The 57036-nt window shown below is 70.8% G+C and carries 55 protein-coding genes and 2 tRNA genes (1 of these 57 only partly in view); 26 read left to right on the forward strand and 31 right to left on the reverse strand.

What is annotated here, in order from left to right; genetic code table 11:
* Positions 1 to 182, forward strand: a 182-nt coding sequence (locus tag AB0A63_RS34735) for a transposase (protein WP_360398880.1), incomplete at its 5' end; no start/stop codon positions are given.
* Here the strand turns inward: AB0A63_RS34735 and AB0A63_RS34740 are convergent.
* Positions 179 to 1474, reverse strand: a complete 1296-nt coding sequence (locus AB0A63_RS34740) for a helix-turn-helix domain-containing protein (RefSeq protein ID WP_360398883.1) — start codon at positions 1472 to 1474, stop codon at positions 179 to 181. The genes AB0A63_RS34735 and AB0A63_RS34740 overlap by 4 nt on opposite strands.
* Before the next feature lie 233 nt (positions 1475 to 1707).
* Between AB0A63_RS34740 and AB0A63_RS34745 the strand changes: the two genes are divergently transcribed.
* The 3 genes from AB0A63_RS34745 (at position 1708) to AB0A63_RS34755 (ending at position 4156) form a co-directional block, all read left to right on the forward strand.
* Positions 1708 to 2181 (forward strand): hypothetical protein, encoded by a 474-nt coding sequence (locus AB0A63_RS34745; protein ID WP_360398886.1) that lies wholly within the window; start codon positions 1708 to 1710, stop codon positions 2179 to 2181.
* 53 nt (positions 2182 to 2234) lie between these two features.
* Complete coding sequence (locus AB0A63_RS34750) at positions 2235 to 2540, forward strand: hypothetical protein (protein WP_360398889.1); 306 nt, start codon at positions 2235 to 2237, stop codon at positions 2538 to 2540.
* An 836-nt stretch (positions 2541 to 3376) separates the two neighbouring features.
* Complete coding sequence (locus tag AB0A63_RS34755) at positions 3377 to 4156, forward strand: transposase family protein (RefSeq protein WP_360399270.1); 780 nt, start codon at positions 3377 to 3379, stop codon at positions 4154 to 4156.
* A gap of 352 nt (positions 4157 to 4508) precedes the next feature.
* On the opposite strand, the gene AB0A63_RS34760 is transcribed toward AB0A63_RS34755, so the two are convergent.
* The 6 genes from AB0A63_RS34760 to cmk form a co-directional block, all read right to left on the reverse strand.
* Positions 4509 to 4582: transfer RNA gene (locus AB0A63_RS34760), tRNA-Pro, on the reverse strand.
* A 173-nt stretch (positions 4583 to 4755) separates the two neighbouring features.
* On the reverse strand, positions 4756 to 5871 hold the full coding sequence (locus AB0A63_RS34765) for a histidine kinase (protein ID WP_360398892.1): 1116 nt from the start codon (positions 5869 to 5871) through the stop codon (positions 4756 to 4758).
* Positions 5865 to 6497, reverse strand: a complete 633-nt coding sequence (locus tag AB0A63_RS34770; protein WP_360398895.1) for a response regulator transcription factor — start codon at positions 6495 to 6497, stop codon at positions 5865 to 5867. Before AB0A63_RS34770 ends, AB0A63_RS34765 begins: the two co-directional genes overlap by 7 nt.
* 51 nt (positions 6498 to 6548) lie before the next feature.
* A complete protein-coding gene (gene der / locus AB0A63_RS34775) occupies positions 6549 to 7970 on the reverse strand; it encodes a ribosome biogenesis GTPase Der (protein ID WP_360398898.1) in 1422 nt (473 codons plus the stop codon).
* On the reverse strand, positions 7967 to 8605 hold the full coding sequence (locus tag AB0A63_RS34780) for a lysophospholipid acyltransferase family protein (RefSeq protein ID WP_360398901.1): 639 nt from the start codon (positions 8603 to 8605) through the stop codon (positions 7967 to 7969). Before AB0A63_RS34780 ends, der begins: the two co-directional genes overlap by 4 nt.
* Entirely contained in the window at positions 8602 to 9312 is a 711-nt protein-coding gene (gene cmk, locus AB0A63_RS34785; protein ID WP_360398904.1) for a (d)CMP kinase, read from the reverse strand. The genes AB0A63_RS34780 and cmk overlap by 4 nt, the downstream gene beginning before the upstream one ends.
* A gap of 184 nt (positions 9313 to 9496) precedes the next feature.
* On the opposite strand from cmk, the gene AB0A63_RS34790 reads away from it, so the two are divergent.
* Positions 9497 to 9676, forward strand: coding sequence for a hypothetical protein (locus tag AB0A63_RS34790; RefSeq protein ID WP_360398907.1), 180 nt, complete (start codon positions 9497 to 9499; stop codon positions 9674 to 9676).
* Positions 9673 to 9936 carry a hypothetical protein gene (locus AB0A63_RS34795; RefSeq protein WP_360398910.1) on the forward strand — a complete coding sequence of 88 codons (264 nt, stop codon included), beginning with the start codon at positions 9673 to 9675 and terminating at the stop codon, positions 9934 to 9936. The genes AB0A63_RS34790 and AB0A63_RS34795 overlap by 4 nt, the downstream gene beginning before the upstream one ends.
* A 51-nt stretch (positions 9937 to 9987) precedes the next feature.
* On the opposite strand, the gene AB0A63_RS34800 is transcribed toward AB0A63_RS34795, so the two are convergent.
* Both AB0A63_RS34800 and AB0A63_RS34805 read right to left on the reverse strand, forming a co-directional pair.
* Entirely contained in the window at positions 9988 to 10959 is a 972-nt protein-coding gene (locus tag AB0A63_RS34800; protein ID WP_360398913.1) for a 5'-methylthioadenosine/S-adenosylhomocysteine nucleosidase, read from the reverse strand.
* A complete protein-coding gene (locus tag AB0A63_RS34805) occupies positions 10956 to 11675 on the reverse strand; it encodes an NUDIX domain-containing protein (RefSeq protein ID WP_360398916.1) in 720 nt (239 codons plus the stop codon). Before AB0A63_RS34805 ends, AB0A63_RS34800 begins: the two co-directional genes overlap by 4 nt.
* A gap of 92 nt (positions 11676 to 11767) precedes the next feature.
* Between AB0A63_RS34805 and AB0A63_RS34810 the strand changes: the two genes are divergently transcribed.
* From AB0A63_RS34810 to AB0A63_RS34825, 4 genes are read left to right on the forward strand one after another with little or no spacing between them, the layout of a single operon-like run.
* Entirely contained in the window at positions 11768 to 12811 is a 1044-nt protein-coding gene (locus tag AB0A63_RS34810) for a 5'-methylthioadenosine/S-adenosylhomocysteine nucleosidase (protein WP_360398919.1), read from the forward strand.
* On the forward strand, positions 12812 to 14950 hold the full coding sequence (locus tag AB0A63_RS34815; protein WP_360398922.1) for a hypothetical protein: 2139 nt from the start codon (positions 12812 to 12814) through the stop codon (positions 14948 to 14950).
* Complete coding sequence (locus tag AB0A63_RS34820) at positions 14947 to 16365, forward strand: hypothetical protein (RefSeq protein WP_360398925.1); 1419 nt, start codon at positions 14947 to 14949, stop codon at positions 16363 to 16365. The genes AB0A63_RS34815 and AB0A63_RS34820 overlap by 4 nt, the downstream gene beginning before the upstream one ends.
* Positions 16366 to 16369: 4 nt before the next feature.
* Positions 16370 to 17446, forward strand: coding sequence for a TIR domain-containing protein (locus tag AB0A63_RS34825; protein ID WP_360398928.1), 1077 nt, complete (start codon positions 16370 to 16372; stop codon positions 17444 to 17446).
* Between the two features lie 12 nt (positions 17447 to 17458).
* Here the strand turns inward: AB0A63_RS34825 and AB0A63_RS34830 are convergent, their stop codons facing one another.
* A complete protein-coding gene (locus AB0A63_RS34830) occupies positions 17459 to 18559 on the reverse strand; it encodes a DUF1015 family protein (RefSeq protein WP_360398931.1) in 1101 nt (366 codons plus the stop codon).
* Between the two features lie 18 nt (positions 18560 to 18577).
* Here AB0A63_RS34830 and AB0A63_RS34835 point away from each other — a divergent pair, with 18 nt between their 5' ends.
* From AB0A63_RS34835 to AB0A63_RS34860, 6 genes are all read left to right on the forward strand, one after another.
* The gene (locus AB0A63_RS34835) at positions 18578 to 19051 is read left to right on the forward strand and encodes a TrkA C-terminal domain-containing protein (protein WP_360398934.1); all 474 of its coding nucleotides are present in this window, start codon (positions 18578 to 18580) and stop codon (positions 19049 to 19051) included.
* 5 nt (positions 19052 to 19056) lie between these two features.
* Positions 19057 to 20229, forward strand: a complete 1173-nt coding sequence (locus AB0A63_RS34840; protein WP_360398937.1) for a cation:proton antiporter — start codon at positions 19057 to 19059, stop codon at positions 20227 to 20229.
* A 62-nt stretch (positions 20230 to 20291) separates the two neighbouring features.
* Complete coding sequence (locus AB0A63_RS34845) at positions 20292 to 21449, forward strand: S8 family serine peptidase (RefSeq protein ID WP_360398940.1); 1158 nt, start codon at positions 20292 to 20294, stop codon at positions 21447 to 21449.
* Positions 21446 to 21667 carry a hypothetical protein gene (locus tag AB0A63_RS34850; protein ID WP_360398943.1) on the forward strand — a complete coding sequence of 74 codons (222 nt, stop codon included), beginning with the start codon at positions 21446 to 21448 and terminating at the stop codon, positions 21665 to 21667. Before AB0A63_RS34845 ends, AB0A63_RS34850 begins: the two co-directional genes overlap by 4 nt.
* 94 nt (positions 21668 to 21761) lie before the next feature.
* Positions 21762 to 22298 (forward strand): DUF6319 family protein, encoded by a 537-nt coding sequence (locus AB0A63_RS34855; RefSeq protein WP_360398946.1) that lies wholly within the window; start codon positions 21762 to 21764, stop codon positions 22296 to 22298.
* A 32-nt stretch (positions 22299 to 22330) separates the two neighbouring features.
* Positions 22331 to 22419, forward strand: a tRNA-Asn gene (locus AB0A63_RS34860).
* A gap of 442 nt (positions 22420 to 22861) precedes the next feature.
* On the opposite strand, the gene AB0A63_RS34865 is transcribed toward AB0A63_RS34860, so the two are convergent.
* Both AB0A63_RS34865 and AB0A63_RS34870 read right to left on the reverse strand, forming a co-directional pair.
* Entirely contained in the window at positions 22862 to 23833 is a 972-nt protein-coding gene (locus AB0A63_RS34865) for a zinc-binding dehydrogenase (RefSeq protein ID WP_360398949.1), read from the reverse strand.
* Position 23834: 1 nt separating this feature from the next.
* The gene (locus AB0A63_RS34870) at positions 23835 to 24635 is read right to left on the reverse strand and encodes an SDR family NAD(P)-dependent oxidoreductase (protein ID WP_360398952.1); all 801 of its coding nucleotides are present in this window, start codon (positions 24633 to 24635) and stop codon (positions 23835 to 23837) included.
* 125 nt (positions 24636 to 24760) lie between these two features.
* Between AB0A63_RS34870 and AB0A63_RS34875 the strand changes: the two genes are divergently transcribed.
* Positions 24761 to 25513 carry an SDR family oxidoreductase gene (locus tag AB0A63_RS34875; protein WP_360398955.1) on the forward strand — a complete coding sequence of 251 codons (753 nt, stop codon included), beginning with the start codon at positions 24761 to 24763 and terminating at the stop codon, positions 25511 to 25513.
* 10 nt (positions 25514 to 25523) lie between these two features.
* Entirely contained in the window at positions 25524 to 25976 is a 453-nt protein-coding gene (locus AB0A63_RS34880) for a MaoC family dehydratase (RefSeq protein ID WP_360398958.1), read from the forward strand.
* Here the strand turns inward: AB0A63_RS34880 and AB0A63_RS34885 are convergent.
* The 8 genes from AB0A63_RS34885 to AB0A63_RS34920 form a co-directional block, all read right to left on the reverse strand.
* Entirely contained in the window at positions 25963 to 26532 is a 570-nt protein-coding gene (locus tag AB0A63_RS34885; protein WP_360398961.1) for a TetR/AcrR family transcriptional regulator, read from the reverse strand. The genes AB0A63_RS34880 and AB0A63_RS34885 overlap by 14 nt on opposite strands.
* A 94-nt stretch (positions 26533 to 26626) precedes the next feature.
* Complete coding sequence (locus AB0A63_RS34890; RefSeq protein ID WP_360398964.1) at positions 26627 to 27169, reverse strand: 3'-5' exonuclease; 543 nt, start codon at positions 27167 to 27169, stop codon at positions 26627 to 26629.
* A 22-nt stretch (positions 27170 to 27191) separates the two neighbouring features.
* On the reverse strand, positions 27192 to 27902 hold the full coding sequence (locus AB0A63_RS34895) for a hypothetical protein (RefSeq protein ID WP_360398967.1): 711 nt from the start codon (positions 27900 to 27902) through the stop codon (positions 27192 to 27194).
* Complete coding sequence (locus tag AB0A63_RS34900) at positions 27889 to 29325, reverse strand: substrate-binding domain-containing protein (RefSeq protein ID WP_360398970.1); 1437 nt, start codon at positions 29323 to 29325, stop codon at positions 27889 to 27891. Before AB0A63_RS34900 ends, AB0A63_RS34895 begins: the two co-directional genes overlap by 14 nt.
* Positions 29322 to 30443, reverse strand: a complete 1122-nt coding sequence (locus tag AB0A63_RS34905; protein ID WP_360398973.1) for a hypothetical protein — start codon at positions 30441 to 30443, stop codon at positions 29322 to 29324. The genes AB0A63_RS34900 and AB0A63_RS34905 overlap by 4 nt, the downstream gene beginning before the upstream one ends.
* 90 nt (positions 30444 to 30533) lie before the next feature.
* Positions 30534 to 31292 (reverse strand): glucose 1-dehydrogenase, encoded by a 759-nt coding sequence (locus tag AB0A63_RS34910; RefSeq protein WP_360398976.1) that lies wholly within the window; start codon positions 31290 to 31292, stop codon positions 30534 to 30536.
* Between the two features lie 14 nt (positions 31293 to 31306).
* Positions 31307 to 32503: an acetyl-CoA C-acetyltransferase gene (locus tag AB0A63_RS34915; RefSeq protein WP_360398979.1), complete on the reverse strand. Its 1197-nt coding sequence runs from the start codon at positions 32501 to 32503 to the stop codon at positions 31307 to 31309.
* A gap of 11 nt (positions 32504 to 32514) precedes the next feature.
* On the reverse strand, positions 32515 to 33660 hold the full coding sequence (locus AB0A63_RS34920; protein WP_360399273.1) for an acyl-CoA dehydrogenase family protein: 1146 nt from the start codon (positions 33658 to 33660) through the stop codon (positions 32515 to 32517).
* A 94-nt stretch (positions 33661 to 33754) separates the two neighbouring features.
* Between AB0A63_RS34920 and AB0A63_RS34925 the strand changes: the two genes are divergently transcribed.
* Positions 33755 to 34378 carry a TetR/AcrR family transcriptional regulator gene (locus tag AB0A63_RS34925; protein ID WP_360398982.1) on the forward strand — a complete coding sequence of 208 codons (624 nt, stop codon included), beginning with the start codon at positions 33755 to 33757 and terminating at the stop codon, positions 34376 to 34378.
* Here the strand turns inward: AB0A63_RS34925 and AB0A63_RS34930 are convergent.
* Together AB0A63_RS34930 and AB0A63_RS34935 are read right to left on the reverse strand one after the other, a co-directional pair.
* The gene (locus AB0A63_RS34930) at positions 34371 to 34643 is read right to left on the reverse strand and encodes a GlsB/YeaQ/YmgE family stress response membrane protein (protein WP_360399276.1); all 273 of its coding nucleotides are present in this window, start codon (positions 34641 to 34643) and stop codon (positions 34371 to 34373) included. The two genes, AB0A63_RS34925 and AB0A63_RS34930, sit on opposite strands and share 8 nt — an antisense overlap.
* 105 nt (positions 34644 to 34748) lie before the next feature.
* A complete protein-coding gene (locus tag AB0A63_RS34935; RefSeq protein WP_360398985.1) occupies positions 34749 to 35528 on the reverse strand; it encodes a sporulation protein in 780 nt (259 codons plus the stop codon).
* A gap of 179 nt (positions 35529 to 35707) precedes the next feature.
* On the opposite strand from AB0A63_RS34935, the gene AB0A63_RS34940 reads away from it, so the two are divergent.
* The 3 genes from AB0A63_RS34940 to secA2 all read left to right on the forward strand — a co-directional run bounded on the left by AB0A63_RS34940 (position 35708) and on the right by secA2 (position 42323).
* A complete protein-coding gene (locus tag AB0A63_RS34940) occupies positions 35708 to 38632 on the forward strand; it encodes a carboxyl transferase domain-containing protein (RefSeq protein ID WP_360398988.1) in 2925 nt (974 codons plus the stop codon).
* An 11-nt stretch (positions 38633 to 38643) separates the two neighbouring features.
* The gene (locus tag AB0A63_RS34945) at positions 38644 to 39942 is read left to right on the forward strand and encodes an MFS transporter (protein WP_360398991.1); all 1299 of its coding nucleotides are present in this window, start codon (positions 38644 to 38646) and stop codon (positions 39940 to 39942) included.
* 95 nt (positions 39943 to 40037) lie between these two features.
* Positions 40038 to 42323: an accessory Sec system translocase SecA2 gene (gene secA2 / locus AB0A63_RS34950; RefSeq protein WP_360398994.1), complete on the forward strand. Its 2286-nt coding sequence runs from the start codon at positions 40038 to 40040 to the stop codon at positions 42321 to 42323.
* A 117-nt stretch (positions 42324 to 42440) separates the two neighbouring features.
* Here the strand turns inward: secA2 and AB0A63_RS34955 are convergent, their stop codons facing one another.
* The 5 genes from AB0A63_RS34955 to AB0A63_RS34975 form a co-directional block, all read right to left on the reverse strand.
* The gene (locus AB0A63_RS34955; protein WP_360399279.1) at positions 42441 to 42752 is read right to left on the reverse strand and encodes a hypothetical protein; all 312 of its coding nucleotides are present in this window, start codon (positions 42750 to 42752) and stop codon (positions 42441 to 42443) included.
* Positions 42753 to 42795: 43 nt separating this feature from the next.
* On the reverse strand, positions 42796 to 43908 hold the full coding sequence (locus AB0A63_RS34960; RefSeq protein WP_360398997.1) for an aromatic ring-hydroxylating dioxygenase subunit alpha: 1113 nt from the start codon (positions 43906 to 43908) through the stop codon (positions 42796 to 42798).
* The gene (gene solA / locus AB0A63_RS34965; protein ID WP_360399000.1) at positions 43905 to 45005 is read right to left on the reverse strand and encodes an N-methyl-L-tryptophan oxidase; all 1101 of its coding nucleotides are present in this window, start codon (positions 45003 to 45005) and stop codon (positions 43905 to 43907) included. Before solA ends, AB0A63_RS34960 begins: the two co-directional genes overlap by 4 nt.
* Positions 45002 to 47365 carry an FAD-dependent oxidoreductase gene (locus AB0A63_RS34970; protein ID WP_360399003.1) on the reverse strand — a complete coding sequence of 788 codons (2364 nt, stop codon included), beginning with the start codon at positions 47363 to 47365 and terminating at the stop codon, positions 45002 to 45004. The genes solA and AB0A63_RS34970 overlap by 4 nt, the downstream gene beginning before the upstream one ends.
* Before the next feature lie 191 nt (positions 47366 to 47556).
* Positions 47557 to 48327, reverse strand: coding sequence for an IclR family transcriptional regulator (locus AB0A63_RS34975; RefSeq protein ID WP_360399006.1), 771 nt, complete (start codon positions 48325 to 48327; stop codon positions 47557 to 47559).
* 119 nt (positions 48328 to 48446) lie between these two features.
* Here AB0A63_RS34975 and AB0A63_RS34980 point away from each other — a divergent pair, with 119 nt between their 5' ends.
* The 4 genes from AB0A63_RS34980 to AB0A63_RS34995 all read left to right on the forward strand — a co-directional run bounded on the left by AB0A63_RS34980 (position 48447) and on the right by AB0A63_RS34995 (position 52869).
* Entirely contained in the window at positions 48447 to 48767 is a 321-nt protein-coding gene (locus AB0A63_RS34980) for a bifunctional 3-phenylpropionate/cinnamic acid dioxygenase ferredoxin subunit (protein WP_360399009.1), read from the forward strand.
* Positions 48764 to 49864: an FAD-dependent oxidoreductase gene (locus tag AB0A63_RS34985; RefSeq protein WP_360399012.1), complete on the forward strand. Its 1101-nt coding sequence runs from the start codon at positions 48764 to 48766 to the stop codon at positions 49862 to 49864. The genes AB0A63_RS34980 and AB0A63_RS34985 overlap by 4 nt, the downstream gene beginning before the upstream one ends.
* Before the next feature lie 81 nt (positions 49865 to 49945).
* Entirely contained in the window at positions 49946 to 51403 is a 1458-nt protein-coding gene (locus AB0A63_RS34990; protein WP_360399015.1) for an aldehyde dehydrogenase family protein, read from the forward strand.
* Positions 51400 to 52869, forward strand: coding sequence for a GMC oxidoreductase (locus tag AB0A63_RS34995; protein WP_360399018.1), 1470 nt, complete (start codon positions 51400 to 51402; stop codon positions 52867 to 52869). Before AB0A63_RS34990 ends, AB0A63_RS34995 begins: the two co-directional genes overlap by 4 nt.
* Before the next feature lie 253 nt (positions 52870 to 53122).
* Here AB0A63_RS34995 and AB0A63_RS35000 read toward each other — a convergent pair whose 3' ends face one another.
* From AB0A63_RS35000 to AB0A63_RS35015, 4 genes are all read right to left on the reverse strand, one after another.
* Positions 53123 to 54670, reverse strand: coding sequence for a GAF domain-containing protein (locus AB0A63_RS35000; protein ID WP_360399021.1), 1548 nt, complete (start codon positions 54668 to 54670; stop codon positions 53123 to 53125).
* Positions 54667 to 55974, reverse strand: a complete 1308-nt coding sequence (locus AB0A63_RS35005) for an MFS transporter (protein ID WP_360399024.1) — start codon at positions 55972 to 55974, stop codon at positions 54667 to 54669. The genes AB0A63_RS35000 and AB0A63_RS35005 overlap by 4 nt, the downstream gene beginning before the upstream one ends.
* 10 nt (positions 55975 to 55984) lie before the next feature.
* Positions 55985 to 56716 (reverse strand): SDR family NAD(P)-dependent oxidoreductase, encoded by a 732-nt coding sequence (locus AB0A63_RS35010; protein WP_360399027.1) that lies wholly within the window; start codon positions 56714 to 56716, stop codon positions 55985 to 55987.
* Positions 56717 to 57005: 289 nt separating this feature from the next.
* A protein-coding gene (locus tag AB0A63_RS35015) for an LCP family protein (RefSeq protein WP_360399030.1) crosses the window boundary here: on the reverse strand, positions 57006 to 57036 show its 3' portion. Its footprint extends 887 nt past the window's final position; only the last 31 of its 918 coding nucleotides appear in the window; its start codon lies off the right edge, out of view — the gene reads right to left on this strand; the stop codon is at positions 57006 to 57008.

Raw genomic sequence — 57036 nt, forward strand, 5'->3', positions numbered from 1 at the left:
GCGGCGAGTCCCACGGCTCCGGCCTGGGGACAGTCCGCTGGGTCGTGGAGCGCACGATCGCCTGGTACCACGGCATGAAACGCCTGCGCATCCGCCGGGAACGCCGCGACGACATCCACGAAGCCTTCCTCGGCCTCACTACCTGCATCATCTGCTACCGCCACGTCCAACGATTCTGTTAGGACCTCTTAGACGCAGCCGTGAGCCGGCTGTGCACGTGCCTGCCGACCCGGTCCTCGGCCAACCACTCCGACAGCAGCGGCCACGCGGACAGCAGTGCCTCATGGCTGATCTCGACGCTGTCCGCGTCCACGGTCAGCAGCCGGTACGTGACGAACACGTCGAGGACCGTCGAGAGGGCATCGACCTTCTCGTCGGCCCGTCCTTCGAACAACTCGTCGAACCCAATGCGACGACGGGTGTCAGCGGCCTCGTCGTCAATTCTGACCAGGCGTAGAAACAGGCGCCGGACCAGCGGCAGCGACTCACTGGGGACCGCGTCAACGGCGAGGTCGGCGCTACGCGCGACCGCGCCGTGCACACCGCCGACATCCCGGTAGTGCTCGACCCGCACCACCCCCTCCGCCCCAGATTCCGCCAGGCACCGCTCCACCGTGGCGTGCACCGCGTGCGACAACAGAGGCAATCCAGCCGGTGCGCCCGCCGTGTCCCGCACAAGCAGCTCCACCAGACCCGCTTCCAGCTCCAGCCCCGCCGCAGCAGCGGGTCGGACCACGACCTCGCGCAGTTCCGCATCGGCCATCGGCTCGACGATCACTTGGTGGTCGCGCAGCAGCGCCGCCAGGAAGGGGTACCGCAGGGCGTGATCATAGAAATCGGCGCGCAATCCGAACACGACCGGCGTCGACCGGGCGGACACCTTTGCCAGGAATTCGCGGCGTACCTCTTCATCGCCGTGCAGGGTGAACAGTTCCTCGAGGTGGTCGATCACGAGCACGGCGTCCTCGGGTTTCGAGGAGAGCGTGTCGACCGCACCGACCGGGACGAACTCGACCGGTGATGTCAACGCGGGTACGAGACCGGCACGCAGGAGCGAGGTCTTTCCACAGCCCGAAGCACCGACGACGATCACCGACCCGTTCGCGACCGCTGACACCAAGCGGGCGGTCAATTCCTTTCGGCCGAAGAAGCGATCGGCTTCGTCGACCTGGAAGGCGCGCAACCCCGGATAGGGATTGATGTCGGGCAGCGAGGCGAGCACACGAACAGACCGCAGGCGAACCAACGCTTCTGCGAACGCCTCCTGTTCGACGGCTGGCACGTTCAACGCGGCCAGCAATGCCAGGAAGCGGTCAGTCACGGCGGTTTGTGGCAGGTGCCTGCCGGTACACCACCCGGAGATCGTTGCCTGCCCGAGTCCGATTTCGGTGGCGAGCCGTCGATAGGACTTCCCGGATCTAGTGCGCCGCGCGGCCAGTTCCCGCGCGAATTCGTTTCCGGTAAGAATTTTCACTCGCCCTCCGCAGGATCGGCGTCGTTGTCAACCTAGCCACGTCCTGGGTGATCCGGTCCCGCCGAAAGGGGCGGCCATACCCGATGGCCGACCGCGATGGCGTACGGATGTGTACGGGGTTGTCACCGGACCCGTCCGGGACTCCCGCCAAACCTGGCGGCGGAGGACGACCACGCCGGTCAATGGTCCTGCGCCCCGGGCAGTCCGCCCGGCGGACATCGAGAGGACTACCGATGACCCTCATCCCGAGAATGACCACGGTCGCGGCCGCTGCCGCGGCGGTCGTCGCAACGGGCTTGCTGACGGGCACGGCCCACGCCGGGCCCGAGCACCACAACACCTACCCCGATGTGGCTCCGTCGTACTGCAACCGGAACGCGAGCCTCATCGCGACGCGGGGTATCGAAACCGAACGCGGCCAGGTCGTCTCCTACGTCGACGTCTTCTACTCCCACAGCTGTCAAACCAACTGGATCCGGGTCCGCGGAAACGACGCGGGCGGGGCGACGCTGAAGACGATCTGGTCCGACGCCGTACCGGGCGAACTAGTGGAACCACCGGACTACGGCGACCAGCCGAGCTACACCAAACAGGTCTACGCACCTGGGGCGACGTGCGTGCGCTTCCAGGTGAGGCTCACCTGGCCCGACGGCCTGCACTACGCGCAGACCTACACCGCTGGATCGAACCACCAGGTGGTGTGCTGACCGGAGCAGCATTCCCCGGAATCTGCTCAACCACAGTGAAAGGGAAGGCTCACATGCTCGCCAAACCGGCCGCCCTGGCCGCGATGACGGTCCTGGCGGCGTCCTGGATGCTTCTCGGTCCGGCGCAATCGGCACTCGCCGCTGACTACGGCGTCAACATGAACCGCGCGTGCCAGATCACCCAGAACTGGGCGACATCCTTCGCCTACCTCAACACGCCCTACAACGCCTACTCCTGGCGGTGTGGGCCGGTCGTGAGCGGGGTCGACGTGCAGGCCTACTGCAACTCGGACCACCCCGGCTCCCACGCCGTCGTCCTCAACGCTAGCGACCCGTACTCGTGGCGGTGCCGGACCTGATCCGGGTTCATCCACAGCATCGCTGAAGCTGGTGGCCGCGCGGCCACCAGCTTCAGCGATGTTCGGTGCGGGGTTTGGTCATCCTGGCTCGCGCGAACCCTAAGCGGCGAAGCGTTCGATGCACCACGGGGCCTCGTCAACGGCGATTTGGTCGTCGTCCAGCTCAAGCTGGGCTGATCGGCCCAGGATGGCTGCACCGTTCGGGATGGTCTCTGTTCCGCCGGCGTGGGACTTGCGCTCAGCCGTAACATTCGCACGCCGGTGACGTTCTGGACACGGATCGGAGTCACTGAGCGGAGGCGGGAATGCGTGTCCATCGGAGTCCAGGGGCCGCTGCAGTTGCGAACCAGCGATCTCGCGGTCGTCCTGACAGGGGCACCGCGGAGCTGCTCGCGGCGTTGATCGCTCGCCACGGGTTGATGCGGCGGAGGCCTGATTCGCCCGTAACGCCTTGGGTCAGGGGAGCCAGTGGTCGGGGTCTTGCGGCGAGCACGGGCAAGCTCGAGGTTGTCGGGGTGCGCGAGCGCGAGGACTTCGCGGGATGACCGTCATTATGTGGTCTCCAGGTGAACCACATCTCGCGGCTACCGCAGCTGCATCCGCACGGCGTGCCGCAGTCACTGCCGACATCCCGGTGGAGCGGCTGGGGCGGCGGAGGACTCAAAGGAGATGCTCCGTCACTGAGCCTTTTTCATCCCGGTCTGGATGCGTTGACGGGCAAGGGTTTGCGGTCGTGACTGGTTGATGCGGTCGCGGCGTGTCGACCCCTGGACATGGCGAAGCCCCTGGTAACAGAGCCATCGACCAAGACCGCTCCACAGCACCAGGGGCTTCACATGTTGTTCTATCGTGCCGCGCTGCCGTTGTCACATCGGACCCTGAGATACGTCTCCAGCCTGATCCGCGCGCGCCGCCGGGAGCTGGGATCGCGGTGGCGCAGGCTCGATCCCGCCCAGCAGGCCCTTCTGGTGCTGGTTCACCTGCGTAAAGGTGAGCCGTTCGCCGAGGTCGGCGCCGGGTTCGGGGTCTCGGCCACGACCTGCTGGCGCTACGTCCACGAGACCGTCGAACTCCTCGCCGCCAGGTCGCCGAAGCTGCGGCAGGCGCTGCGCACGGCGAAGCGCCAGGGCTGGGCCTACGTGGTGCTCGACGGCACGCTGATCCCGATCGACCGGATCGCCGCCGACCGCACTTTCTACTCCGGCAAGCACAAGATGCACGGGGTGAATCTGCAGGTGATCGCCTCGCCGGACGGCACCATCCTGTGGGTGTCCGGTGACCTGCCCGGCAGCACCCACGACACCGCCGCGGCCCGGATCTGGAACATCCTTGCCGCCCTGAGCGACGCCAGGCTGATCGCCTTGGGCGACAAGGGCTACCACGGCTACGACCCCACCGGCCACCACGTGATCACCCCGTACAAAGGCCGCAACAAACCCGAGTCGCAGAAGGACGCCAACCGCGCCCACGCCCGCCTGCGCGGCCCCGGCGAACGCGCCAACGCCCAGCTCAAGACCTGGCGCATCCTGCGCAAACTCCGCTGCTGCCCCCGCCGCGCCGACCGACTCGCCAAAGCCATCCACGTCCTACAGAACTACGAGATCACCGCAGGATGAAAAGAGCTCAATGACAGCTGCACTGGGAATCGGCCTACCGAAGAGGCCTTCCACTCCTGTTCGCGATGATCTTGCAATCTACCTTAATCACCGCAAGGCGCTGCCCCTCGGACAACGCCACCGCACACGCCAATCACAGCCAGGAAGAACACCCGAACGGAGGACACGATTCGCTTTAGCCAATGCGACCCCATTTCGCCCCGCGCAAACCGATTCTCCCAAAATCCTCCCAAACACCGGGTTACTGACCAGTACAGACCACTGTGGACAGTCACTTCAAGATCGAAAAATGCGCACGAAAAAGCCCGCTGAACTGGGCTTTCACCCAGAATCAGCGGGCTGATTCAGACCGTCGGGACGACAGGATTTGAACCTGCGACCCCTTGACCCCCAGTCAAGTGCGCTACCAAACTGCGCCACGTCCCGGCCACACTCCCGGTTCCCCGGCGTGCAAGAAGAATCCTACAACACCACCAACGGAGATCAAAAACGGGCCCCCGCACCCACAACGACCTGCGGAGATGCGGATATGCGGCGGGGCCCCGAAGCCATGTCCCCTCGGCCCGACCGATCCCCCGACCCTCGACCGACGAGGAGAACTACGCGGTGGCCGGGTCGCGAGCGCCACCGCCGAAAGTCGAGTCCTGATCGTTGGCCTTCGGCTTGCCGGGTGGGAGGACGGCGGTGACGCTGAAGCCGCCGTCTGCACGGTAGGAGGTGGTGAGGGTGCCGCCCACCAGGCGGACTCGTTCGGATAGGCCGTGGAGGCCGGCGCCGCCGCCGTCGGCTTGGGTGGGGAGGTCGCTGGGGCCGTTGACGACGGTCACGCGGAGTGGGGAGCCGCGGTCCACGGTCACGGTCACGGGGGCGCCTGGGGCGTGTTTCGTCACGTTGGTCAGGGACTCCTGGACGACGCGGAACAGGGCTCTGGACACGGCTGGGGTCGTCACACCGTCGCCGGTTTCGGTGAGGGTCACGGAGACGCCGGCCACGCGGGCGCGGTCGACCAGTTCTTGCAGGGAGGGGTAGGTGGTGTCGGAGTTCAGGAGGCCCAGGGCCGTGCGCATCTCGGAGAGGGACTCCTTCGCCAGGGCGCGGAGGCGGAGGGCGGTGGCGCGGACGGTGTCGTCGGGGGCGGTGGCGGCCAGGGCGGCGGACTCCACCGCGATGAGGGTGGCGTGGTGGCCCACGGCGTCGTGGATCTCGCGGGCTATGCGGGCGCGTTCCGCGGCGCGGGCGGAGGTTTCGAGGGCTTCCAGTTCTGCTGCTCGGGCCCTGCGGGTTTCGTAGAGGGACTGGGTCAGGTCCTTGCGGGTGGTGACCAGGGCGCCGAGTGCGGTGGGGGCTGCGGAGAGGCCGAAGGAGAACGCCGTCGCCAGGAGGAGGGGGCCCAGGGGGACGGTCTCGGTCAGCACCGCGGGGAGGACGGAGGCCGCGGTCAGGAGGACGACCCACAGGAGTTGGACGGGGACGGACTTCTCCTCGCGGCCCAGGCGGTACTGGGCGACGAGCGCGGGGGCCCAGCCGAGGCCGCCGGCCACGGCGGGGACGCAGATCAGGGAAGCGAGCCACGGCCAGCGCAGGCGCACCGGGAGCAGCAGTGCGGCGAGGACGGCGGTCCAGAGCGACCACGGGAACGGGCGGTCCTGGGTCAGCAGCACGACGCCGGTGGTGGTGCCGACGGTCAGGAGCTCGCGCAGGAGCTGTTTCACCACACACCGACCTGGTGGGCGACGAGGGCCGCCTGCACCCGGTTCTCGACGCCCAGCTTGGTCAGGACGGTGGAGACGTAGCTCTTCACCGTGGCCTCGGAGAGGCAGAGCTCCTCGGCGATGGCGTGGTTGGAGCGGCCGCCGGCGAGGAGCTCCAGGACCTGGCGTTCGCGGGCGGAGAGGGAGTCCAGGCGGCGGTTGGCGCGGAAGCCGCGCAGGCGTGGGAGGAGGCGGGCGGTGATGCGGGGGTCCAGGACCGCGCCGCCGGCTGCCAGGTCGACGACGGCGCGGACCAGGGTGTCGGGTTCGGCGTCCTTGAGCAGGAAGCCCTGGGCGCCCAGGTCCAGTGCCGTGGCGACGTAGTCGTCCAGGTCGAACGTGGTCAGCACGGCGATGGCGGGTGGGGTGGCCCACGTGCGCAGGCGCCGGACGGCCTCCAGGCCGTCGACGCCCGGCATCTGCACGTCGACCAGCACCACGTCGGGCAGGTGGGTCAGCGTGACCTCGACGAGCTCGGCGCCGTCGGCGGCCTCGCCGACCACCTCCACCCGGCCGTCGGCCTCCAGCAGGACCTTCAGGCCCCGCCGCAGCAGGGACTCGTCGTCGGCAAGCACCACTCGTACGGCCACGAACCCAACCAACCGCACCCCATGGCAAAGAGCAACCGTGGGGCTGAAGAACTACTTCTTGCCCGCGCCGGCCTTCTTCTTCTCGCGCACGCGCACGGAGATGCGGACCGGGCTGCCTTCGAAGCCGAATTCCTCGCGCAGCTTGCGCTCGATGAACCGGCGGTAGCCCGCCTCCAGGAAACCGGTCGTGAACAGCACGAACGTCGGCGGTCGGGTCGAGGCCTGGGTCGCGAACAGCACCTTGGGCTGCTTGCCGCCGCGCACGGGCGGCGGGGTCGCGGCGATCAGCTCGGTCAGCCACTGGTTGAGGCGGCCGGTGGGGACGCGGGTGTCCCACGAGTTCAGCGCGGTGCGCAGGGCCGGGGCGAGCTTGTGCACGGCGCGGCCGGTCAGGGCCGAGATGTTGACCCGGTCGGCCCACGGGACGCGGACCAGGCCGCGTTCGAGCTCGCGGACCATCTCGTTGCGGCGGTCCTCGTCGACGAGGTCCCACTTGTTGAACGCGAGCACGCACGCGCGGCCGGACTCGACGACCATGGTCAGCACGCGGAGGTCCTGTTCGGACAACGGCTCGTGCGAGTCCAGCAGCACGATCGCGACCTCGGCGGTCTCGATGGCGGACTTGGTGCGCAGCGAGGCGTAGTACTCGGCGCCGCTCTCGAACTTCACCCGCTTGCGCAGGCCCGCGGTGTCGACGAACCGCCAGATCTCGCCGTCGAGCTCGACCAGCGAGTCGACCGGGTCGACGGTGGTGCCGGCGACCGAGTCGACGACCGAGCGGTTCTCGCCGGTCAGGCGGTTGAGCAGGGAGGACTTGCCGACGTTGGGCTTGCCGACCAGTGCCACGCGCCGGGGGCCGCCGCTGCGGGCGCCGAAGTCGTCGCGCGGGGTCTCGGGCAGCCGGTCGAGGATCACGTCGAGCAGGTCGCCGGAGCCGCGGCCGTGCAGGCCCGACACCGGGAACGGCTCGCCCAGGCCCAGCGACCACAGCGACGCGATGTCGGCCATCAGCCGCTCGTCGTCCACCTTGGACGCGCAGAGGATCACCGGCTTCTTGGACCGGCGCAGCACCTTCGCGACGGCTTCCTCGGTGGCCGTGGCGCCCACCGTGGCGTCCACGACCACGAGGATCACGTCGGCGGTCGCCATCGCGAGCTCGGCCTGGGCGGCGACGGCGGCCTGCAGGCCCTGCGCGTCGGGCTCCCAGCCGCCCGTGTCGACCACGGTGAACTTGCGGCCGTTCCACAGCGCGTCGTAGGTCACGCGGTCACGCGTCACGCCCGGGACGTCCTGCACCACGGCCTCCCGGCGGCCGATGATGCGGTTGACCAGCGTGGACTTGCCGACGTTGGGTCGCCCGACCACCGCGAGCACCGGCTGCGGCGGAGTCGACTCGCCGTCCTCGCCGGAGGAGAGGTCGTCGAAGGCTGACCAGTCGGCCTCGTCCTCCCAGGTGCCGTCCAGGTCCGTCATCGTCCTTCAACCTCACTCACACGAAGTCCATCAAGTTCGGCGACCAGTGTCGCCAGGCGGTCGCGCACCTGCTCGGTGGCAACGCCCAGTGCGGCCCGCCCCTTCCCTTCCGGGAGGTGGAACGGCTCACCGATCAGCACGTCGACCGGCGGACGCCAGCCCGTGGCCCGGTAGGTCCCCCGGCAGGCGACCGGCAGCACCACCGCGCCGGAGGTCTTGGCCAGCCACGCCGCACCGTTCTGCGCGCTGGTGACGCCGCCGTCCCCGCGCGTGCCCTCGGGGAAGACCCCGATCACGCCGCCCGCCCGCAGGACGGACAACGCGCTGGTCAGCGCCGTGCGATCGGCTTCTCCCCGCTTCACCGGGATCTGGCCGATCTTGCGCAGCAGGTGGCCCACCACGGCGTTGGCGAACATCTCCTGCTTGATCAGGAACGTCACGCGCCGGGGCAGCACCCCGAACAGGATCGGGCCGTCCGCCATCGAGCTGTGGTTGGCGACGACGACCACGCCGCCGCTCAAGGGTACGCGGTCGAGGCCGCGCACCCGAATCCGGAACTGCCACGCGTAGGGCACGCGCCCGATCCAGCGGCCGAAGTCGAACATCCAGGGCACGGTGCCCTCGGGATGGCTCACCCGGTCACCCGCAGCCCGCGCCGTTCGACGAGGTCCAGCAGCGCGTGCACGGTGCCGGCGAGGTCGAGGTCGGTGTTGTCGAACTCGACGGCGTCGTCGGCCGCCTTCAACGGCGACACGGCGCGCGACGAGTCGTAGGTGTCCCTGCGCTGCACGTCCTTCAGCACTGCGTCCACAGTGGACACGCGACCGGCCGCGTTGTCCTGCTTGGTGCGCCGCTGCGCCCGCGCGTCCGCCGACGCGGTCAGGTACACCTTGAGCGGGGCGTCCGGCGACACGACGGTGCCGATGTCGCGGCCCTCGACCACGATGCCGCCGACGGTGTCGACCGCGTCCGCGATGATCGCCCGCTGCTGGGCGACGAGCAGCTCGCGCACGTGCCTGGTCGCGGAGACCGGCGACACGGCGAGCGTCACCTCGGGGCCGCGGATCTCGGCGGAGACGTCATCGCCGTCGAGCGTGATGCCCGGCCGCTCCGGGTCGGTGCCGACGACGAGCACGGCGGCGTCGGCGACCCCGCCGACGGCGGCCTCGTCCGCCGGGTCGACGCCGGCGCGCAGCACGGCGACCGTGACCGCCCGGTACATCGAGCCGGTGTCGAGGTAGCGCGCGTCGAGCGCCGACGCGAGGCGCTTCGCGACGGTGGACTTGCCGGTGCCCGACGGTCCGTCGAGTGCCACCACGCCGCGCAACTGACCCTGGCCCACCACAGCTCCCTCCGAGACACCCACGGCCCTCATTGTGCCTGGTGCGGACGCCCGCACCGGCAGCGGGACGGTCCAGGCGCGTGATCGGCCGTCACCGCGGGGGTGTCGATCGGGGGAATCCGCACCAGCACCGGGCCGGTGGCGCCGATCAGGTCAGCGCAGCACCGACCCGTGTGGAGGACCGATGACCACGACCGAACGCAACCCCGCCGTCCAGACCCTGCTGGAGTGCACGCTCGCCAGGCACAAGACGATGTTCCTGGCCACCTCCGGCTCGGACGGGTCGTGGGTGAGCGGCGTCTACTTCGCCGAGGACGGCCCGCAGCGGCTCGTGCTCGTGCTGAGGAGCGGGGCCGGACGTTGAAGGCGGTCGAGGAGAACCCCGAGGTCGCCGTCGTCGTGTCGGCCGGGTCGCCGATGGAGCCGTTCCTGCAGGCGCGGGCCGTGGCCAGGGTGGTCGGGGGCGCGGAGGGCGAGGCGGTGCGGGAGCGGCTCGTGGCGAAGGTGCCGGAGGCGGCGCCGTTCCTGGCCGCGCCGGTCCGCCCGGTCGTGCTGACGGTGCCGCGGTGGCGCGTGACGGACATCCCCAACGGCTGGCTGCCCGGCCGGGAGTTCCCCGGCTGACGCCGCCGGCCCGCCCGGAACCGGTGACCGGTTCCGGGCGGACATCAGAACTCAGGAGCTCTCCAGCCGGCGTTGCAAGTCCGGGTGACCGGCGAGCAGGTCGCGGACCACGCCTCGCGGTGCCGGGTCGGACGGGCGGGCCTTCATCTCGTGCAGTGCCAGCATCACGCGGAAGTACGTCGACTCGTCGAGCAGACCGGCCTGGGCGGCGGCGGTCAGCGAGGTGTTCAGGTCCTCGTCGCGGGCCGGGGTGGCGGAGCCGTGGGTGTGGACGCCGCCGTTGATGTTGCCGGCCTGGATGACGATGCCGTGGCTGTCGCCGGTGTGGACGTTGTGCACGCTGTGGACCACCGGGCGCTCCTCCTTGGGCTTGCGGGTGTCCTGGCCGGCGGGCAGCTCGGCGATGAGGGCGGCCACGAACGCGGCGGCGGGCGCCGGGGTGCCGATGGAGCGGACCGTCAGCACGGGCGTCGCGTTGTTCAGGTGGGCCGCGCTCGCGACCCCGGCGCTCTCGGTGTCGACGGCCGCGGCGTCGTTGTAGCCGGCGTCGAGGAACGCCGCGGTCGACGAGCCGGGGGTGAGCAGGAGCTCGCCGGCCGCGACCGGTTCGAAGTGCACCTTGGCCGGGAACGAGCGGTGCACGTAGCGCGCGCGTTGCTCCAGGGCGTGCGGTGCGGGCCAGGCGTTCGGGCGGGCCTTGAGACCGGCGTCGTCCTCCTTGCCGCCGTGATAGCCGTAGACCTTGGTCGCGACGACGACGTCACCCTGCTCGACCCACGAGTGCAGCGCGCCCGCCTCGCCGACGATGAACGCCGCGGACGGCGCGAACTCGGTGAGCACGCGCTCGGTCAGCGCCGCCGCGTTCGGGTTCCCCTTGCCCACCAACGCGAGCGCGACCGGGCGACCGGCCACCTCGCCCACGTCGTAGAGGGAACCGGCCGGCCCCTCGTACATGCGCGGACCGGACAGCAGGGCTCGCACCGAACCATATGCGGTCTCGGTGGCCGTTAAGACAACGATCATGCGGTCACCTCCAGGGACCCTCGGGAACGCAACAGCGCCGGGTGCAGCAGCGTGGCGGGACCGCGGCGGTAGAGCAGGGCGGGACGGCCGCCGTTGCGGATCGTCTTCTCGCCCGTGGGCACCAGGAAGCCCTCCGCGCCGGTGACCTTGCGGTGGAAGTTGCGGGGTTCGAGCTGCTCGCCCCAGACGATCTCGTAGACGCGCCGCAGCTCGGTGACGGTGAACTCGGCCGGGCAGAACGCCGTGGCCAGGGTCGTGTACTCCAGCTTCGAGCGGGTGCGTTCGAGCGCGTCGGCGATGATGCGGGCGTGGTCGAACGCCAGCGGACCGGCCAGCGCCGCCTCCACCGGCACCCACCGCGCCTCGTCGGCGTCTCCCCCGGCGACGGGCACCGGCAGGTTCGGCAGCACCGCGAGGTAGCACACGGTGATGACGCGCCGCCGGGGGTCGCGGTCGGGGTTGCCGTAGGTGCGCAGCTGCTCCAGGTGCAGCCCGTCCGCGGCTAAACCGGTCTCCTCCGCGAGCTCTCTCCTGGCCGCCTTCTCGATGTCCTCCAGAGCAGACGCGAGGAAGCCGCCCGGCAGCGCCAGCGCTCCCCGGAACGGCTCAATCCCCCGCTCTACCAGCAGGATCTGCAGTTGCTCCGCTCGGACGGTGAGCACTGCGAGGTCGACGGCCACCGCGACATCCGGGATCGTCCACTCCTCCTCGGTCATCCCACGAGACTAACCCACTATCCGTCATGTTGACGGAAACTCACCCCGTCGGCTACCGTCTGGAACTCGGATCCAAACGACCGGAGCGACACATGATCGTGATGCTCACCGCGCTCGAAGTGGAGTACGCCGCGGTGCGCGCGCACCTGTCCGGCACCGCCCTCCACCACCACGCGTCCGGCACCCTGTTCGAGGTCGGCACCACCGGTGGTGGGCAGCAGGTCGCCATCGCCCTCACCGGCATGGGCAACTCCAGCGCCGCCACGATGACCGAACGCGCCATCACCGAGTTCGACCCGGACGTCGTGCTGTTCGTCGGCGTCGCCGGCGGCCTGCGCGACTGGCTGCGGCTCGGTGACGTCGTGGTCGCGAGCCGGGTCTACGGCTACCACGGCGGCCGCGAGACGGAGGACGAGTTCCTGGCGCGGCCGCGGGCGTGGGACGTCCCGCACCACGTCGAGCAGATCGCCCGCTCGATCGCGCGTGCGAAGGAGTGGAGCGCGAACCCGCCGAACGTCCACTTCGAACCGATCGCGGCCGGCGAGGTGGTGCTCAACTCGACCGAGTCGACGCTGGCCAGGCAGATCCACCGCAACTACAACGACGCGGTGGCGGTCGAGATGGAGAGCGCCGGGGTCGCGAACGCCGCCCACCTGCACATGGCCACCCCGTCGGTGACCGTGCGCGGCATCAGCGACCTGGTCGACGACAAGGACCTCACCGACAAGCAGGGGTGGCAGCCCAAGGCCGCTGCCAACGCCGCCGCGTTCGCCGTCGCCCTCGCCGGCGCACTCGCGCAGCCCCGCCGTCACAAGGGAAAGGCCCGGCCCGTGGGCGACACGACGAACAACTTCCACAACTACAGCGGTGTCGGTCAGCAGATCGGCATCAACAACGGCGTCGTGAGCTCGGCGCACCCGGCCGCCGCACCGCGCGACCGGCTGGACGCCATCACGGCGGCGGTGGTGCACGCGCACAAGAACGGCCAGATGGACACCGCGTGGTTCACCACGGCCATGGTGGCGCTGGACAACCTGCGCAACTCCTCCGCACCGCTCGACCTCCGCCCCCTCAAGGCACTGCTCGGCGGCGTGCCCGCCCTCCGCCCGGTGCTCGACTCCATAGTGGACGACTAGATGACCGCTGCAGCGACCAACACCTTCGACAACCACGGCGACGTCGAGACCCAGGTCGGCGTCAACAACGGCGTCATCCACAAGACGTCGATCTACAACAACAACGCCGGCGAGCCGCCGGAGACCAAGTTCGAGAACGCGCTGACGTACTTGCGCGGTGGCCAGCCGCGGATGGCCGAGCGGCTGCTCGAACAGGTGCGGCAGGCCGGTCTGGTCACCACCCGCTTCCACTACTACTACGTGCTGGCGCTGCTGAGCGACCGCACGCTGAACGAGCTGCCGCCCAGCGAGTTCAAGAAGATCGTGTTCGAGCTGTCCAGCGCGAAGACCTCGCCGGAGACGCCGGGCGAGTACCACCGGGCGCTGTGGGTGGTCGAGCACCTGATCGCCTACATCGAACGGCAGGACCGCGCCGCTGACCCGAGCGGCGGCGAGCTGCACGAGGTGTCCACGGCGTTCCGGGAGCTGCCGGCCGCACGCCAGCAGGAGATCGCCCGGCACCTCGACATGATCCTCGACGGCGCGGTGCAGGACTCGCTCGACGCCTCGATCGCGGCCCTCGCCGAGCAGCGCCGGATGGACAACCGGCGCGAGCACCGGGCGTGGCTGTACTTCCAGCCGGAACCGGCGCCGCCGCTGCTCGCGGAACCGGTGAAGGCACCGGTGGACCTCAAGGCGTGGGCCATGTCCGTGCTCGGCGGGCTCGCCGGGCTGTGGGGCCTGGTGCGGCTCTTCGACTTCCTCACCGGCGCGGCACCGGGTGCGGCGTGGCTCGCGGTGCTCCTGGTGCTGGGCGGGGCGTTCCTCTTCGTGTGGTTCCGCGTCCAGGCCAAGGTGCTGGACCGCCGCCGCGGTGTGCGCGAGGCGCGGCTGCGCGGCTGGAACGAGGGGCCGCCGCGGGAGGTGCCCGACTGGAAGGTCGAGGAGATCTCCTGGCGCGTGCACGCGGCGTTCGACGCGGAACGGCCGCCGAAGCGCACGGTCCGCCACCACGTCAACCCGAAGAACCCGGAGCCGCAGAAGGACTGGGACGCCGACACCGCGGGTCTGCGGGTGTCGATGGTCGACTGGTTCGTGCGCATCTACGGCGCCACGCACACCGAGCCGTCCGGGCTGATGTGGCTGATCCGCTGGCACACCCGGCGGCTCAGGGAGCAGTGGCAGGCCGACGGGCTGCACGCGTTCCGCAAGGAGCTCAAGACCCCGTGGTACGCCAAGGTGCTGCCGGTGGCCGGGATCGTGCTCGTGGTGCTGTTCGGGCTGTCGCTGATCGGGATGCAGCCGGGTCCCGGCTCGTTGTTCGCCCTCGGGCTGGGCGTGTGCGCGTTCGGTGCGAGCGAGGTGCTGGCGGCGTTCCGGGTGCGGGCGGCGCTGCGGGCCGACTACGCCGAGCAGCTGCGCGAGGAGACCGAGGCCTACCGCGGCTGGCTCGACCTGCTGCGGGACCGGCCCTCCGACGACGAGATCGCGTACTGGCTGCGGTTCGACGTGCTGCACCTGAAGTGCCGTGCGATGCGGCGCAGCCAGCTGTCCAGCAAGGACATCATCTGCCACGTCGAGCTCACCGAGGGCGCGCCGGGGGCGTTGCGGGCCCGCGACAAGATGGCGCCGGTGCGGTACTCCGAGTACTGGGTCAAGGTCTTCCTGCTGACCAGCGGCGGTGTGCACGAGACCGAGTACTGGCTGGACTTCTTCAACGGCAACGTGCACGACCCGCACGACATGTCGTTCCGCTACGACGCGGTGGCCTCGGCCACGCTGAACGAGGTCGGCGTCCAGTTCTCCGGCAAGCGCAGGCACATCGTGCGGATGGGCGACAACGTCCAGGTGGGCGACCAGTTCACGTTCCGGCAGGCGATGCAGCTGTCGCTGGTGAACAGCCAGGACATCTACGTGCTCGTCGACGACTTCCGCGGGATGACCGACGAGAGCGAGGACGAGGCGAAGCTGCGGGAGATCGCGCAGCAGTCCTCGGGTGTGCAGAGCGCGTTGCACATCCTGCAGGCCGTGGCCCGCGAAGGCCGTGAGTGGATCTCCCGGCAGCGCGACCGCCGGCAGCGCCGCTGGCAGGACTTCGCCGAGCAGCAGCAGTTCCGGGAGCTGCAGAGCGGCTGGGAGCAGCGCCGGGAGATCGGGTGATGGACCCGCGCCGGTTCGTGAAGCGGCTGCCGGTCGCCGACGCGCTGCTCGACCGCATGGCCTACGCCGGGGCGCGTGGTGACCGGCGGGCGGCGCTGCTGAACGCCCTGCTGCCCTCCGGTGCCCTGGCGCACTCGCTCACGTTCGCCGTGGCACCGGCGGGCGAGGAGGTGCTGTCGTGGCCGGTGCGGTTACCGCCGCTGACCGCGCTGCTCGCCCCCGGGTCGCCGTTGACCGGCGCGCAGGTCGTCGTGCACACGCGGCCACCGGCGCCCGGTGCCTACCGCGAGCTGATCCAGCACGGCGTCCCCGCGCACCGCTGGACCTACGTCGCGGTCTCCTCCGACGATCCCGCCTCGGCCGCGACCTGGACGCAGAACGTCCTGCGGCAGCACGGTTTCACCGCCGCGCAGCTGGACCAGGACGAGCTGCTGGACGTCGTCGCGTTCCTCGGCGGCCTCGACGGTGCGGCGGCGTCGGCGAAGCTGATCGAGCGCGGGTTCGAGGCGTGCACGATGGGCGCGGAGCTGCACGTCTGCTTCACCTGGTCGGAGGCCCCGGTGCTGGAGCTGCTGAGCCGGTTCCCCGCCGTGCCCGCCACGGTCGGGGTGCGGGTCGCGCGGACCGGCGGCGAGTTCGTCGCGGAACGGGTGCTGCGGCTGAGCGGTCCCGACGTGAAAGCCCTGCAGAGCGCCGAGACGTGGCTCGCGAACGGTGTCCGGCACGCGGGGCGGTTGCAGCGGCTGAACGGGCACCACGCCTCGGCGGCCGCGGTGACGGTACCGGTGTGCGTGCCGCCCTCGTTGCCCTCCAAGCAGTCCTGGACGCACGTCGAACCGCCGCACGTCGCCGGTCGGGCCGCGGCGTGGACCGGTGGCGCGGGCGTGGTGCTCGGGTGGGACGTCGTGCGGCAGGCGCACGCGCCGTTGCGGCTGTTCCGGGAACGGCCGGTGGTCGGCGTGGTCACGAGCGCACGGCTGGCGCACCTGGTCGCGGCGCGGTCGGTCAGCTGCGGTGCGGGCGTGACCGTGCAGTCGGAGGCGCCGTGGCCCGGTCCGTTCGGGCACGCGCGGCCGGGTCCGCCCGCGGTGGCGCTGGGCGGTCCGCGGTTGCCGCACCTGCTCGTGCTGGACCGCCCGGCCGAGGTGCCGGGGCTCGCGGGCCTGCCCGGCTCGCACCACGCGGTGCTCGTGGTCGCCGACCTCGGGCCGGAGCACGTGCCGTTGCTGGAGGTCGCGGACTTCGCGGTGGCCGGCGACCTCGGTGCGCCGCAGCAGTCGTTGCTGCGCGGGGTGTTCGGCACGTGGCTCGACGACCTCCCGCTGGTGCCGGGGCAGGTGACGGTGATCGGGCGCGGTGTCGCTGCCCGCGTCGGCATCACCCTGACCGGCCAGGAACACCACCTGCTGGGCTGACGCGATGCCGACGGTCTTCGTCAACTACCGCGTGCGGGAGCAGCCCGGCTACGCGACGTTGCTGCACCGCGAGCTCGCGCAGGCGTTCGGCGCGGACCGGGTGTTCCTCGCCTCGCGGTCGCTGCGGGCGGGCGACGACTTCGTCGAGGAGGTCTTCGCCCACCTGCGCCGCTCGCAGGTGCTGCTCGCGGTGATCGGGCCGCGCTGGCTCGACCACACCGGCGACCCCGGCGAGGACTGGGTGCTGCGCGAGATCGCCGAGGCGTTCGAGCTCGGCATCCGCGTGGTGCCGGTGCTGGTCGAGGACGCCGAGCTGCCCACCGGCCTGCCCGCGGGCGTGGAGGCGCTGCACCGCTGCCAGTACGTGCGGCTGCGGCACTACTCGGTCGACAGCGACATCTCCGCGCTCGTCACGCACCTGCGCGGCATCGCCGGCGACCGCCCGTCGCCGTCGGTGTTCCGGCTGGGCGACCGGTCGTGCCGGATCGCGATCCACGCGGGGTCGATCCGCAGGGTGTACGACTGCGACGCGTGGGTGAACAGCGAGAACACCGACATGCGGATGGCGCGGCACACGGACTTCTCGGTGTCGGCGATCATCCGGTACTGGGGTTCGGCGCGCGACGAGACCGGGCGGATCGTCCGCGACCTGGTGGCCGACGAGCTGGAGGAGCTCGTGGCACCCCGCCGCCCGGTGGCGCCCGGAACGGCGCTGGTGACCGGGTCGGGGGCCCTGGCGGCGACGCACAACGTGCGGTTCGTCGTGCACGTCGCCGCGGTGCAGGGCGAGCCGGGCGCGGGGTACCGGCAGGTGTCGGACATCGGCGGGTGCGTCACGACGGCGCTGGACCGGGTCGAGCCGCTGGGGGTGCGGACGATCCTGTTCCCGTTGCTGGGCACCGGGGTCGCGGGCGCGGACGTCCCGCACACGGCGCGGATGCTGGTGCAGGCGGCGGTCCACCACGTCGAACGGCACCCGGAGACGGCGCTGGAGCGCATCTCGTTCCTGGCCTACGACGACCACGAGCGGCTGGCGCTGGAGCAGGCGGTGCGGATGCTGCCGCTGGTGCCCGAGCGCTGAGCCGGTGGTGCGTCAGTGGCCGAGGTCCGCGAGCAGCAGCCCGCTGCGCGGTTTGGGGGTGAAGTAGGTGCTCTTGCGCGGCATCTTGGCCCCGGCCAGCACGGCGGGCAGCGGCACCGGCGCGATCAGCAGCACCGCCTCGGCCTCGACCCGCGGGTCGACCACGGCCTTCACGCACGGGCTCTCCGGGTCCAGGTCCAACGCCTCGTGCAGCAGCACCGACTCCACCACGGCGTGGTCGACGCCGCGTCCCGCGGGCAGCTCGACGCGCAGCACGGTGTCCGGGGTGCGCACGACGACCACGCCCGGTTCCGGGTCGGTGACGAACGGCAGCTCGCCGACGCGCAGCCCGACCCGTTCCCACGCCGCCACCAGGTCGGCCGTGCCCAGCCCGGTGCCGACGACCGCGCGGTGGAACGGTCCCACCCGCAGACCGGGCCCGGAGGTGACGAGCGCGAGCAGCCCGGCGAGGCCCGCCTCCCTGGCCGCGGCGACCCGGTGGTTGCCGTCCGCGACCAGCAGCCGGTGCGCCCCCGCGGCCGCCAGGAACGCGTCCTGCCGCTCACCGGGACCGACCAGCCACACCCAGTGCCGCCGGCCACCGGAGTCCACGAGTGACACGGCCGGGTCCTCGGTCATGCCGTGCACCAGGTCCGTGAGCCCGTCGTGCGGCGTCATCGGGACCAGCATCGCCGCGCTCGTGGCGATGCCGAGGGTGGCCAGCACCTCGGCCCGTTCGGCGACCACACCGGGGTAGACGTCCTCGGTGTGCGCGATGGCGTCCGGGTCGACCAGGCACAGCAGCCCGCACGCCGTGCCGTCCGGTCCGTCCACCCGGTAGGGCGCGACCACGTCGGTCACCTCGCGGTAGGCCCGCCGGATCAGGGCGGCGAGCTCGGCGCGGGCGGCCGGCAGCGCTTCGAGCAGGCCGGTGCCCGCCGCGAGCGCCCGCGGCGTGCGGTGCGGGTGCTGGACGGCCAGCAGGGTGCCGTGCGGGGCGCGGGCCAGGGCGCCGATGACCTGGCCGGGCTCGGCGAACTCGTCGACGTCGGGGCCGGGCACGCGGTCGCGCACCACCCACCCTCGTCGCACCGGGCGAACTGGGAGAGACATCCACGTATCATGATCTGTGTGAACGTGGAGATCACGCCCCTTCCGGGCATCGGGACGCGTCAGGACTTCACCATCCGCGCCGGGCGCCGGGTCGGTGTGATCACCTACCGCGACGGCAGGTTCGAGCTCATCCTGTCCAAGGCGAGCGACCCCGACTCGTGCGCGGCGTCGATACCCCTCTCACCAGAGGAGGCGAACACGCTCGCGGGCCTGCTCGGCGCGCCGCAGCTCGTCGCCCACCTGCGCGAGGAGACCCGTGACATCGCGGGCATCACGACCCGCCAGCTGCCGGTGACCGCGTTCGCGAACCACACCCTGGGCGAGACCGCCCTGCGCACCAGGACCGGTGCGTCCATCGTGGCCGTGGTGCGCTCTGGCAACGCCCACCCGTCGCCAGGACCCGACTTCATCTTCGAGAACGGTGACCTCGCGGTCGTCGTCGGCACCGCGGAGGGCCTCGACGCCGCCGCCGAGATCCTCCACGGCGGTTAAGCACAGTGCATGAGACAACCATCGCCATCATCCAGCTCGGCGCGGTGTTCTTCGGTCTTGGTCTGCTCGGCCGCGTCGCCTGGAAGATCGGCATCTCGCCGATCCCGCTCTACCTCGTCGGCGGTCTCGCCTTCGGCGTGGGCGGCTTGGTCCCGTTGCACGGCATCGACGAGTTCACGCACCTGGCCAGCGAGATCGGCGTCGTGCTGCTCCTGCTGCTGCTCGGCCTGGAGTACTCGGCCTCCGAGCTCACCACCGGCCTGAAGCGCTCGTGGATGGCCGGCGTGCTCGACCTGGTGCTGAACGCGGCACCGGGCGCCATCGCGGCGTTCCTGCTGGGCTGGGGGCCGGTGGCGGCGCTCGCGATGGCGGGCGTCACCTACATCTCCTCCTCCGGCATCGTCGCGAAGGTCCTCGGCGACCTGGGCCGGCTGGGCAACCGCGAGACACCGGTCGTGCTGTCGGTGCTGGTGTTCGAGGACCTCGCGATGGCGGTGTACCTGCCGGTGCTGACCGCGGTGCTGTCGGGCGTGAGCTTCCTCGGCGGCCTCACCTCGGTCGGCATCTCACTGCTCGCGATCACCGTGGTGCTGGTGGTGGCGCTGAAGTACGGGCGGTTCATCTCGGCCATTGTGGACAGCCCGGACCACGAGGTGTTCCTGCTGAAGCTGCTCGGCTCCGCGCTGCTGGTGGCCGGTGTCGCCTCGCAGCTGCAGGTGTCGGCGGCGGTCGGCGCGTTCCTGCTCGGCATCGCGATCTCCGGGTCGACGGCGGAGAACGCCACCCGGTTGCTGGAGCCGTTGCGCGACCTGTTCGCGGCGATCTTCTTCGTGGTGTTCGGCCTCAACACCGATCCGAAGTCGATTCCACCCGTCCTCGGAATCGCGGTGGCGCTGGCGGTGATCACGACCGCGACGAAGGTCGTCACCGGCTGGTGGGCGGCGCGGCGGCAGGGCATCGGCAAGATGGGCCGCATGCGTGCGGGGGCGGCGCTGGTGGCGCGCGGTGAGTTCTCCATCGTCATCGCCGGCCTGGCGGTGGCGTCCGGTCAGGTGAACGGGGAGCTGGCGGCGCTCGCGACCGCGTACGTCCTCCTGATGGCGATCCTGGGGCCGATCGCGGCCAGGTACGTTGAGCCGATCGGTGAATTTTTCCAGCGACGTCGGCAGATGGCCTGAAACAGACGCCTCCGGATGACGACTCTCTCTAATAGGGCTACAGGAGAGTAGGGGCGATCATCATGACCGAACCAGCGGAAGTGGAGACGACGGGCCGATTCCTGGTGCTGCTGCGGGAGGACGCCGTCGACGAGGGGGTGGCCGAGCTCGGCGCGATCGCCGGGTTCGACCCGAACAGCGGAGACCTGGACCCGGACACCGTGCAGGTGTTCCCGGAGCTGGGCGTGGCCGTGGTGACCGCGGACCCGGCCCTGCTGGCCGAGCTGAACGGCGCCGCCGAGGGCCCCGGCCCGGTGCAGGTCGTCGAACCGGAACGCGTCGTGCACGTGTTCGCCGCACCAGTGCCCGACGACGAGCCGGAACCGGCGGCGGACGAGTCGGTGCTGACCTGGGGCCTGCAGGCGGTGGGCGCGGACGTCAGCACGGCGACCGGCAAGGGCGTCAAGATCGCCGTGCTCGACACCGGCTGGGAGCAGAACCACCCGGACTTCACCGGCCGGACCATCACCACGAAGTCGTTCATCACCGGCGAGGACGTGCAGGACGGGCACGGCCACGGCACGCACTGCATCGGCACCGCCGCGGGCCCGCGCAAGCCGGCGACCCCGCCCGGCTACGGCGTGGCGTTCGAGGCGGAGGTCTTCGCGGGCAAGGTCCTGTCGAACGCGGGCTCCGGCTCCGACGGCGGCATCCTCGCGGGCATCGACTGGGCCGTGGCCAACGGCTGCGCGGTCATCTCGATGTCATTGGGCGCGGACGTCCCCGCGGGCACCCCGTACTCGCAGATCTACGAGACGGTCGCCCAGCGCGCGCTCGCGAAGGGCACGCTGATCATCGCCGCGGCCGGCAACGCCTCCACGCGCCCCGGCCGGGTCGCACCGGTCGGTCACCCGGCGCGCTGCCCGTCCATCATCGCGGTGGCGGCGATCGACGTGAACCGCGCGATCGCGTCGTTCTCCTCGGGCTCGGCGGACAAGATCGGCCAGGTCGACGTGTGCGCCCCCGGCGTGGACGTGCACTCGTCGTTCAAGCTGCCCGAGAAGTACCGCCGCCTGCGCGGCACGTCCATGGCGACCCCGCACGTCTCCGGCGTGGCGGCCCTGGTCGCCGAACGCACCGGCGCACGCGGCTACGAGCTCTGGGCCCGCCTGGCCGGCACCGCCCTGCGCCTGCCCCTGCCGTCGACCGACATCGGCACCGGACTCGTCCAGGCGCCATGACCGGTTCGGTGGACCAGGTGATGGTCTCCGTGACCGAGGGCTCCCTCCCGCAGGTGCTCGACGACCTGCGGGAGGCCGGCCTGGTCGTCGACACCGTCCTGGAGGCGCTGGGCGTCGTCACCGGTACCGCCGAGATCCGCGCGATCCCCACACTGCTCGCGGTGCGCGGTGTCGTCGACGTGGAACGGCAGTGGCGCGTGCAGCTCCCACCCTGGTGACTAGGCTCTGCGCTGACCCCATTCCTGCTCGATCGAACACGTGTTCTACGATTGTGCGCGGGGTCACGTCGTTGCGCAGAGAGGAAACCTGATCGTGTCGGACACGCTCACCGAGGTGCAGGCAGTCGAGAAGACCGTGGTGGAGGGCACCCCGGCGCCCGCCGCCGGGCCGGTCGGCGCCGTGAAGCCCGCTGCGGCTGACGCTGCAGCTGCTGTGGTTGATGCCGCGGCCGACCCTGCGGTCGACGCTGCCAAGTCGGCCGACGCTGCCAAGCCGGTCGAGGCCGCGAAGCCCGTCGAGGCGGCTCCCAAGGCCGAGAAGCCCAAGGCGGCCGCCCGCACCAAGAGCACGGCGAAGAAGACCCGCACCGTCGAGCTCACGCTCACGGTCACCGGCACCGCCGAAGGCGAATGGCAGGCCGACCTGGTCCACGGCACGCAGCGCGTGGTGTCGGGCCTCGTCATCCCCGCCATCGCCGTGGCGAAGGCCGCCAAGGAACTGCACGAGGACATCGCGGAGGGCATCGAGTCGGTGCTCGAGGCGGCCCGCGACCAGCACCGCACCCGCATGGAGGAGCTCGAAGCCGAGCTCGCCAGGGTGAAGGCGCAGCTGGCGGAGCTGTCGGAGTAACAGCGCGTCGTTGTTCCGCAGTACGGCCCTGGGGGCGGTCCGCGTGTGGCGGGCCGCCCCTTCGGCGTTCCGCATGTGACTGTTAATCGCAGGGTTACTGGTTCGAGTCCGGTACCGGCCAGCGCGAGACACGTCACTCGGACGGGTGAAGCTTGTCCGGATCTGCGCCTGGGCTCGTCTTGTTCACGTCCGGATCTCATGGGCTCGCGCGCCCCGGAATGAGGAGGTGCGGCGGCCGGCCCTGGGTGACACGTCCGCGGTACCGCGGAGGTGCGCCCTGGCCGAGGAGAGCCACGCGGAGCCGAGCCGGGCCGTGCTGGACGGAGGCGAGGCCGCGCAGGGCGGGTGACGCGGGCCGGGGTTGGCCAGGGCCGTGCCGGGCCTGAGCCACATCGGGCCAGCCAAGCCGAGGCCCCGAGGCCTGGGGCCGCGCCGGACCGAACCGCGCCGCGCCGCGCCGCGCCGCGAGCCGCGAGCCGCGAGCCGCGAGCCGCGAGCCGCGAGCCGCGAAAAGTAAAGGGGCAGCCCGCCGCAGCGAACCACCCCCTCACCCTCAGCCGGCGCTACCGCGACGGGTCCAGCAGCAGCTTGCCCGCCGTCCGGCGGGACCGCAGGTCCTCGTGGGCCTGCCGGATCTCGCCCATCCCGTACTCGCCGCCCGGGATCGCCTTCAGCTTGCCGTCGACCACGAGCTGGAACAGCTCGGCCATCGCGCGGTGGGCGAGGGTGCCGTGGTCGGCGTCGCGGACCTTCAGGGCGTGGGGCAGCCACATGCCCGCGACGGTCGTGGAGTGCACGAGCAGGGCGCCGAGGTCGACTGGCTTCGGCCTTTCGCGTGAGGCCATGCCGTAGAACGCGAGGCGGCCGAACGGGGCCAGCGCGGCCAGCGACTGGTCGGTGGTCGCACCGCCGGTCATGTCCAGGACGACGTCGACGCGGCGTCCGTTGTTCGCCTCGATCAGGGCGGCCGTCATGTCTTCCGCGCGGGAGTCGACTGCCACGTCGGCGCCGAGGTCGAGGGCCAGTTTGCGCTTGTCGTCGGACGACGCGGTGGCGATGACGCGGCCGGCGCCCCAGAGTTTCGCCAGCTGCACGGCGATGGTGCCGACGCCGCCCGCGGCGGCGTGGACGACGACGGTCTCGCCGGGTTCCTGGTGCGTGGACTTGCGCAGCAGCAGCCAGGCGGTGGCGCCCTGCACGATCAGCGAGAGTGCGGTCAGGTCGTCGACGCCGTCGGGCACGTCGAACGTCGTCAGCGCGGGGGCCACGGCCTTCTCGGCGTAGCCGCCGGAGTTCTTCGTCAGGGCCACGACCCTGCGTCCGTCCTCAGTAGACCCGACGACCTCGCCGCCGGGGACCAGGGGCAGGGTCATCTTCGCCAGGTAGGAGTTCTCCGCCTGGTGCGTGTCGGCGTAGTTGAGGCCGGCGCGGCTGACGTTGATCAGCACCTCGCCCTCGGCCGGTACGGGGTCGGGCAGCTCCACCTGCTGGAGCACCTCGGGGCCGCCGAACTCGGTGATCTGGATGGCACGCACGTCAGTTCTCCTCGAGCGCGATCGAAACGGGGTCCTTGCGGGCGGCGTCGATGCGCGAGCCGTCGGGGTTGCGCGGGCCGGGCGGGTTGCGGAAGCCGAACGGCTCGGAGGGCCGGCCGGACTGCACGAACCACGCCTCGCCGGTGCCAGAGCCCTCCACAATGGACATGAAGGTGTCCACGACGGCCGACACGGGCAGGATCGGCATGCCGATGTCCTGCAACGTCGAACGCAGCGGCGTGATGATGTCGGTGTCGGCGAACGCCGGGCAGAGGGCGTTCACGCGGATGTCGGGGTACGCGCCGGCCAGGGAACGGACCAGACCGACCACGGCGGCCTTGTTCGCGCCGTAGACCGGGTCGCCGGGCATCGGCATGAGGCCGGCCATCGACGCGGTGGCGATGATCTGGCCGCCCGACGCGCGCACGTGGGGCAACGCGGCGTGTGCGCCGTAGACGACGCCGTCGAGGTTGATGGCCATCGCGCGCCGGTACACGTCGGCGTCGAAGTCGTCGCCCAGTGAGCAGCCGGTGCCGATGCCGGCGTTCAGGAACGCGATGTCCAGGCCGCCGAACTCGCGCACCGCGACCGCGACGGCCTCGGTCGAGTCGGCGGGCTGCGTCACGTCGCAGCGCACGAACACGCCGCCGGCCTCGTCGGCGACGAGCTTGCCCCGCTCGACGTCCACGTCGGCGACCACGACCCGGACACCGAGCCCGGCCAGGCGGCGGGCGGACGCGGCGCCGATGCCGTTGGACCCGCCGGTGATGAGCGCGACCTTGCCGGTGAGCTCCACTGGCACCTGCCTCCTCGAAGATGTGCAACATTCCGACCAGTCGGTATGGTCGTCCGCACGACGCTGGACGTCAAGCGGACTGATGGGTACGTTACTAAGCGCTTGCTTAGCTCACAATTGGAGGAGGACCCGTGGCCGACAGGGTTGCCATCGTCACCGGCGCGGCGCGTGGCATCGGTGCCGCCGTCGCGCAGCGCCTCGCCGCGGACGGCCTGGCCGTCGCGTTGCTCGACCTCGACGAGCAGGGCGTGCTCGAAGGCGCCGACAAGATCGTCGCGGGCGGTGGGCGCGCCATCGGGCTCAAGGTCGACGTGGCCGACGAGGAGCAGGTCAACGCGGCCGTGGCCAAGGTGGCCGAGGAGCTCGGCGCGCCGACCGTGCTCGTCAACAACGCCGGTGTGCTGCGCGACAACCTGCTGTTCAAGATGTCCGCGAGCGACTGGGACACGGTCATGAACGTGCACCTGCGCGGCGCGTTCCTCATGAGCAAGGCCGTGCAGGCGTTCCAGACGAAGGAAGGCTTCGGCCGCATCGTCAACCTGTCGTCCACGAGCGCGCTGGGCAACCGCGGTCAGGCCAACTACTCCGCCGCCAAGGCCGGTCTGCAGGGCTTCACGAAGACCCTCGCGATCGAGCTCGGCAAGTTCGGCGTCACGGTCAACGCGATCGCGCCCGGTTTCATCGCCACCGAGATGACCAAGGCGACCGCCGAGCGCATGAAGATCTCGTTCGAGGACCTCGTCAACGGTGCCGCGCAGACGATCCCGGTCGCGCGCGTCGGGCAGCCGGAGGACATCGCGCACACCGCGTCGTTCCTCGTCAGCGAGGGTGCGGGCTTCGTGTCCGGTCAGGTCATCTACGTCGCCGGCGGACCGAAGGACTGAGGGCAGCCCCATGCGCGCGTTCGAGAGCATCGACGAGCTGGTCGCCGCGAAGGGCGAGCACCTCGGGTTCGGCGAGTGGCACGAGGTCACGCAGGAGCAGGTCAACCTGTTCGCCGACGCGACGCTGGACCACCAGTGGATCCACATCGACGTCGAGAAGGCCGCGCAGGGCCCGTTCGGCGGCCCGGTCGCGCACGGCTACCTGACGTTGTCGCTGGTGCCGTACCTGGTGCGCGACGTCTACACGGTCAAGAACATCAAGATGGGCGTGAACTACGGCAGCAACAAGGTCCGCTTCCCGCAGCCCGTGCTCGTGGGCGCGCGGGTGAGGGCCGGGGTGGAGCTGCTGGACGTCTCGGACATCGCACTGGGCAAGCAGCTCGTCACGAAGGTCGTCGTCGAGATCGAGGGCAGCGACAAGCCCGCGTGCGTCGCCGAGATCGTCAGCGTCATCGTGCCGTGATCGAGTGGATCAGCAGGTCCGCGTAGTGCTCCGCCAGCCGCCCGGCCGGGATCTCCCCGTCCGGGCGGTACCAGGTGCCCAGCTGGTGCAGTGAGCCGAAGAAGTAGTGGGTGGCGACGTCGGCCGGCACGTCGGCGCGGAACGACCCGTCGCGCTGCCCCTCTTCGACCAGGCCGCGGAACCGCTCGTGGTAGCGCCGCCGTTCGGCGCGCACCTCCTTCTGCTTCTCGGCCGAGAGGTGGTTCATCGACCGGAAGAACACCTTGGCGGCGTCGAAGTCCTCGATGCTCGTGATGATCACGTCGACCGCGGCCTCGCGCAGCCGCGCGGTGACCGGCCCGTCGCCGGAGACGATCTTCTCCAGGTGTTCGGTCTGCAGGCGCAGCAGCCGCCCGTAGATCTCGTGCAGCAGGTCGTCCTTCGACCCGAAGTAGTGGTACATGGCGCCCTTGGTGACGCCGGCGTGTTCCACGACCTCCTGCACGGCGACCCGTTCGTAGCCCTTGTCCGCGAACAGGCGGGTGGCGGCGTCGATCAGTCTTTCAGGCACGGTCACGCCCGGAGCGTACCGCCAGGGCGTGGGGAACCCGGGCAATGACCAGCCACTGGACGGTTGCCGTCGAATCCACAGTGGACTCCCGCCGGCGTGATCACCTCCTGAGCAGCCCGGCCAGCAGGCCCGCGATGTTGTGGGCGTCGTCGTGGCCGCGGTGGTGCGTGCCGTCGAGGCGCTGCCCGGCGATCCGCAGCGCCTCGGCCATCCCGACCTCCCGCGGCAACGCGTGCGCCAGCGCGAACAACGTCTTGACGTTGAGGTGCCGGGGCCCGAACGGGTACTCCACCCCCAGTGCGGCGCACTGCCGCTCGAACATGATGCGGTCGTAGTTGCCGTACGACGCCCAGACGCGGTCGGCGGAGCGGTACTCCTTGCGCAGCAACGCACACGCCTCGGCGAACGGGACACCGCCCGCGACCTGCCCCGCGGTCAGCGTCGTGAGCCGGGTGCAGAAGGGGCTGACGGACGACAGCACCGGCCGCACGAGCACGCTGCGCCGCTCACCCCGCTTCCCCGAGCTCACCTCGAGCGGGCTGATCCCGATCTCGATGATCTCCGAGACCTCGCCGGGCGGCGGCGTGCCCTCCCAGCAGGTCGACTCGACGTCGACGACCAGCACGTGGTCCAGTGCGATCACGTGCCGATCATCCCCGCCCCGTCTACTGGAACACGACGACGGGCAGCACGACGACCTCGCCGGCCTCGGCGTTCCACGACTGCACCTTGCCCAGGCAGCGCGCGTTGAACTGCCCCGGCGGCAGCGTGTCGCGCAGGCTCGCCCGGTCGCACTCCACCCGCACCCGGTGCTCGCCCGCGGAAGCGAGCAGCACCGCCCGGTCACCGGCGTCGTCGCCGAGCTCGAACCGGCCGTGCAGCGACACGTAGTCGCGGATGTCGTTGAGCCGGGTGGCCCGGCCACGCCGCCACGCCTCGTCCGCGGTGATGGTCCGCGTGGTCAGGTCGACGTCCACGACGCCGTGCGCGGCCCGCAGCCCTGCCAGGACCACGCCGATCACGTCGATCTCCGTGGCCGGTTTCTCGTAGGTGTCGGTGTTCTGCTCCACCACCGACCCGTCCACGCCGATGCCGAACTCGTTCGGCCCGACCTGGAGCTTGCCGTTCTTGGTGACGGTGATCTGCTTGACGAACTGCCGGGTGACGGCGTCGTCGTAGCGGCCGACCTTGCACAGGTTGATCATCCGCTGGCCGTGCACGTAGAACAGCAGGCCTGGCACCTCCGGCTGCGGGTCGCGGCGGCGCATCCAGTGCACGGCCAGCGCGACGACCACGACGAGCGCGGCCAGCGTCACGCCCCACAGCAGGAGCCAGCCCCACAGGACCGACCACCAGAGCCCTCTATCGACATCCACGGATCTCCCTCACCGCCTGCGGCAACGACGTCGTGCCGGCGTCCACGAGCCGGCCACCACTGGCCTGCGCCACGCGGTCGAGCTCCGCGCGGTCCGCCTCGCCGAACCGGATGGGGTACACCGGCACCTCGCCCCGCCCGACCCGCAGGAACTCGTCCACCGACGGGCCCGCGTTGTTCTCGCCGTCGGTCATCAGCACGACCGCCGTCTCCCCGCGGGCCAGCCGCAGCGCGTGGTCGAGCGCACCCCAGATGGCCGTGTTGTCGCGCAGGTCATCGGACGCGACGACGGCCAGCAACGCGTCGAGGTCAGCCCTCCCGCGCACGGTCACCGAGCGCTCTTCCAGCACGGTGCCCGCGAACCGGACGATCGTGACCGTCTCGCCGACGTAGAAGCGGTCGAACCCGGTGAGCGACGCGAACGCCTCGCGCAGCGCGGTGATCCGCTCGCCGCGCATGGACGTCGAGTAGTCCAGCACGAACACGACCTGGCGGCCCTCGCCCGCCCGGTCGTGGAACACGAGCAGCCGGTCGAGCACCTCCTGCCGGTCCGGGAAGTACAGGGCGGTGCCGATGTCGGCGGTCAGCCGCCGGTCGCGCGGTGCGGCCGGGTCGACCGGGCGCCGCCAGGTGCGTTCGGCGATCATCCGCTGCGCGGGCGGTGACCGCAGCCAGTCCACGACCCGGTCGTAAGCGGTCCGGCGCGCGGGGTCGACCAGCATCAGCGGGTAGTCCGACAGCACGATCCCGTCGCGCGGGTACACGAGCTCCAGCGGTTCGGGGAGCCGCCCGGAGGCGTTGAGCGCCAGCAGCTCCGACTCGTGCGCGACGACGCCGTCGACGGTGTCGTCGGAAGACCGCCGGACGAGCTCTGCCACCGGGTCGGGCACGTCGAACGCCCGCCCGGCGAGGAACCCCTGCAGGCGGTCGCAGCTCACGTCCTCCGGCCGCAGCGCCGCACCGGTGCCCGCGGCCGCGGTGGCCACCCCGATGAGCGCGGCCATCCCGCCACCGGACACCCGCGGGTCGGCCATGCCGTAGCGGAACTCCCCCACCGCCGCCCGGTCCGCGACGTCGGCCCACGTCGGCCGCTCCCCCAGCACGGCCCGCCGGCCCGGCCGCACGCCCAGCACCACCGGGGAGGTCATGATGCTCGCCGACAACGCTGGCTCGGCGCCGCGCAGCCGCAGGAACCGGTTGCTGGACAACCACGCCAGGTCGAACCCGGCGAGCGACCGGCTGGCCTCGACCGTGCCGCGGTGCTCGACCGCCAGCTCGACACCGGTGGCGCGCCTCAGCTCGGCCAGCACCGGGGCGAGGTCGACGAGCTCAGGGCTCGCCAGCACCCGCAACCGCACCGGCGGCGGTGAGCTGGAGGTGCACGCGGTCAGCACGAGCAGCAGCACCGCGGCGACGACCCTCACCGGCAGTCGCCGACGACGTCGAGCATGCGCTCGAAGAACTCGGCCTTGGGCAGCGGCACCCGGCCGGCCTGGCCCACCGGTGGCTGCGGCAGCCCGTGCTCGGTGATGACACGGCCGAAGTCCTGGTCGGTCTCCCCGCTCCAGCCCAGCGGGTGGAACCCGAGCTCGACGGCACGGCGGCGCAGCTGAGGGTCGTTCATCATCAGCTCGCCGATCCGGTCGCCCTCGGGCGTGAACGAGATGAGCTCGGGCGTGCTCTGGTGCTGCGCCGTCGGGTAGAGCAGCACGCGGTCGCGGTCGGGCTGCTCCCGCCGCAACTGATATGCGATGTACTGGTGCTCGTACATCACCGCGATGACCGCGTGCGTGCGTCCTTCTGGCACGAAGAACTTCGGCGACATGTCCTCACCGGCCTGGCCCTGCGCGGCGATGTGCGGTTTGACCAGCAGTCCCAGCTCCTCCGCCTCCCGCAGGCTCTGCACCGGTTCGTCGCGCAGCGCGGCCGCGTAGAACCCGACGAGGGCCGCGCCCGAGTAGGCCTTGCACGGGTCCGGTGACTGGGCGACGACGAGGTTGTTGTTGCTCAACCCGAGGTCGCTCCACCTCTGCTCGGACAGCGCCATGAACTTGTCGAGGTCGAGGTCGTAGAACAGCGGCGCGGCGTTGTTGTCGTGCGCCACGGCGGCGCCCGCCCGCCTCAGCGCCTCGGCGTGCTCGCGGAAGGTGGCGAGCACGACCGGGGTGAAGAACGGGCGGAACGGCACCGCGTGCTTGCCCTCCCGGCGTGCCTTGACCCGTTCGTTCGCCACGTGCCCCGACGGGAACACGAAGTGGTAGCTGTCCAGGTCGGGGCTCTCGGCGAGGTCGCGCGACCCGACCGGGGTCACGTGCACCTGGTAGCCGCGCGCCATCAGGATCTGCTTCACCTGCTCGTCCTGGAAGAACTCCCGCTTGGACGCGAGCATCACCCGCACCACGGTGGTGCTCCGGAACGGCCCGGTGACGTGCCCGGTGACCAGCAGCACCACCAGCCCGGCGACGAACACCGCGAGCGGCGGCGCGAACCACAGCAGGAAACGTCTTCGCGGGTCGACCGCCCTGAACTCCGGCTCCTGCACGACTCCCCCTCATGCCGAAAAGCCCCCGACGAGGATTAGACGCGTCGAGGGGGCTCTTGGCACTAGGCCGTTCAGGCAGTGGTCACGGGCTCAGACGATGACCGCTCCACCGTCGACCACCAGCGTCTCACCGGTCACGTAGCCACCGGCGGGCGAGGCGAGGAACACGACGGCCGCGGCCAGCTCCTCCGGGTCGCCGATGCGCCCCGCGGGCAGTGCCGCCCGCATCTTCTCCAGGTAGCCCGGCGGGTACTGGTCGGTCATCTCCGAGGCGAAGAACCCGGGGCAGATCGCGTTGACCCTGATGCCCTTGCGACCGGTCCACTGCTGCGCGAGGTCGCGCGTCAGGCCGAGCAGACCGGCCTTCGACGCCGAGTACGCGGCCTGCGGGATGCCGCCGGTCACGAGCCCCAGCACGCTGGAGATGTTGATGATCGAACCACCGGCGGTCATCACCGCAGCGGCGGCCTGCGCCATCCAGTAGGCGCCGTTGAGGTTCACGTCGATCACGCCGAGGAACTGCTCCGGCGTCTCCCGCGAGGCCGGCACCGCCGACGCCACACCCGCGTTGTTGACGAGCACGTGCACCGGGCCGAACTCGGCGGCGGCACGCGCCACCTCCCGGCAGTCGTCGGGCTGCGAGACGTCGGCCTGCACCACCAGGGCGCGGCGGCCGGTCGACTCGACCAGCGCGGCCGTGTCCTTCAGCCGGTCCGCACGACGGGCCGCGAGGACGACGTCCGCACCCGCCTCCGCGAGGCCCTTGGCGAACGCGACGCCGAGGCCGGAGGACGCGCCGGTGACGATCGCGACCTTCCCGTCGAGGCGGAACTTGTCGAGGATGCCCACTTGGCCAGAACCCTTCAGCTCAGTCGTTCCAGGACGATCGCCATGCCCTGGCCGCCGCCGACGCACATCGTCTCCAGCCCGAACTGGGCGTCGCGGGCCTGCATGCCGTTGATCAGCGTGGTCATGATCCGGGCGCCGGTCGAGCCGAACGGGTGGCCCAGCGCGATGGCGCCGCCGTGGACGTTCAGCCTGTCGAGGTCGATGCCCAGTGCGCGCTGGCTGCCTAGCACCTGCACGGCGAACGCCTCGTTGATCTCCACCAGGTCGATGTCCGAAATGGACATACCGGCGTGCGCAAGCGCTTGCTGCGTCGCTTCCACCGGTCCGAGGCCCATGATCTCCGGCGAAAGCCCGGACACACCGGTGGACACGATGCGTGCCAACGGGGTCAGGCCGAGCTCACGGGCCCGCACGTCGCTCATGACCACGACCGCGGCGGCGCCGTCGTTGAGCGGGCAGCAGTTGCCCGCGGTGACGGTGCCCCCGGGGCGGAACGACGGCTTGAGCGCCGACACCGCCTCGTAGGTCACGCCGGCCCGCGGACCGTCGTCAGTGGACACGACGGTGCCGTCCGGCAGCGTCACCGGCGTGATCTCGCGGGCGAAGAACCCGTCCGCGATGGCCTTCTCCGCGAGGTTCTGCGACCGGACCGCGAACTCGTCCTGGTCGTGCCGGGAGATGCCCAGCTGCGTGGCGACGTTCTCCGCGGTCTGCCCCATCGCGATGTAGTAGTCGGGCAGCTTGCCGTCCGACCGCGGGTCGGTCCACGGGGCGTTGGACGCGGCGGTGTCCTGGGTCCGCTGCTGCGCCTCGTCGAAGAGCGGGTTGGACGACGGCACGCCGGAGTGCAGGTACCGCGAGACGCACTCGACGCCGGCGGAGATGAACGCGTGGCCCTCGCCCGCTTTGATCGCGTGGAACGCCATGCGCGCGGTCTGCACCGAGGAGGCGCAGAACCGGTTGACCGTCGTTCCCGGCAGGGTGTCGTGGCCGAGCTGCACGGCCACCCGCCGCGCGATGTTCTGGCCGTGCTCGTCCTGCGGCTCGGCGCACCCGAGGTGCAGGTCGGTGATCTCGGTGGCGGGGACGTCCGCCAGCGCCGCGGCGATCACCTGCGCGGCGAGGTCGTCGGGCCGCAGTGAGGCGAGCGACCCCTTGCGCGCACGGCCGATCGGCGAGCGGGCGGTGGAAACGATGACGGCTTCAGCCATGTCGCACTCCCCTACAGGCCCAGGTCGCGGCCGATGAGTTCCTTCATGATCTCGTTGGAGCCCGCCCAGATCTTCGTGACGCGGGCGTCCATCCACGCGCGGGCGACGCGGTACTCGGTCATGTAGCCGTAGCCGCCGTGCAGCTGCACGCAGGCGTCGATGACCTCGTTCTCGATGTCGGCGCTCCAGTACTTCGCCTGCGCCGCCTCGACCGCGGTCAGCTCCTTGCGCACGTGCTGCACCGTCAGGTTGTCCACGAACGCCTGCGTGACGTCGAGCTTGGTGCGCAGCTCCGAGAGCAGGAACTTGTTGTGCTGGAACTTGCCGATCGCCTGCCCGAACGCCTTGCGCTCCTTCACGTACTCCAGGGTCTCGTCGAAGATGCCCTGGGCGTGCGCGAGGTTCGAGATGGCGGCGCCGATGCGCTCCTGCGGCAGGCGTTCCATCATGTAGATGAAGCCCTGGCCCTCCTCGCCGATCATGTTCTCGGCGGGCAGCCGGACGTCGGAGAAGAACAGCTCCGCGGTGTCGGAGGGGTGCTGGCCGACCTTGTCGAGCTTGCGGCCGCGCTCGAAGCCGGGCATGCCGGTCTCGACGGCGAACAGCGTGATGCCGCGCGCGCCCTTGGCCGGGTCGGTGCGGGCAGCGACGACGATCAGGTCGGCGGTGTAGCCGTTGGTGATGAACGTCTTGGAGCCGTTGAGGACCCAGTCGTCACCGTCGCGCACAGCGTTCGTCTTCAGCGCGGCGAGGTCGGAGCCGCCGGACGGCTCGGTCATCGCGATGCCGGTTTTCAGCTCACCGGTGCACATGCCGGGCAGCCAGCGCTGCTTCTGCTCCTCGGTGCACAGGTCGACCAGGTACGGGGCCACGACGTCGCCGTGGATGCCCAGCGACGACGCGACGGCGGCGTTGACCCGGCACAGCTCCTCGGCGAACACGGCGTTGAAGCGGTAGTCGTTCGCGCCGCTGCCGCCGTAGGACTCCGGGATCTCCAGGCCGAGCAGCCCCTGACGGCCTGCCTCCAGCCACACGTCGCGGTCGATCACCCGCTGCTCGATGAACTTCTCGACGTTCGGCGCGATCGTGCGGTCGACGAACTCCTTCGCCGACTCGCGGAACGCGACGTGGTCCTCGTTGAACAGCGTCCGCTGCACGATCTTCTCCTCCATACTAAGCGGTTGCTTAGCGCTAAGCGCACGCTTAGCGTGCAGTACGATCGATCACCTGTCAACACGCGAGGAGCGCCCGATGACGACGACCGGCCTGGAGGGCTTCGCGCTGCTCGACGAGACGTGGCGCTCGATCACCCCGGACGCCGCCCGCAGGATGCTCATCGCCGCCGTGCACGCGTTCGCGGACAAGGGATACCACGCCACGACCACCAGGGACATCGCCGCTCTGGCCGGAATGTCGCCGGCCGCGGTGTACATCCACTACCGGTCCAAGGAAGAGCTGCTGTTCAACATCTCGCGGGTCGGCCACGAGACGTCGCTGGCGCTGCTGTCGGGCATCCGCGGCGACGACCCGGTGCAGCGGCTGCAGAACGCGGTCGCGGCGTTCGCGGGGTGGCACGCGGAGTTCCACACGACGGCACGCGTGGTGCAGTACGAGCTGGGCGCGCTCTCCCCGGAACACCACGCGGAGGTGGCGGAGCTGCGCAGGCAGATCGACGGGCGGATGCGGTCGTTCATCTCCGACGGCATCGACGCGGGCGTGTTCGACGTGCCGGACCCGCGGGGCGCGACGCTCGCGGTGCTGTCGCTGTGCATCGACGTCGCGCGGTGGTACCAGCCGGGCGGGCGGCGCACACCGGACGAGATCGGCGCGCTGTACGCCGACCTCGTCCTGCGGATGCTCAGGCCCGCTAGCTGACCCTGTTGCGGCCGTACAGCCCGGCCACGAGCGACACGCCGATCGCGGCGACCACGATCTGCACGATCACCTCGATCCAGTCGATGCCGGGTGTGTCCTCCACGCCCAGCAGCCGCGCGATCCACGAACCGATGAACGCGGCCGCGATGCCGACCAGGATGGTCAGCCAGACCGGGATGTTCTGCTTGCCCGGCGCGAACAGCTTGCCGAGCAGGCCCAGTACCAGGCCGATGACGAGCGCGCCGATGACACCGCCGATGGTCATGACCGCCTCCTCCTCGATGGTGTTCGGATCTCCTTCGATCATCCCTTCGGACGCCGAGATCCGCAGCACGAGGAGCAGTGCGGTGGGCCTTTCGGCCCTATCGGGTTACCAGCGGCTGCCGGAGACCTGGCTCATCCACTGGGTGATGGTGGCGGTCCAGTCGGTGCCCACCGACTGCTCGTGCGTGACGGCGAACCGGCCGTAGGCGTCGCCGCCGGCGCGCAGCAGACCGGCGCGCTTGTCGGCCTCCAGGATCACGTGCAGGTGCTGCGGGGTAGTGACGAAGGTCAGCTCGACCTGCTTGAGGCGGCCCGCGAACTGCGGCGGCGGGTAGAACTCGATCTCCTGGTAGAACGGCAGCGTCTGCGGCACGCCGTGGATGCGGCCGCGCTCGTTGTCGGCCTTGGTGAAGCGGAAGCCCATCTGCCCGAACGCCTGCAGCACCACGTCCTGCGAGGGCAGCGGGTGCACCCAGATCGGGTCGAGGTCGCCGGGGTCGACCGCGCCGCGGACCTCCAACTCGGTGCGCAGGCCCAGCTGCATGCCCGCGAGCTGCATGCCGCCGACGACGTTCAGCGGGCACTCGACCGGCACCGGGATCTGGAACGGCAGCGACAGGTTCTGGTGCGGCTGCGCCAGGATGCGCTGGCCCACGGAGAACTTGTGGAACTCCATGTTGGTGTTGTACTCGTTGTCGCCGCTCTCGACCTCGACGCGGGTGAGCAGCGCCAGCGTCACGTGGTCGATCTCGGCCGGGTGGTCGCCACCGGCGATCCTGACCTCACCGCTCAGCACCTCGCCCGGCCGGACGTTCGGGTTGGTCAGGACCGTGTCGACAGTCGGCCCGCCCACGCCGAACGCGCGCATCATCCTCTTGAACACCACTGCGGCCTCCTGAAGCCCTTCGCACCTGTGCGGCGAGTCTGCCTGCTGGATCGTCCGTTCGCGCCGAACCGTTCCGTGGACGTCCCATTCCCCCGATCGGTTCCGTGTGGACTTCTGTTGACCTCAGATGGCAACATGCGACCGCCGTCACATACTAAGCGGTCGCTCAGGAGGTTGCAGTGCTGTTGGTCGCCAACCGGGGCGAGGTCGCCGTGCGCGTCCTGCGCGCCGCCGCTGACCTGGGAATCCGCACCGTGGCGGTGTACGCCGAGGACGACGCGTCGTCGCTGCACGTGACGCTCGCGGACCGGGCCGTCGCGCTGCGTGGACCGGCCCCCTACCTGGACGCCGAGCAGCTCCTCGACGCCGCTGAGGGCTGCCGGGCCGTGCACCCCGGCTGGGGGTTCCTGTCGGAGAACGCGGCGTTCGCACGGGCGTGCCGGGACCGCGGCCTCGCGTTCGTCGGGCCGTCACCGGAGGTGCTGGAGCTGCTGGGCGACAAGCGGCGGGCCCGCGAGCTGGCCGCGTCGCTGGGCATCCCGGTGCTGGACGCGGTGCCCGGCGAGTTCCCGGTGATGGTGAAGGCCGTCGCGGGCGGCGGTGGCAAGGGCATGCGGGCGGTGCACGACCCGGCGGACCTCGACGCCGCGATCGAGGCGTGCCGTGCGGAGGCGCTGGCGGCGTTCGGCGACGACGACGTCTACTTCGAACGGTTGCTGCCCTCCGCACGGCACATCGAGGTGCAGCTGGTCGGCACCGCGGTCCTCGGCGACCGCGACTGCTCGCTGCAGCTGCGGCACCAGAAGGTCGCCGAGATCGCCCCCGCGCCGCTGCTCGACCCCGCACTGCGCCGGGCGCTGCACTCCGCGGCGGCCGCGATCGCCACCGCCGCCGGGTACACCGGCGTCGGCACGGTGGAGTTCCTGGTCTCCGGCGACGAGTTCGCGTTCCTGGAGGTCAACCCGCGGCTGCAGGTCGAGCACACGGTGACCGAGATGGTGTCCGGAGTGGACCTCGTGCGCACCCAGCTGCTGCTGGCGCAGGGCGGCGACGTCGACGTCACGCCGCTGGACCGGGGCAGCGCCGTGCAGCTGCGGGTGAACCAGACCTCCGGCGGGACGCTGTCGGTGTTCCAGCCGCCGTCCGGGCCGGGCATCCGGGTCGACACGCACGCCTACCCCGGCTACCGGGTCGGGACGCGCTACGACGGGCTGCTCGCGAAGCTCGTGGTGCACGGCGAGGACCTGGGCGTGGCGCTCACCCGTGCACGGCGGGCGCTGGGCGAGTTCCGGGTCGAGGGCGTCCCGACCAACCTGGAGTTCCTGCGGACGCTGCTGACCCGCGACGTCGTCGGCGTGCCGACCGACTTCCTCGTCGAGGAACCGGCCGATGGCATGCGGGCCCCGCTGGCGGGGACCGTGGTCGCGGTGGCGGCGGACTCCGTCGTGCTCGAAGCGATGAAGATGCAGCACGTCGTGCGCGTGTCCGGCGAGGTGCTGGTCGCCGTCGGGGACACGGTCGCCGCCGGTCAGCCGCTCGCCTCCGGCGCCGGTGAGTCCGCTGAGGACGCCGCACCGGCTGACCCGGCGGAGATCCGGCCCGACCTCGCCGAGGTGCTGCACCGGCACTCCTTCGACCGGCCCGAGTCCGCGGCACGGCGGCACGCGGCCGGTGGCCGCACCGCACGGGAGAACATCGCCGACCTCTGCACGGACTTCGTCGAGTACGGCGGTCTGGCGATCGCCGCCCAACGCGCGCGCCGGTCGTTGCCCGAGCTCATCGAACGCACGCCCGCCGACGGCATGGTGGCCGGCATCGGTGTCGTGAACGGGCAGCGGATCGTGGCGATGTCGTACGACTACGCGGTGCTCGCCGGTACCCAGGGCCTGCGCAACCACCAGAAGAAAGACCGGCTCTTCGCGTTGGCACGGCAGGAGAACCTGCCGGTGGTGCTGTTCGCCGAAGGCGGTGGCGGGCGGCCCGGCGACACCGACCACAGCATGGTCAGCGGGCTCGACTGCGGCTCGTTCCACGCGTTCGCGCAGCTGAGCGGCCAGGTGCCGCTGGTGGGCGTGGTCGCGGGGCGGTGCTTCGCCGGCAACGCGGTGCTGCTGGGCACGTGCGACGTGATCATCGCGGTCGAGGGCGCGAACATCGGCATGGGCGGCCCCGCGATGATCGAGGGCGGCGGGCTCGGCACGTTCCGCCCGGAGGACATCGGGCCGTTGGACGTGCAGGTGCCCAACGGTGTCGTCGACGTCGTGGTCGGCTCCGAAGAAGAAGCCGTCGCCGTGGCCCGCCAGTACCTCTCGTACTTCCAGGGACACCAGTCGTCGTGGGAGTGCGCGGACCAGCGCCTGCTGCGCCACGCCGTCCCGGAGAACCGCCTGCGCGCCTACGACGTGCGCCCGATCATCGACACCCTCGCCGACACCGGCTCCGTCCTGGAACTGCGCAGGGGCTTCGGCAGGGGCGTCGTCACCGCGCTCGTCCGCGTCGAGGGCCGTCCGCTCGGCGTCATCGCCAACGACCCGCACGTCCTCGGTGGCGCCATCGACGCCGACGCCGCCGACAAGGCCGCCCGCTTCCTGCAGCTGTGCGACGCGTTCGACCTCGCCGTCGTGAGCCTCTGCGACACCCCCGGCTTCATGGTCGGCCCGGACGCCGAGCGCACCGCCACCGTCCGGCACCTCACCCGCATGGTCGTCACGGGCGCGAACCTGTCCGTCCCCTTCGGACTCGTCGTGACCCGCAAGGCCTACGGGCTCGGCGCCCAGGCCATGGCCGCGGGCAGCCTCAAGGTCCCCCAGTTCGCCGTCTCCTGGCCCACCGGTGAGTTCGGCCCCATGGGCCTCGAAGGGGCGGTGAAGCTCGGGTTCAGGCGCGAGCTCGACGCCATCGAGGACCCGCAGGAACGCGCCGCGCGCTACGACCACATGGTCGCGGCGGCGTACGAACACGGCAAAGCGCTCAACGTCGCGTCGGTCTTCGAGATCGACGACGTGATCGACCCCGCGGACACCCGCCGGTGGGTCGCGACGGCGCTCGCCCCCTCAGCTTCCCGCCCCCAAGGGAAGAAACGCCCGTTCGTGGACACCTGGTGAGGAGCACCCCCGTGGTCAGTGTCGCCCCGGAACAGAAGACCTTGCGCAGGCTCATGGCAGCCGGTCTGGCCGGATCCAGCATCGAGTGGTACGACTTCTTCATCTACGCGACCGCGGCAGCGCTCGTCTTCCCGAAGCTGTTCTTCCCGGAAGCGACGCCGCTGGTCGCGCTGCTGCTGTCGTTCAGCACCTTCTGGGCGGGCTTCGTCGCCCGCCCCATCGGCGGCCTGGTCTTCGGGCACGTCGGTGACCGGTTCGGCCGCAAGCCGGCGCTGGTCATCTGCCTCGCCATGATGGCCGGTGCCACGTTCCTGATCGGCCTGCTGCCGACCTCGGCCAGCATCGGCGTCGGCGCTCCCCTGCTGCTCGTCGTGCTGCGGTTCCTGCAGGGCATCGCCGTCGGCGGCCAGTGGGGCGGTGTCGTCCTGCTGCTCACCGAGTCCGCAGGACCGCGCCGCCGCGGGTTCGCGGGCACGTTCGGGCAGGCCGGTGTGCCGATCGGCGTGTTCCTCGGCAACGTCGCCTTCATCGCCGCCACCACGACGATGAGCCAGGAGGCGTTCGCCTCGTGGGGCTGGCGCGTGCCGTTCCTCGCGAGCGCCCTGCTGTTCCCGGTCGTGCTGTTCATCCAGCTCAAGGTCGAGGACAGCCCGGTGTTCCGCGAACTGCAGCAACGCCGCGCCGCCGGTCCCGCCGTCGTCCACGCTCCCCTGAAGGAGGCCCTGCGCTCGCACCGCAGGCAGATCCTGCTCGGCGCCGGCCTGATGTTCGCCTCGAACGCCATCTTCTACGTCTCGATCGCGGGCGTGCTGTCGTACGCGACCACGACGCTGGGGCTGGCGCGCGAGTCCGTGCTGATGGTGAGCCTGCTGTCCTCGCTCGTCGGCATCCCGGTGATCCTCTACGCCGGTGCGCTGTCGGACCGGCTGGGCCGCCGCCCGCTGATCATCGCGGGCACGGTCGGCATGCTCGTCTGGGCGTTCCCGTACTTCCTGCTGGTCGACACGGGCTCGCTGCTGTGGATGTTCGTGGCCACGACCGTCGGCGGCATCGCGACCTCGCTGGTCTACGGGCCGATCGCCGCCTACCTGGGTGAGCTGTTCGCGCCCGAGGTCCGCTACTCGGGCGCGTCGCTGGCATACCAGCTGGCGTCGATCCTGGTCAGCGGCGGTACGCCGGTCATCATGACGGCGCTGCTGGGCGCGACCGGGACCTCGCTGTCGGTGTCGGCGTTCCTGCTGCTCATGGCGGTGGTGACACTGGTGTCGGTGCTGCGGCTGCCGGAGACGCACCAACCGGAACAGGCCTGATCACGGCTGTGGAGGCCCGGATGAACCCGACAATCCGGGCCTTCACAGTCAAGACCTCTGCGGAACCTCGCGGCAATGCCGTACGTTGCTGCGTCGTGACCACTCTCATGGCGCGCTTCAAGCAGCGGATGCGCCGGTTCGCGCAGAAACCGGCGTCGATCGACCTCGCACCGTTCTCGGCCCGGCTCGCTGACGTGGACAAACACGCCGAGGCGTTCAAGGCGTTCAGCGACGAGGAGCTGACGGCCCACGCCGTGAAGCTGCGCGAGGAGTGCACCGACACCGAGCTGGTCGCGCTGACCAGGGAGGCCGCGGACCGCGCCATCGGGCAGCGGCCGTTCGACGTGCAGGTGCTGGGCGCGCTGGGCCTGCTCAACGGCCTCGTCGTCGAGATGGCCACCGGTGAGGGCAAGACGCTCGCCGGCGCCATGGCCGCGGCCGGGTTCGCGATCAAGGGCAAGCGCGTCCACGTGGTCAGCGTCAACGACTACCTGGCCCAGCGCGACGCCGAGTGGATGGGGCCGCTGTACCGGCTGCTCGGCGTCAGCGCCGGGTGGCTCAACGGCAGCTCCAAGCACGAGGAGCGGCGCGACGCCTACCAGTGCGAGGTCACGTACGCACCGGTCAGCGAGATCGGGTTCGACATCCTGCGCGACCGCATCGCCACCCGGCCGGAGGACCTGATCGTCCCCGAGCCCGAGGTCGCGCTGATCGACGAGGCCGACTCGGTGCTCGTCGACGAGGCCCGCGTGCCGCTCGTGCTGGCCGGTTCGACCAGCGCGGAGGCCGCCGACCCGGTGATCGCCGACCTGGTGAAGCGGCTGCGGCAGAACCTGCACTACGAGATCGACGACGAGGAGCGCAACGTCTTCCTCACCGGCGCGGGCTCCGAGGCCGTCGAGCGCGCGCTGGGCGAGATCGACCTGTACTCGCAGGAGCACGTCACCTCGACGCTGTCGAAGGTCAACGTGGCCCTGCACGCGCAGGTCCTGCTGCACCGCGACGTCGACTACATCGTGCGCGACGGCAAGGTGCACCTGATCAACGACACCCGCGGCCGCGTCGCGAAGCTGCAGCGGTGGCCGGACGGCCTGCAGGCCGCGGTCGAGGCCAAGGAGAACGTGCAGACGACCGAGTCGGGCGAGATCCTCGACTCGATGACCGTGCAGGCGCTGCTGTCGCGGTACCCGACGCGGTGCGGCATGACCGGCACGGCCGTGGCGGTCGCGGAGACCCTGCGCGAGTTCTACTCGCTCGAGGTCCTCGTGATCCCGCCGAACAAGGAGAACATCCGCGAGGACGAGCACTTCCGCCTCTACGCGACGCTGGAGCAGAAGGAAGCCGCGATCGTCGAGGAGATCAAGACCGCGCACGAGAGCGGGCGCCCGATCCTCGTCGGCACGCTCGACGTCGCCGAGTCGGAGCGGATCTCCACGAAGCTGCGCAAGGCCGGGCTCGAGTGCGTGGTGCTGAACGCGAAGAACGACGCCGAGGAGGCGGCGATCATCGCCGACGCCGGCTCGTTCGGGCGCATCACCGTGTCGACGCAGATGGCCGGTCGCGGCACCGACATCCGCCTGGGCGGTCACGAGGGCGAGGACCACGACCGCATCGCCGAGCTGGGCGGCCTGTACGTGGTCGGCACCGGCCGGCACTCGTCCTCCCGCCTCGACGACCAGCTGCGCGGCCGCGCCGGACGCCAGGGCGACCCCGGTGGCTCGGTGTTCTTCTCGTCACTGCAGGACGACCTCATCACCCAGTACGCGCCCGACGCCGAGGACCCGTCCGAAGTGGACACCGACGGCCGGGTGCGCGACAAGGGACTGCTGCACACCTTCGAGCACGCCCAGCGCGTGGCCGAGGGCGTGGACCTGGAGATCCACCGCAACACGTGGCGCTACAACAAGCTGATCGAGCACCAGCGCGACCTGCTGCTCAAGCACCGGGACGTGGTGCTGCGCACGGACGCCGCGTTCGAGAAGCTCGGCGAGAAGGAGGGCGCGCCCGACGAGATCGCGGCGGAGGCGGCGCGCGGGATCACGCTGTTCTTCCTCGACGACCTGTGGACGCACCACCTGACGTTCCTGTCCGACCTGCGCGAGGGCATCCACCTGCGCGCGCTGGCGCGGCAGAACCCGCTCGACGAGTTCCACCGCGAGGCCATCCCGGCGTTCAACAAGATCGTGCCGGAGTCGTGGGAGCTCGCGAAGGAGAAGTACGAGGCAGCGAAGATCACCGACGACGGCTACGACCTCGCCGACGCCGGGGTGAAGCGCCCCAGCTCGACGTGGACGTACCTGGTGCACGACAACCCGTTCGGCTCCGGGCTGGAGGAGACGATGAAGGGTCTGGTCAAGATGGTGCGCGGCCAGCGGCGCTGACCGTCACGGGCCGGACCGTCACGAGCAGGACCGTCGCTGCCCGGCCGTGACGGTCCGACGGTCGCGGCTCGACCGTCACGGTCCGATCATCGCGGCTCGACCGTGCCGGTCCGATCGTCACGATCTGGGCAGCAGGTCGTCGGCCGCCCTGGCGGGCCTGGGCAGTTCCTCGGCCCGCGTGACCGCCCTCGCCGGGGTGGCCGCGGGTTTGGCCGCCACCGCGGGCGCGGCCGTGCTCCTGCTCGCCGTCGTCATCTCCTCGGAGAGCGTCCTGATCTCCGCGAGGATGTCGAGGTGCTCCTGCGACGGCGGTGGTCCCACGAAGTTGGACCTGTTGTGCGCCGTCCGTTCCGCTCGCTCGGCCAGTTGGCGGATGCGGCGGAGGAGATCGTGCTCCCCGTTGGGGGGCAAGAAGTCCGTCTGCTCCATCACCCGTGCAAGCTTTCGCGTGCACGGGTGACCAGTCGATCCCCTAGTCGGCTGATTCCAGTTTGCGGAGGAGCCAGGCGTGGAAGTCGCCGATGTGGTGCTCGGAGGGCACCAGCACTCCGCCCTGCGCGTAGGCCTTCGAGGCCATGGCGGGCTGGCATCGCTCGCAGGCTTCGAAGTCCTGCTCGTTCACCCGGTGGAACAGCTCGACCGAGCGGGAGACGTCACGGCCGGTGGCGACGACTTCCTTGGCGTAGAGCCAATCGCACTCCACGACCGTCCGGTCCGCGGCCATCGGGTACATGCGGTGCACGATCACGTGGTCCGGCACGAGGTTCACGAAGACCTGCGGTTTGACGGTGATGGCGTAGTACTTCCGGTCGCGTTCCTCCTCCAGCGCCGCAAGCCTTGCGAAGCCCTCACCACCGTCGACGGTGAACCCCTGGACGTCCTCGCCGAACTCGGCGCCGTGGCCGACGTAGTACTGCGCCGCGTAGCCGTCGGCGAACTCGGGCAGCACCTCGGTCAGCTCGGGGTGGATGGTCGCGCAGTGGTAGCACTCCATGAAGTTCTCGATGATCAGCTTCCAGTTGGCCCTGACGTCGTAGACGATCCGCCTGCCCACGGACAACCGGTCGACCTCGTAGCCGTCGATGGCGTCGAGTGACCCCAAACGTTCGGTCACCGCGCTCAGCACGTCGTCCTCGAACCTCGGAGGACTGTCCGAAAGGTTCACCCACACGTAGCCGAGCCATTCGCGCAAATGCACCTTCGTCAGTCCATACGCAACGCGATCGACGTCGGGCATTGAGGTGAGGTTGGGTGCGGCGATCAGGTTTCCGTCCAACGCGTAGGTCCAGGCGTGGTAAGGGCACTGGAACGCGCGTTTGACGCTGCCGGCCTCCTCGACGCAGATGCGCGCGCCGCGGTGGCGGCACACGTTGAGGAACGCGTTGAGCGCACCGCGGCGGTCGCGTGCGACGAGCACGCTCTCCCGTCCGACCTGCACCGTGCGGAAGTCGCCGGCGTCCGGGAGGTCGGCCGCGCGGACCGCGCAGAACCACATGCGCTCGAAGATGGCCGTCTGTTCCCGTTCGAAGATCGCGGGATCGGTGTAGTAGCGGCCCTCCAGCGTGGGGATCAGGCTGCCGGTCATGCTCCGCCTCTCAGACGCGCCGGGTCGAACAGGGCGATCGGGTGCCTCGTCGCACCCTCGGCTGCGAGGTCGGCGACGATCTCGCCGACCACCGGCACGAACTTGAAGCCGTGCCCGGAGAACCCGCACGCCACCGTGACGCCGCCCTGGCGCGCGATCACGAAGTGGCCGTCGGCGGTGTTGGTGAACATGCAGGTGGACGCCCGGTCGAAGGTGCCGGTGACACCGGGCATCCGGTCGGCGACCAGCGCCCTGGCCGCCTCGACCTCGTCGTCGTGGACGGTGCGGTCGATGGTCTCCGGCGTGCAGGACCGGCCTTCGCCGTAGATGGCGACCTTGACGGTGCCGCCGCGTTCGGGGAAGCCGTAGAACGTGCGGCCGGCGCGTTCCCAGATGTAGGTGGGGTGGTCACGGAGGTCCGCGGTGGGGCGGAAGAAGTGCTGCACCTGTCGTTCGACCTCGAACGTGACGCCCAGGTGCGCCAGCAGCCGCGGCGCCCACGGTCCCGGTGCGAGGACGACGTGACCGGTCTCGTAGGTGCCCTTCGCGGTGGTGACGCGGCCGGCCTCCCAGCGGGTCACCGGTTCCGCGAAGCGCAGCTCGGCGCCCGCCCGTGCGGCGAGGTCGAGGTGGGCGCGCACGGCGCTCTCCGGCACGACGTAGCCCGCTCCGGGTTCGTGCAGCGCGACCTCGTGCGGGTGTGGCCGCATCACCGGGAAGCGCCGGCGGATGTCGTGCGCGTCCAGCACCTCGTGCCGCAGGCCGTACTGCTCGGCGCTGCGCCGGCTGCCCGCGACGGTGCGGCTGTCCGGTGCGCCGACGAGGACGCCGCCGACCCGGTGGAAGATCCGCTGCCCGCTGTCGTGCTCGACCCGGTCCCACAGCTCGTGCGCGCGCAGCAGCAACGGGACGTAGGCCGGGTCCTCGAAGTAGGCCTGCCGCGTGATCCGCGACTCGCCGTGGCTGGAGCCCCGTGCGTGCACGGGCGCGAACTGCTCGAGCCCCAGCACCCGGAGTCCGCGCCGGGCCAGGTGCCAGGCCGCGGCGCTGCCCATGCCGCCGAGCCCGACCACGACGACGTCGTAGGTGCCGCTCACCCGCGCAGCCGCTTCATCCCGGGGTCGAACAGCGGCTCCGGCACCGGCCGCGCGCGCACCCTGGAGCCGAAGTACTCGATCTCGACCTCGCCGACGCCCTCGGGCAGCCACGCGTAGGCGATGTTGACGCCCGTCGTGTACCCGTAGGCCGCGCTCGTGACGTACCCGACCGGCTCACCGCCGTGGAACACCGGCTCGCTGCCCATGACGACCTGGTGCGGGTCGTCGATCGCGAGACACGTGAGCTTCCGGTCGCTGGAACGCTTCCCGAGCGCCTCCTTGCCGAGGAAGTCCTCGTCCTCGCGCACCGCGAACCCGAGGCCCGCCTCGAACGGGTCGTGCTCGTCGGTGACGTCGGTGCCCCACGACCGGTAGCCCTTCTCCAGCCGCAGGCTCGCGAACGCCCCGCGCCCGGCCGCGATCACGCCGTGCTCCCGCCCCGCCTCCCACAGCGTGTCCCACAGCGTCACGCCGAGGTCGGCCGTCGTGTACAGCTCCCAGCCCAGTTCGCCCACATAGGACAGTCGCAGCGCGGTCACCGGCACGTTCTTGACGAACCCCCGTTGCGCGGTGAAGTAGCCCTTCCCGGTGTCGAGCGTGTGCGCGACGCCGTTGAGCAGGTCGCGTGCCCTGGGTCCCCACAGGCCGATGCAGCACGTTCCCGCCGTGATGTCCCGGACGTGGACGTCGTCCGGTGCGTGCCGGGTGAGCCACGCCAGGTCGAGGTTGCCGTTGGCGCCGACCTGGAAGGTGGTCTCGTCGAGCCGCGCGACCGTGAGGTCGCTGCGCACACCGCCGGTCTCGTCGAGCAGCAACGTGTACACGACTGCGCCCGGTTTGCGCCGGAGGTTGTTGGTCGTCATGCGCTGCAGGAACTCCAGCGCGCCCGGCCCGCTGACCTCCAGCCGCTTCAACGGGGTCATGTCGAACATCGCCACGCGCCTGCGCGTCACCAGGGCCTCGGCGCCGCAGATCGGCGACCAGTACCGGCTCGCCCACTCGCCGCGCTCCGGGACCTCCGCGACCTCGGGCAGGTCCGCGTTGGCCTCGAACCAGTGCGGCCGCTCCCAGCCGGCGGCTTCGAGGAAGAACGCGCCCAGCTCCCGGTGCCGCGCGTAGAAGGGGCTCGTCCGCAGCGGCCGGGGGCTCTCCACGGGCTGCAGCGGGTGCAGCACGTCGTAGACCTCGGTGAAGTTCCGGCAGCTGCGCTCCAGCACGTAGTCCGGCGCCAGCTGCACCTGCTCGAACCGGCCGAGGTCGCTGGCGTGCAGGTCGAGCCGCGGCTGCCCGTCGACGATCCACTCGGCCACCGACCGCGCCACCCCGGCCGAGTGCGTGATCCACACCGCCTCCGCGACCCAGAACCCGCGCACCCGCGGGTGCTCCCCCAGCAGCGGCATCCCGTCGCTGGTGAACGAGAACAGCCCGTTGAACCCGCGCTGGACCCCCGCCTCGGCCAGTGCCGGGAACAGCTCGACCGCGGCCTCCCACGACGGCGCGAAGTCCTCCTCGGTGAACGGCAGCTCCGAGCCGGTGATGTCCCCGGCGGCGATCGGCATGGGCCGGTGCCCGTAGGCCCCGATGCCCAGCGCCCGGCCGTGCGAGCGGAAGTACAGGTCGGCTTCCTGGTGCCGCAGGATCGGCTGCCGCGCCAATGCCCGCGGGTCGGCGGCCAGCTCACCGGTGAAGGCGTACTGGTGCGCCATCGGCACGAGCGGGACGGTCAGCCCGACCATCTCCCCCAGCACCGGCCCCCACATCCCGGCGCACGACACCACGACGTCGGCCGGGAAGGCGCCGCTCTCGGTCCGCACCGCGGTCACCCGGTCGCCGGAGGTCTCGACGGCGACGACCCGCTGCCCGTACTCGAACCGCGCGCCCCGCTCGACCGCCCTCCGCGCCTGTACCTCGGCGGCGGCAACGGGTCTCGCGAGACCGTCGCTCGGGATCAGGAAGCCGCCGAGGACCTGGTCGTGGTCGAGCAACGGGTGCAGGCGCGCCACCTCGCCGGCGTCGACGAGCCGGCTCGGCACGCCCCACGCCGTGGCCCAGCCGTGCCGGCGGGACAGGTCGGCGAGCCGCTCGGGGGTCGTGGCGATCTCCAGGCCGCCGACCTGGTCGAAGCAGCCCAGCGCGGTGTACTTCTCGACCGTGTAGCGGGCGAACGCGGTCATGCTGCGGCAGGGGTTCGTCTGGAACACCAGGCCCGGTGCGTGGCCGCTGGACCCGCCCGCCGCGGGCCCGTCCGCCTGGTCGAGGACCGTGACGTCGGTGAAACCGCGTTCGGTGAGCTCGTCGGCGAGCGCGCACCCGACGATCCCCGCCCCCACGAGCACCACGCGAGGCACTGCACCAGGCATCAGGACACCCCTTCGCCGCTGTTGCGCGTCACAGAACTCGTTCCGCTATATGCAACAAGCTGCGGCCAGCGGGACCGCCTGTCAATACCGCCGTTCGTGCCGCGGGCGTGTGCCGGACCGTGAAAACGGGCGGCAGCGGTGCTGTTGACCTCGGTTGGCGCGGCACCCACGCCGAACGCTTACGGACCCGCTCAGCCCGCGAAGTAGCCGAGCTGCGCCGACAGACCGGCCGCGGCCGCCGACATCGTCGGGACGATCTCCCGCACCCGGTGCCGCGACAACCGGTACGACGGCCCGGACGCGCTCATCGCCGCGACCACCTCGCCGCGGTGGCCGCGCACCGGGACCGCGACCGCGTGCAGGCCGAGCTCCAGCTCCTCGAAGCACACCGCGAACCCCTGCCGTGCGACCTCGTCGAGCTCGGCCAGCAGGCGAACGGGGTCGACCACGGTGTTCTCGGTGTAGGGGTCGAGGTCCTGCGCGGCCAGCCGCGTGCGCTCGGCCTCCGGCAGGTGGGCCAGGAGGATCTTGCCGGACGAGGTGGCGTGCAACGGGGTCCGCCGGCCGATCCAGTTCACCGCCGAGACGGCGGCGGAACCGCGGGCCTGGGTGGTGTTGATGGCGACGCCGGCGTCGTGCACGGCGATGTTCACGGTCTCGCCGAGCTCGTCGGCGAGGGCCTGGCAGACGGGCTGGCCGAGCTTGGTGAGGTCCATCCGGCCGGTGGCGGCGCCCGCGAGCCGGACCACGCCGAAGCCGATCGCGTACTTGCCGCGTTCCCCCAGCTGCTCGACCAGTCCGCGGGCCTCCAGGACGGAGACGAGCCTCGACACCGTGGACTTGTGCACGCCCAGCTCACCCGCGATCTCGGTGATCCCGGCCTCGCCCTGGGCCAGCAGCTCCAGCACGCTGATCGCCCGGTCGACGGACTGCACCTGAGCTGCCGAGTCGGAGTTGCCCATCGCGCAACAGTAACCGGGAAGCAAAACACCCGGCCGAAGTCTTGACGACGAGTCGGCGGAGCCGGACATTGTGTTGCGTCATTCGGAACGCGTTTCGCTTCACGCAACGGAGGCCGACGATGATCCGCGCCTGCGCTCTCACGGACCTGCCCCCAGGAGAGGCGGTGCGCATCGTCGGCCCTCATGCGCCGATCGCCGTCTTCAACGCCGACGGCACCCTGTACGCCATCGACGACACCTGCACCCACCAGGACGCCTCCCTCAGCGAGGGGTGGCTGGAGGGGTGCCTCGTCGAGTGCCCGCTGCACGCCGCGTCCTTCGACCTTCGCACGGGCGAGCCCACGTGTCTGCCCGCCAAACGACCGGTGAGGACCTACCCCGTTCGCGTGGAGGATGGTGAGGTCTATGTCGATGTCGAGGTGAACAGGGACGTGGCGTGAGGACGATCGCGATCATCGGTGCTTCGCTGGCCGGTCTGAGGTCGGCGCAGGCACTGCGCAGGCAGGGGTTCGACGGACGGGTCGTCGTGGTGGGTGACGAGGTGCACCTGCCCTACGACCGGCCGCCGTTGTCGAAGGACTTCCTGCTGGGCAAGTGCGAGGCGGTGCCGCTGGCCGACCAGGAGGACCTGGACGAGCTCGGTGCGGAATGGCGGCTCGGCGTGCGGGCCACGGGGCTGTCCGCGGGCGAAGTCTCACTCAGCGACGGCACCACCGTCGCCGCCGACGGGTTCGTCATCGCCACCGGCGGTGTCGCGCGCACGATGCCGGGCACGCACGTCCTGCGCACCCTCGACGACGCGACCCGGCTGCGCGACGCGTTCGCCGGCGCGCAGCACGTCGGCATCATCGGCGCCGGGTTCATCGGCGCGGAGATCGCGTCGAGCGCCCGTGCGCTCGGCAAGGAGGTCACGGTCGTCGAGGCGCTGCCGACGCCGTTGACCCGCGTGCTGGGACCGGAGATGGGCGCCGCGTGCGGGCAGCTGCACGGCGACCACGGATCAACGTTGATCACCGGCGTCAACGTTGAGTCGGTCAACGTTGACGGCGGGATCAAGCTCGCCGACGGCCGGCTCGTCGGCGCCGACGTCGTCGTCGCGGGCATCGGAGCCCGCCCGGCGACCGACTGGCTCGCCGGTGGCCCGGTCGACCTGAACAACGGCGTCGCGTGCGACGCGGGCGGCGTGACGAACCTCCGCAACGTCGTCGCCGTCGGGGACGTCGCCAACTGCGCGGGGCACCGCGCCGAGCACTGGACGTCGGCCACCGAGCAGGCGCAGGTCGCCGTCCGCAACCTGCTCGCGGGCGAGACCGTCGCCACGCACGCCAACGGCGGCTACGTGTGGTCGGACCAGTACGGCGTGCGGATCCAGTTCGCCGGACGAGCGACGAACGTCGTTCGCGTCGAAGACGGGTCCATCGAGGACCGGAAGTTCGTCGCGACCTACCGGGACGACCGTGACGAGGACGCGGTCGTCGGTGTCCTGGCCATGAGCAACGCCCGGCTCTTCACCCGATTCCGCCGGGATCTCCGGTAGAGACGGTTGTCACGGTTTGACCGCCGCCGGCGACCGGCAACACCCCCATGTCCTGCGTGGACAGACGAGAGGGAGGCCTCCGTGTCGCCGGTGCGGCAGATCATCAACCCCTTCGACCAGAGTGTTCTCACCGAGGTCGAGGACCACACTCGCGAGCAGGCGACCCAGGCGATCGCGAAGGCCAGAACCGCTTTCGACCACGGAGACTGGCAGCACTCGGCGCCCGAGCACCGCGCCGCCGTGCTGAACCGGGTCGCGGACCTGCTGGAGCGCGACAAGGAGGACATCGCCCGCACCGAGACCCTCGACACCGGCAAGACGCTGGTGGAGAGCCGGATCGACGTGGACGACGTCGTCTCGGTCTTCCGCTACTACGGCGGGCTGGCCGGCCTGCTGCACCCCAAGATCGTCCAGGGCACACCGGAAGACGTCATCAGCCGCATCGACCACGAACCGGTCGGCGTGTGCGGCATGATCGCGCCCTGGAACTACCCGCTGCTGCAGATCTCCTGGAAGATCGCACCGGCGCTGCTGGCGGGCAACACGCTGGTCGCCAAACCGAGCGAGATCACCCCGCTCACCACGATCAAGCTGTTCGAGCTGCTGACCGAGGCCGGGCTGCCCGACGGTGTCGCGAACCTCGTGCTCGGCACCGGCCCCGAGGTCGGTGCCCCGCTGAGCGAGCACCCGGACGTGGACCTGATCTCGTTCACCGGCAGCCTCGCCACCGGTCAGCGGATCATGGCCGCCGCGGCGCGGACGGTGAAGAAGGTCGCGCTGGAACTGGGCGGCAAGAACCCGAACATCGTCTTCGCGGACGCCGACCTCGACGTCGCCGTCGACTACGCGCTCACCGCCGCGTTCTTCCACGCGGGCCAGGTCTGCTCGTCCGGCACGCGGCTCATCGTGCACACCGACGTCTACGACGACTTCGTGGACGAGGTCGCCCGCCGGGCCGAGCTCGTCAAGCTGGGCAACGGCTTCGACCCCGACACCGAGTCCGGTCCCCTCGTCTCCGCCGAGCACCGCGCCAAGGTCGAGCGTTACGTCGAGATCGCGGAGCAGGAGGGCGCCACCCTGAAGGCCGGCGGCAGGCGACCGGACGAACCCGAACTGCGGAACGGTTTCTTCTTCCGCCCCACCGTCTACGCGGACTGCCGCGCGGACATGCGGCTCGTCCAGGACGAGACGTTCGGCCCGATCATCACCGCCGAGCGCTTCCAGACCGAGCAGGAGGCGATCGCGCTGGGCAACAACACCGACTACGGCCTCGCCGGCGGTGTGTGGAGCCAGGACCTCGACAAGGCGCAGCGGGTCGCCAAGAAGCTGCGCCACGGCACCATGTGGATCAACGAGTTCGGCCCCTACCTGCCGCAGGCCGAGTGGGGTGGCTTCAAGCGCTCCGGTGTCGGCCGCGAGCTCGGCACCGCCGGTCTGCACGAGTACACCGAGCCCAAGCACGTCTACCAGAACCTCAAGCCACAGGCACAGAACTGGTTCGCACGCCGCACTCGTTCCGCGCGGGAGGACACCGAGTGACCGCGTACGACTACGTGATCGTCGGCGGCGGCACGGCGGGCTGCGTGCTCGCGGCACGGCTGACCGAGGACGAGAACGTCACCGTCGCGGTCGTCGAGGGCGGTCCCTCCGACGTGGGCGACGAGAAGATCCTCAACCTGCGCAACTGGATCAACCTGCTGGAGACCGAGTACGACTACGACTACCCGACGGTCGAGCAGCCCAACGGCAACTCGCACATCCGGCACAGCCGCGCGAAGGTCCTGGGCGGGTGTTCCAGCCACAACACGCTGATCTGCTTCCAGCCGCTGCCGCAGGACCTCGACGACTGGGGCCACGGCTGGACGTGGGACGCGGTCGGCCCGTACTTCGACAGGGTCCAGCTCAACATCACCCCGGTGGCGGAGAAGGACCGGAACCCGATCGCGCGGGACTTCGTGGCCGCGGCGCGGCGGGCCACCGGCGTTCCCGAGGTCGAGGACTTCAACGCCGGGCCGTTCCAGGACGGCGTGGGTTTCTTCTCCATCGCCTACCACCCGGAGAAGGACAACCAGCGTTCGAGCGCGTCCACGGCGTACGTGCACCCGGTCCTGGAGCGCAGGAACCTGACGCTGCTGCTCCACACGTGGGCGAGCAAGATCGAGTTCGACGGCGACCGCGCGATCGGCGTGCACACCGACAAGGGCTACGTCGAGGCGAACAAGGAGGTCCTGCTGTGCGCGGGCGCCATCGACACGCCCCGCCTGCTGATGCTCTCCGGCGTCGGTGACGCCGAGCACCTGAGCAGCATCGGCATCGAGCCGAAGCACGACCTGCCCGGTGTCGGCGAGAACCTGCTCGACCACCCCGAGTCGGTGATCGTGTGGGAGACCACGGGACCGTTGCCGGAGAACTCGGTGATGGACTCCGACGCGGGCCTGTTCATCCGCCGCGACGCCGCCGACCCGCGGCCGGACCTGATGTTCCACTTCTACCAGATCCCGTTCACCGTCCACACGGAACGCCTCGGCCACCCGGCGGTGGAGCACGGCGTGTGCATGACGCCGAACGTCCCGCGCCCGCACAGCAGGGGCCGGATGTGGTTGCGGTCCAGCGACCCGGCGGAGAAGCCCGCGCTCGACTTCGGCTACTTCACCCACCCCGACGGCTACGACGAGCAGACCCTGGTCGACGGCTTCAGGATCGCGCGGAAGATCGCCGAGCAGGAGCCGTTGAGGTCGTGGCTCAAGCGGGAGATCGCCCCCGGCCCGGACGTCACGAGCGACGAGGAGCTGTCCGAGTACGGCCGCAGGGCCGCGCACACCGTCTACCACCCGGCAGGCACTTGCGCGATCGGGTCCGTTGTGGACGGTGACCTGAAGGTCATCGGCCTCGAAGGCCTCCGCGTCGTCGACGCGTCCGTGTTCCCCACCATGCCGACGGTGAACCCCATGGTCACCGTCCTCATGATCGGAGAGCGGGCCGCCGACCTGATCAGGCAGGCGTAGCGGCGGTGACCGCCGAGGACCGGCTGGGTCCACCTGATCGCCCTGCTGGTCACCATCGCGTCGGTCAGCTACGGCGCGGAAGGCTCCGGCGGCTACCTGCCGGCGTTCTTCGCGGCGGGCATCATCGACCTCTACCAGTGCTACGGCTTCGATCCTCAGCGGTGCGCTCGTGGCCGGCCTCAGCCTGCTCTGCATGCTGATCGCCAAGCCGTTCGGCGACTCCGACGCGGCGGCCGGTGGTGCGGTGCCGGTGTCAGCCGAGGAGGCGCAGCAGCCGCAGGGCGAGCTGCACCTCCAGCACGCGGTCCGGCGACTGCCAGTCGCCGAGCAGCGACGTGACCCGGTCGAGCCGTTGCGTGACCGTGTTGACGTGGAGGTGCAGCTCGGCCTTGGCGCGGCTCAGGCTCGCGCCGCAGCGGAAGTAGACCTCCAGCGTGTGCACCAGCTCCGTGCCGCGTTCGGTGTCGTAGTCGAGCACCGGGCCCAGCACGGACCGCACGTAGCCGGACACGTCCGCGCGTTCCCCGAGCAGCACGCCGACGAACCCGAGGTCGGCCATCGTCGCGGCGTCCTTCTCCCTGCCCAGCAGCCGCAGCGCCCGCAGGCAGCGGCGGGCCTCCTCGTAGGCGGCCGCGATGGCCACCGGCCCCGCGACCGGCCCGGACGCGCCGACCGTGGCTCCCAGCGCCCGCGCGACCTCCTGGGCGACCGCCGTCGACCCGGACGGCAGCGCCAGCACCACGTCCCGGTCCCGCGAGCCCGCCAGTCCTCTGTGGACCGATGCGTAGTGCGTGGCGGCGCCCAGGTTCCCGTCCGCCACGAGCACGACGTGCGGGTCGGTCAGCTCGACGCCGACCCGGCGTGCCCGCGCCAGCAGCGCCGCCGGGTCGCGCCCGTCGAGGAGGTCGGTGATCAGCTCGCCGCGGACCTTGTTCTCCGCCTCCGCCACGGTCCTGCGCAGCAGCAACAGCAACGCCGTCACGACCGCCGACCGTTCGAACAGCCGCCGGTCGGCGTCCGACAGCTCTGGCCGCCCGGACAGGGTGACCCCGCCGAGCAGCTCCGAACCCGCGAGCACCGCGCACACCCACACGCCGTCGATCCGCACCGCACGGCCGTTGGCGCGCACAGCGGACGTCGGCGCGGTCTCCAGGACCTCCACCGCACCGCCCAGCAGCTCCCCCACCGCGGCGGCCACGTCGGCGGCGGAACCACCGCGCAGCACCAGGTCCGTGAGCCGGTCGTGCGCCTCCTCCGCGCGTTTCATCGCGGCGTTGTTGGCCTGGATCGTCTCGAACAGCGACGCCGTGTCGATCGCGATGGCCGCGTGGTCGGCCAGCGACTGCAGCAGCGAGACCTCCTCCGGCGGGAACTCCCGCGCGGTCCGGTCGGCCGCGTAGAGCACGCCGATGACCTTCGAGCCGAGCTTCAGCGGCACGCCCAGGATCGCCACCAGGCCCTCGTCGCGCACCGCCGAGTCGATCGGGCCGGTGTGGTTGAACCGGGCGTCGCCGAAGTAGTCGGGCGTGACGTAGGGCTGGGCGGTCTGCGCCACGAGCCCGCCCAGGCCCTCGCCGAGGCCGAGCCGGACCTGCTGGAAGAGCGGCGAGACCGACCCGTCCGTCACCCGCATGTAGGTGCCGGCCGGGTCGTTCATCGACAGGTACGACAGGTCGGTGCCGAGCAGCGTGCGCGCCCTCCGCACGATCGAGCGGAGGACCGCGTCCGGCTCGCGCATGCCCGCGAGCTCGGACGCGGTGTCGAACAACGCCGCCAGTTCGGCTTCACGCCGTCGTGTCACACCCCAACCCTGTCACGTTCCTCCAGGTCCGCACCACGGGTCTCCTTCGCGAAGACGATCGCGACCACGGTGATCACGCAGGTGAGGACCACGTAGACGGCGATGGGGAACGACGACCCGTACGCCTGCAGCAGCGCGGTCGCGATCAACGGGGCCAGCGCGCCGGCCGCGATCGAGGCGAGCTGGTAGCCGACCGACGCACCCGAGTAGCGCACCCGCGTCCCGAACAGCTCCGAGAAGAACGCCGCCTGCGGCCCGTACATCGCGCCGTGCAGCACGAGTCCGACGGTCGTGGCGAGCGTGATCAGCACCGGGTCCCTGGTGTCGAGCAGCGCGAAGAACGCGAAGATCCACCCGGCCATGCCGACCGTGCCGACGAGGTAGACCGGCTTCCGCCCGAACCGGTCGGAGAGGTGACCCCACACCGGGATCGTCACCAGGTGCACGGCCGAGGCGACCAGCACCGCGTTGAGGCCGACCGACTTCGACAGCCCGAGGCCGGTGACGACGTAGACGAGGATGAACGCCGTGATCACGTAGTACGACACGTTCTCGGCGAACCGCGCGCCCATCGCGATCAGCACCTCGCGCCAGTTGTGCTTGAGCAGCTCCAGCGCGGGCGCCTTCTCCTCGGCCGGCCCCTTCGCCTTCGTCTCCTGTGCCGCCTTCTCCTGGGCGGCCAGGAAGATCGGCGACTCCGACACGGTGAGCCGAATCCACAGACCGATCACCACGAGCACACCGGAGAGCAGGAACGGGATGCGCCAGCCCCACGCGAGGAAGTCCGCGTCCGACTGCACCGCCGCGAGGACCGCGAGCACCGCCGTCGCGAGCAGGTTGCCGCACGGCACACCGGCCTGCGGCCACGACGCCCAGAACCCGCGCCGCTGCGGATCACCGTGCTCGGACACGATGAGCACGGCCCCGCCCCACTCGCCGCCGAGCGCGAAGCCCTGCACCAGCCGCAGGAACGTCAGCAGCAACGGCGCCAGGACGCCCACCGACGCGTACGTGGGCAGCACGCCCATCAGCATCGTCGCGCCACCCATCAGCAGCAACGACAGCACCAGCAGCTTCTTGCGCCCCAGCCGGTCGCCGTAGTGGCCGAACACCAGCCCGCCCAGCGGCCGTGCGAGGAAGCCGATCGCGTACGTGGTGAAGGCGAGCAGCGTGCCGGTCAGCGGATCGGCGGTCGGGAAGAAGAGCTTGTTGAACACCAGGGCGGCGGCCGACCCGTAGAGGAAGAAGTCGTACCACTCCACCGTTGTCCCGATGAGTGAGGCCCCAACCACTTTCTTGATCATCGACAACTCCTCATTGAGCAGTCCAGCCGCCGTCGACGGCCAACGACGTACCGGTCACAAAACTGTTGTCGCACAACCACAGCACGGCTGCCGCCACCTCGTCGGGCTCGATCAGCCGCTTGACTGCGCTGCGCTTGAGGAAGACCTGCTCCGCGACGTCGGCTGCGGGGATGCCGTGCACCCGCGCCTGGTCGGCGATCTGCTTCTCCACCAACGGGGTCCGCACGTAGCCGGGTGCCACGCAGTTGGAGGTCACGCCGTGCGGCGCGCCCTCGATCGCGGCGACCTTGGAGAAGCCCTCCAGGCCGTGCTTCGCCGCCACGTAGGCGGACTTGAACGCCGACGCCCGCAGCCCGTGCACGCTGGAGACGTGGACCAGCCGTCCCCAGCCGCGGTCGTACATGTGCGGCAGGACGTGCCGGGTGAGCCGGAACGCGGCACCGAGCATGAGTTCCAGCATCGCCGAGAAGCGGTCGGCGGGGAACTCGTGGATGGGGGCGACGTGCTGCACGCCGGCGTTGTTGACGAGGACGTCGACCTCGGCGGGCAAAGCGCCGACGTCACCGGTCAGGTCGAGGACGTGCCCGACACCGCCGATCTCCTCGGCGAGCGGCAGCACGCCGGGGTCGACGTCGACCAGGTGGACTTTCGCGCCGTCAGACGACAGGGCGCGGGCGCAGGCCAGGCCGATGCCGCTGGCGGCTCCGGTGACCAGTGCGGTGTGGCCCGTGACACTCGACATGGCCGGAAACGGTAGGCGTGACCGGTCGTGACCGACATGTGGCGGCTCCACATATTGCCTGGTCGCAAGGTAGATTTAGCCACCATTTAGCGAGATTCGGGCATATGTCGCGAGAACGCCGGGTACAGGGGCGTAAGCTCCCGTCACCTGAACGGGGGAAGATCAGAACGAGGGGGCTACCACCATGTCTTTGACACCCATATACGACGACCTCCTGCGCGAGCTCGAAGAGATCGCACAGGAGGCCGGTCTGACCGGTTCGGAGCCCATCCCCGAACCCGCCGAGTGACTACTTCGGGACAGCGATCAGGTCAGCGGGA

This window comes from Lentzea sp. NPDC042327, assembly GCF_040647275.1.
In the GTDB taxonomy this organism is placed as follows: Bacteria; Actinomycetota; Actinomycetes; order Mycobacteriales; family Pseudonocardiaceae; genus Lentzea.

What these genes read in the sequence shown, in the direction of transcription:
- AB0A63_RS34805 (WP_360398916.1), bottom strand. Translation starts at nt 11,675, where the DNA reads ATGACCGAGGAGGAGTGGACGATCCCGGATGTCGCGGTGGCCGTCGAC.
- AB0A63_RS34850 (WP_360398943.1), top strand. Translation starts at nt 21,446, where the DNA reads ATGACCGGTTCGGTGGACCAGGTGATGGTCTCCGTGACCGAGGGCTCC.
- AB0A63_RS34960 (WP_360398997.1), bottom strand. Translation starts at nt 43,908, where the DNA reads ATGACCGGCAGCCTGATCCCCACGCTGGAGGGCCGCTACTACACCGAT.
- AB0A63_RS34970 (WP_360399003.1), bottom strand. Translation starts at nt 47,365, where the DNA reads ATGCCTGGTGCAGTGCCTCGCGTGGTGCTCGTGGGGGCGGGGATCGTC.
- der (WP_360398898.1), bottom strand. Translation starts at nt 7,970, where the DNA reads ATGACGGACCTGGACGGCACCTGGGAGGACGAGGCCGACTGGTCAGCC.
- AB0A63_RS34955 (WP_360399279.1), bottom strand. Translation starts at nt 42,752, where the DNA reads ATGGAGCAGACGGACTTCTTGCCCCCCAACGGGGAGCACGATCTCCTC.
- AB0A63_RS34845 (WP_360398940.1), top strand. Translation starts at nt 20,292, where the DNA reads ATGACCGAACCAGCGGAAGTGGAGACGACGGGCCGATTCCTGGTGCTG.
- AB0A63_RS34830 (WP_360398931.1), bottom strand. Translation starts at nt 18,559, where the DNA reads ATGTCTCTCCCAGTTCGCCCGGTGCGACGAGGGTGGGTGGTGCGCGAC.
- AB0A63_RS34930 (WP_360399276.1), bottom strand. Translation starts at nt 34,643, where the DNA reads ATGACCATCGGCGGTGTCATCGGCGCGCTCGTCATCGGCCTGGTACTG.
- AB0A63_RS34815 (WP_360398922.1), top strand. Translation starts at nt 12,812, where the DNA reads ATGACCGCTGCAGCGACCAACACCTTCGACAACCACGGCGACGTCGAG.
- AB0A63_RS34975 (WP_360399006.1), bottom strand. Translation starts at nt 48,327, where the DNA reads ATGGGCAACTCCGACTCGGCAGCTCAGGTGCAGTCCGTCGACCGGGCG.
- AB0A63_RS34755 (WP_360399270.1), top strand. Translation starts at nt 3,377, where the DNA reads ATGTTGTTCTATCGTGCCGCGCTGCCGTTGTCACATCGGACCCTGAGA.
- AB0A63_RS34980 (WP_360399009.1), top strand. Translation starts at nt 48,447, where the DNA reads ATGATCCGCGCCTGCGCTCTCACGGACCTGCCCCCAGGAGAGGCGGTG.
- AB0A63_RS34790 (WP_360398907.1), top strand. Translation starts at nt 9,497, where the DNA reads ATGACCACGACCGAACGCAACCCCGCCGTCCAGACCCTGCTGGAGTGC.
- AB0A63_RS34745 (WP_360398886.1), top strand. Translation starts at nt 1,708, where the DNA reads ATGACCCTCATCCCGAGAATGACCACGGTCGCGGCCGCTGCCGCGGCG.
- AB0A63_RS35010 (WP_360399027.1), bottom strand. Translation starts at nt 56,716, where the DNA reads ATGTCGAGTGTCACGGGCCACACCGCACTGGTCACCGGAGCCGCCAGC.
- AB0A63_RS34825 (WP_360398928.1), top strand. Translation starts at nt 16,370, where the DNA reads ATGCCGACGGTCTTCGTCAACTACCGCGTGCGGGAGCAGCCCGGCTAC.
- AB0A63_RS35005 (WP_360399024.1), bottom strand. Translation starts at nt 55,974, where the DNA reads ATGATCAAGAAAGTGGTTGGGGCCTCACTCATCGGGACAACGGTGGAG.
- AB0A63_RS34810 (WP_360398919.1), top strand. Translation starts at nt 11,768, where the DNA reads ATGATCGTGATGCTCACCGCGCTCGAAGTGGAGTACGCCGCGGTGCGC.
- AB0A63_RS34915 (WP_360398979.1), bottom strand. Translation starts at nt 32,503, where the DNA reads ATGGCTGAAGCCGTCATCGTTTCCACCGCCCGCTCGCCGATCGGCCGT.
- AB0A63_RS34800 (WP_360398913.1), bottom strand. Translation starts at nt 10,959, where the DNA reads ATGATCGTTGTCTTAACGGCCACCGAGACCGCATATGGTTCGGTGCGA.
- AB0A63_RS34880 (WP_360398958.1), top strand. Translation starts at nt 25,524, where the DNA reads ATGCGCGCGTTCGAGAGCATCGACGAGCTGGTCGCCGCGAAGGGCGAG.
- AB0A63_RS34750 (WP_360398889.1), top strand. Translation starts at nt 2,235, where the DNA reads ATGCTCGCCAAACCGGCCGCCCTGGCCGCGATGACGGTCCTGGCGGCG.
- AB0A63_RS34925 (WP_360398982.1), top strand. Translation starts at nt 33,755, where the DNA reads ATGACGACGACCGGCCTGGAGGGCTTCGCGCTGCTCGACGAGACGTGG.